General features: G+C 60.5%; 35 protein-coding genes. 16 read left to right on the forward strand and 19 right to left on the reverse strand.

Annotated elements, in window-relative coordinates:
• The 10 genes from L4923_RS24880 to L4923_RS24925 all read right to left on the reverse strand — a co-directional run.
• The coding region (locus L4923_RS24880) for an NAD(P)(+) transhydrogenase (Re/Si-specific) subunit beta (RefSeq protein ID WP_239369825.1) at positions 1-164 on the reverse strand (164 nt) is incomplete at its 3' end.
• Complete coding sequence (locus tag L4923_RS24885; protein ID WP_239369798.1) at positions 164-712, reverse strand: hypothetical protein; 549 nt, start codon at positions 710-712, stop codon at positions 164-166. The genes L4923_RS24880 and L4923_RS24885, both read right to left, overlap by 1 nt.
• Positions 712-1143 carry an NAD(P) transhydrogenase subunit alpha part 2 gene (locus L4923_RS24890; RefSeq protein ID WP_239369799.1) on the reverse strand — a complete coding sequence of 144 codons (432 nt, stop codon included), beginning with the start codon at positions 1141-1143 and terminating at the stop codon, positions 712-714. Before L4923_RS24890 ends, L4923_RS24885 begins: the two co-directional genes overlap by 1 nt.
• The gene (locus L4923_RS24895) at positions 1143-2393 is read right to left on the reverse strand and encodes a Re/Si-specific NAD(P)(+) transhydrogenase subunit alpha (protein WP_239369800.1); all 1251 of its coding nucleotides are present in this window, start codon (positions 2391-2393) and stop codon (positions 1143-1145) included. Before L4923_RS24895 ends, L4923_RS24890 begins: the two co-directional genes overlap by 1 nt.
• 84 nt (positions 2394-2477) lie before the next feature.
• Positions 2478-2702: an aa3-type cytochrome c oxidase subunit IV gene (locus tag L4923_RS24900; protein ID WP_239369801.1), complete on the reverse strand. Its 225-nt coding sequence runs from the start codon at positions 2700-2702 to the stop codon at positions 2478-2480.
• A gap of 131 nt (positions 2703-2833) precedes the next feature.
• On the reverse strand, positions 2834-2983 hold the full coding sequence (locus L4923_RS24905) for a DUF3096 domain-containing protein (protein ID WP_101939733.1): 150 nt from the start codon (positions 2981-2983) through the stop codon (positions 2834-2836).
• A 73-nt stretch (positions 2984-3056) separates the two neighbouring features.
• Positions 3057-3830, reverse strand: a complete 774-nt coding sequence (locus L4923_RS24910; RefSeq protein WP_239369802.1) for an N-acyl amino acid synthase FeeM domain-containing protein — start codon at positions 3828-3830, stop codon at positions 3057-3059.
• A 162-nt stretch (positions 3831-3992) separates the two neighbouring features.
• Positions 3993-6332, reverse strand: coding sequence for a putative bifunctional diguanylate cyclase/phosphodiesterase (locus L4923_RS24915; protein WP_239369803.1), 2340 nt, complete (start codon positions 6330-6332; stop codon positions 3993-3995).
• 145 nt (positions 6333-6477) lie between these two features.
• Complete coding sequence (locus tag L4923_RS24920; protein WP_239369804.1) at positions 6478-9948, reverse strand: indolepyruvate ferredoxin oxidoreductase family protein; 3471 nt, start codon at positions 9946-9948, stop codon at positions 6478-6480.
• A 154-nt stretch (positions 9949-10102) separates the two neighbouring features.
• Positions 10103-11299: an NAD(P)/FAD-dependent oxidoreductase gene (locus tag L4923_RS24925; protein WP_239369805.1), complete on the reverse strand. Its 1197-nt coding sequence runs from the start codon at positions 11297-11299 to the stop codon at positions 10103-10105.
• A gap of 140 nt (positions 11300-11439) precedes the next feature.
• Here L4923_RS24925 and L4923_RS24930 point away from each other — a divergent pair, with 140 nt between their 5' ends.
• Positions 11440-12081: a GntR family transcriptional regulator gene (locus L4923_RS24930; protein ID WP_239369806.1), complete on the forward strand. Its 642-nt coding sequence runs from the start codon at positions 11440-11442 to the stop codon at positions 12079-12081.
• A gap of 103 nt (positions 12082-12184) precedes the next feature.
• Here L4923_RS24930 and L4923_RS24935 read toward each other — a convergent pair whose 3' ends face one another.
• Entirely contained in the window at positions 12185-12727 is a 543-nt protein-coding gene (locus L4923_RS24935) for a hypothetical protein (RefSeq protein ID WP_239369807.1), read from the reverse strand.
• On the reverse strand, positions 12720-13325 hold the full coding sequence (locus L4923_RS24940; RefSeq protein ID WP_239369808.1) for a CGNR zinc finger domain-containing protein: 606 nt from the start codon (positions 13323-13325) through the stop codon (positions 12720-12722). The genes L4923_RS24935 and L4923_RS24940 overlap by 8 nt, the downstream gene beginning before the upstream one ends.
• Before the next feature lie 93 nt (positions 13326-13418).
• On the opposite strand from L4923_RS24940, the gene L4923_RS24945 reads away from it, so the two are divergent.
• The 3 genes from L4923_RS24945 (at position 13419) to L4923_RS24955 (ending at position 16879) form a co-directional block, all read left to right on the forward strand.
• Positions 13419-14324 (forward strand): branched-chain amino acid ABC transporter permease, encoded by a 906-nt coding sequence (locus L4923_RS24945; RefSeq protein WP_239369809.1) that lies wholly within the window; start codon positions 13419-13421, stop codon positions 14322-14324.
• A 183-nt stretch (positions 14325-14507) separates the two neighbouring features.
• A complete protein-coding gene (locus tag L4923_RS24950; protein WP_239369810.1) occupies positions 14508-15092 on the forward strand; it encodes a TRAP transporter small permease subunit in 585 nt (194 codons plus the stop codon).
• On the forward strand, positions 15089-16879 hold the full coding sequence (locus tag L4923_RS24955; protein ID WP_239369811.1) for a TRAP transporter large permease: 1791 nt from the start codon (positions 15089-15091) through the stop codon (positions 16877-16879). The genes L4923_RS24950 and L4923_RS24955 overlap by 4 nt, the downstream gene beginning before the upstream one ends.
• 67 nt (positions 16880-16946) lie before the next feature.
• Here the strand turns inward: L4923_RS24955 and L4923_RS24960 are convergent, their stop codons facing one another.
• On the reverse strand, positions 16947-18056 hold the full coding sequence (locus L4923_RS24960; RefSeq protein ID WP_239369812.1) for a TRAP transporter substrate-binding protein: 1110 nt from the start codon (positions 18054-18056) through the stop codon (positions 16947-16949).
• Positions 18057-18235: 179 nt separating this feature from the next.
• Positions 18236-19345 carry a TRAP transporter substrate-binding protein gene (locus L4923_RS24965; RefSeq protein ID WP_239369813.1) on the reverse strand — a complete coding sequence of 370 codons (1110 nt, stop codon included), beginning with the start codon at positions 19343-19345 and terminating at the stop codon, positions 18236-18238.
• A 286-nt stretch (positions 19346-19631) separates the two neighbouring features.
• On the opposite strand from L4923_RS24965, the gene L4923_RS24970 reads away from it, so the two are divergent.
• Together L4923_RS24970 and L4923_RS24975 are read left to right on the forward strand one after the other, a co-directional pair.
• On the forward strand, positions 19632-20405 hold the full coding sequence (locus L4923_RS24970; RefSeq protein ID WP_239369814.1) for a gamma-glutamyl-gamma-aminobutyrate hydrolase family protein: 774 nt from the start codon (positions 19632-19634) through the stop codon (positions 20403-20405).
• Positions 20406-20571: 166 nt separating this feature from the next.
• Positions 20572-21408 (forward strand): hypothetical protein, encoded by an 837-nt coding sequence (locus tag L4923_RS24975; protein WP_239369815.1) that lies wholly within the window; start codon positions 20572-20574, stop codon positions 21406-21408.
• Positions 21409-21424: 16 nt separating this feature from the next.
• Here L4923_RS24975 and fghA read toward each other — a convergent pair whose 3' ends face one another.
• From fghA to L4923_RS24995, 4 genes are all read right to left on the reverse strand, one after another.
• A complete protein-coding gene (gene fghA, locus L4923_RS24980; RefSeq protein ID WP_239369816.1) occupies positions 21425-22261 on the reverse strand; it encodes an S-formylglutathione hydrolase in 837 nt (278 codons plus the stop codon).
• Positions 22262-22348: 87 nt separating this feature from the next.
• A complete protein-coding gene (locus L4923_RS24985; RefSeq protein ID WP_239369817.1) occupies positions 22349-23476 on the reverse strand; it encodes an S-(hydroxymethyl)glutathione dehydrogenase/class III alcohol dehydrogenase in 1128 nt (375 codons plus the stop codon).
• A 254-nt stretch (positions 23477-23730) separates the two neighbouring features.
• Positions 23731-26241, reverse strand: coding sequence for a heavy metal translocating P-type ATPase (locus L4923_RS24990; RefSeq protein ID WP_275448564.1), 2511 nt, complete (start codon positions 26239-26241; stop codon positions 23731-23733).
• A gap of 341 nt (positions 26242-26582) precedes the next feature.
• Positions 26583-27209 (reverse strand): TetR/AcrR family transcriptional regulator, encoded by a 627-nt coding sequence (locus L4923_RS24995; RefSeq protein WP_275448565.1) that lies wholly within the window; start codon positions 27207-27209, stop codon positions 26583-26585.
• Between the two features lie 183 nt (positions 27210-27392).
• Between L4923_RS24995 and L4923_RS25000 the strand changes: the two genes are divergently transcribed.
• The 3 genes from L4923_RS25000 to L4923_RS25010 are packed head-to-tail and all read left to right on the forward strand — an operon-like array spanning position 27393 to position 31983.
• Positions 27393-27614, forward strand: coding sequence for a hypothetical protein (locus tag L4923_RS25000; RefSeq protein WP_239369818.1), 222 nt, complete (start codon positions 27393-27395; stop codon positions 27612-27614).
• Between the two features lie 2 nt (positions 27615-27616).
• Positions 27617-30805: an efflux RND transporter permease subunit gene (locus tag L4923_RS25005; RefSeq protein WP_239369828.1), complete on the forward strand. Its 3189-nt coding sequence runs from the start codon at positions 27617-27619 to the stop codon at positions 30803-30805.
• Positions 30806-30819: 14 nt separating this feature from the next.
• Positions 30820-31983, forward strand: coding sequence for an efflux RND transporter periplasmic adaptor subunit (locus L4923_RS25010; RefSeq protein WP_239369819.1), 1164 nt, complete (start codon positions 30820-30822; stop codon positions 31981-31983).
• A 147-nt stretch (positions 31984-32130) separates the two neighbouring features.
• On the opposite strand, the gene L4923_RS25015 is transcribed toward L4923_RS25010, so the two are convergent.
• Positions 32131-33840, reverse strand: coding sequence for a trimethylamine N-oxide permease (locus L4923_RS25015; protein ID WP_239369820.1), 1710 nt, complete (start codon positions 33838-33840; stop codon positions 32131-32133).
• Positions 33841-34206: 366 nt separating this feature from the next.
• Between L4923_RS25015 and L4923_RS25020 the strand changes: the two genes are divergently transcribed.
• From L4923_RS25020 to L4923_RS25050, 7 genes are all read left to right on the forward strand, one after another.
• Positions 34207-36945: a phosphoenolpyruvate carboxylase gene (locus L4923_RS25020; protein WP_239369821.1), complete on the forward strand. Its 2739-nt coding sequence runs from the start codon at positions 34207-34209 to the stop codon at positions 36943-36945.
• A gap of 39 nt (positions 36946-36984) precedes the next feature.
• Complete coding sequence (gene glyA, locus L4923_RS25025) at positions 36985-38289, forward strand: serine hydroxymethyltransferase (RefSeq protein ID WP_275448566.1); 1305 nt, start codon at positions 36985-36987, stop codon at positions 38287-38289.
• A 203-nt stretch (positions 38290-38492) separates the two neighbouring features.
• The gene (locus tag L4923_RS25030; protein WP_239369830.1) at positions 38493-39140 is read left to right on the forward strand and encodes a LuxR C-terminal-related transcriptional regulator; all 648 of its coding nucleotides are present in this window, start codon (positions 38493-38495) and stop codon (positions 39138-39140) included.
• Positions 39141-39337: 197 nt separating this feature from the next.
• Positions 39338-39655 (forward strand): hypothetical protein, encoded by a 318-nt coding sequence (locus L4923_RS25035; RefSeq protein ID WP_239369822.1) that lies wholly within the window; start codon positions 39338-39340, stop codon positions 39653-39655.
• 10 nt (positions 39656-39665) lie between these two features.
• A complete protein-coding gene (locus tag L4923_RS25040) occupies positions 39666-40046 on the forward strand; it encodes a hypothetical protein (RefSeq protein WP_239369823.1) in 381 nt (126 codons plus the stop codon).
• A gap of 9 nt (positions 40047-40055) precedes the next feature.
• Entirely contained in the window at positions 40056-40223 is a 168-nt protein-coding gene (locus L4923_RS25045; RefSeq protein WP_165358000.1) for a hypothetical protein, read from the forward strand.
• Positions 40224-40234: 11 nt separating this feature from the next.
• Positions 40235-41629, forward strand: a complete 1395-nt coding sequence (locus L4923_RS25050) for an APC family permease (RefSeq protein ID WP_239369824.1) — start codon at positions 40235-40237, stop codon at positions 41627-41629.
• Positions 41630-41752: the final 123 nt, after the last annotated feature.

Here is a 41752-nt window from a genome sequence, read left to right on the forward strand (position 1 = left end):
GATGGCTTGGCCAGCAGCAGCGTGGTGACGATGGCGATCGCCATGCCGATCATGCCGTAGAAATTACCCTGCCGGCTCGTGGTCGGATGCGAGAGACCCCGCAGCGCCAGGATGAACAGGATGCCGGAGACGAGATAAAGGAAGGAGGCAACATTGACGGACATCATGGCTTCTTCAATGCCTCCATCGAGCCGGCTGGAAATTCCACCTCGGCAAATTCAGGGTAAACCTGGCGCATGATCGTCACCTGCTGGTCTTCGTTGACACGCAGCAGATACCAGGCGCCACCGTCGAGAAGCGCCAGGGTTTGAGACTTCGCCAGGATCTTGTCGGCGCCGCCCGCATCCATCACGACCTCGGTCGGGATCAGGGCATAAGGTTCGCCGTTGGGCAGTTCCTTATATTCCACCTTCGACACATCCATGGCGAAGGATTCGATCTTCACGGTGGCCAGTGCCGCTTGCATCTGTTCGATGACGATGCCGCGCAGTGCATCGACGGTCATCCCGGATGCCTTGGCCATGTGTTCAAGCACGCGCGGGGGGATGGTCTTGACCACCGTTGCATAGTCGTTGCCACGCATGGCCTTGTCGAAAGTCGTCACGGCCTGCACCAGCGCCTGGCTCTCGGTCTCCGTTGCCGGACGAGCCAGAGCGTGGCTGGCAGCAATCGACAGGAATGCAGCGGCGAGGAAAAGCTTGATGCGCTTCATCACCGGCCCGCGCTATCCTTCTTCTTGTACATCGCCAGCATGCGCTGGGTGACAAGGAAGCCGCCGAAAATGTTGACCGAGACCAGCACCAGCGCAATGAAGCCGAAGCCTGTCGCCGCGCCGGCCGCCGAAACACCGACTGCCAGCAGCGCGCCGACGACGATCACCGACGAGATCGCGTTGGTGACGGCCATCAAAGGTGTGTGGAGGGCTGGCGTCACCGACCAGACGACGTAGTAGCCGACGAAGATCGCCAGCACGAAGATGGCGAAGCGGAAGACGAAGGGATCGATTGCCCCGCCGGAAAGGGCATGAGCGGCGCCGCCGGCTGCATCGGCTACGCCAGGGTGATTGGCTGCGTCCTGCAGGGCAAGGCGCACGGCCGCACTTGCCTGGTCGAGTTGATCGAGAGCTTTCTGTAGAGCTTCCATCAGGCAGTCCCCTTCGACTTAGTCGCAGTGGGCTTCTTGGCTGCCGCTGGTTTCTTGGCAGCAGCCGGTTTAGCGGATTTTGCCGCCGGCTCGGCCGACGCGATCATCGTTGGCGGCTTGTCGGCAAAATTCGGATGCACCACCTTGCCACCGTCGGTCAGAAGCGTGGCCTTGACCAACTCGTCCTCGCGGTTGACAGCGAGCGCCTTGGTATCCTTGTCGACCAGCGTCTCAAGGAAGGCGAGCAGGTTTTTGGCGTAGAGCAGCGAAGCCGACGCAGCGATACGGCCAGCCACATTGAGATGGCCGACGATCTTGACGCCGTTATCGGTGGTGACGATCTTGCCTGCTTCAGCGCCGGCAACATTACCACCGCGTTCCACGGCTAGGTCGATCAGAACCGAACCGGGGCGCATGGAAGCAACCATCTCGGCGGAAACCAGCCGAGGAGCCGGACGACCCGGGATCAGAGCCGTGGTGATGACGATGTCCTGCTTGGCGATATGCTCGGCGGTCAAGGCCGCCTGCTTCGCCTGGTACTCCTTGGACATCTCCTTGGCGTAGCCACCGGCCGTCTCGGCCTGTTTGAACTCGTCATCCTCGACCGCGATGAACTTGGCGCCGAGAGACTGGACCTGTTCCTTTACGGCCGGACGCACGTCCGTGGCGGTAACCACCGCACCGAGACGACGCGCCGTCGCGATGGCCTGCAGGCCAGCGACACCCACCCCCATGATAAAGACCTTGGCCGCCGGCACAGTTCCCGCGGCCGTCATCATCATTGGTAAGGCGCGGTCATATTCGGCTGCCGCGTCGATCACAGCCTGGTAGCCAGCAAGATTGGCCTGGGAGGACAACACATCCATCACCTGTGCACGCGTGATGCGCGGCATGAATTCCATGGCGAAGGACGTCACGCCCGCTTTGGCAAGCGCAGCGACACCGGCATCATTGCCGTAAGGATCCATGATGGCGATAACCGCCGCACCCTTCTTGTAGCTCCTGAGTTCCGCCTCGCTGGGGCGGCGAACCTTGAGCACGACATCGGCTTTCGCGACGTCGGCCGCCTTGCCACTGGCTGCTCCAGCCTTGGTGAAATCAGCATCGGGAATGCGCGAGGCGAGGCCAGCCCCCGTCTCGACGATCACGTCGAAACCGAGACTGATGATGCGTTTTACCGTGTCGGGAGACGCAGCAACGCGCCCCTCGTTCGCATCGATCTCGCGAGGTATGAATACGACTTGTCCCACCGCATGATCCTTTCGGCTGGAACTCTGTTCTGATGCGAACACCGGCCGAACGGCCGGCGCCGTCCCATGCGAGATGGGGAGATCTTATCGGAGAATGAAGCCGCCGACCGCCAGGATGATCAGGAACAGGATGGTTCCCGAAAAGAACCCGCCGGCGAAGAAACCGAAGGCCATGGCGACGAGCAGCGCGGCGCAGAAAAGCGATCCGTATTTCGCGAGTGCGACGAAGCCCGCGTAAGTTCGCTCGTGCTCTGCATAGTCCATCTGGGCACCCAGTTCGACAGGACCAGTCGGCGCGTGATCAGCCATCAGTATTCCCCTCCGGAAACGTCTTAAGCGCACATAGCGAAAAGCGCCGCCGAGGGCAATGGCGCTGTTGCCGCATGGTGGGCGACAACAGCGTCAAGATAATGTTGAAAGCCGGAGGCTCGGAAATCAGTTCAGCCCGCCAGGTTTGGAAAGAGCCCGAGCAAGCCTGCGACGATTAGATAAAGCGCGATGATGTAGTTCAACAGCCTCGGCATGATCAGGATCAACACGCCAGCGATCAACGAGATCAGCGGTGTCAGCGTTATGGCGGAAATGGTCATGGTCGGTCTCCATCTATGGCGAATGCAGGATCAGAGCCTTCTTGTCGGCGTTATGGCCGACAACACCTGATTCTCAGGCGGCGTCTCGGAGATACTTTGCTGTCGGCAGGATTGTTAGTGGTGCGAGTTCGCCGGGCTTAGGCTTAGCGAAGAGCATACGACGTTCCGCTGCAGTCGAACGAAAGAATGGAAACCGCGCGTAATATCGATCCCGATTGGCATAAGCGTCGGTACGAAACAATACCACACGCCTTTGGATACCGGGGTAGGATCGCAGTTCGCTGATCTGTTCGGAATAATAGACGCGCCTGTAAAAACCCGCGTGGTCCTCGCGGACCGTTGAAAGGCCGTATGGGGCCTCGAAATAAAAGCAGGCCATTCCAGCCAGCCGCAAGGTCACATAGGCAAGTTGCGGATAGACGCGGGTCCAATCAGGGTCGGAAGCGAAACGGCTCATACAGACGAACGTATCACCCGCTTCAAGCATGGGATAAATGATATCCCCAAACGCTTTGGTCGAGGGCGACATGGGTGTTTTAAGAGTAACATGATGAATACGCATCGTGCTGACGAGGCGCTGCTCAACGTAAACGCCAAACCGATAGACATTTGGCACTTCGTCCAACTCGTCGCTGATCGTATGGCTTAAGTTGTCCGAAACCATATCACTGGATCGGAAGGCTTTATATCGAAGCCGATATATGTCTTCCAGGTCTTCACCTTTGTCGCAGCGCCGGTACTCGGACTTGTTGAGAAGTTCAAATACCTTCTCGCTTAAGCTCGGTCCATTAAAGGCAACAGCCTTCGAATCCTCAGCGCTGCCGCCGGGCTCACCCTGCCTGCTCATAACATTTCCCCGTACACCACCGCGGTCGGGAGCCTATGCACCAGAGTTGACATGTAAAGGTGAAAATACGTTAGTCTTCATTGACTTTTCGTTAACCTTAACGCCGCTCCATTCCTCCGGAATGCGTATTGAGTTCAAAATTTCACGATCGTTAGCCGAAGCTCAATTCGCGCTTATCTTGGAACGAATGGCACCCAGATTCGGCCGTTTACGCGGTGCCGCAATATCGTTGGCGAAGGGCCAGATCGTGCTCGACATCGTTTCGATGCCCGAAGCGCTCAACGCAGATCCGAACAGAAAGCCTTGCGCGAGATCCGGCTCGATCTGCTGCGATAGAATCTTGAGCTGCTCGAAGGTCTCGACACCTTCGATTGTCACGCTCAACCCGAGCGAACGCGAGAGGCTGACGATGCCCTTCAGCAACTCCAGCGAACGTGGGCTCTGCACGACGTCAATCAAGAACGAACGGTCGATCTTGACCTTGTCGAGCGGGAGCTTGTGCAGGTAGCTCAAGCTCGAATAGCCTGTGCCGAAGTCGTCGAGAGCAATACGCACACCGAGCTTCTTGATTTCCTGGATCAGTTCACGCGTCTGCGCCTTGTCATCGAGAAGCGCAGTCTCGGTGACCTCGATTTCAAGCCGGTTTGGTGCCAGCTTGGCACCGTCAAGTGCGGCTCGTACCTTGGCGACGACATCGCTGTCGCGGAAGTCCTTGGCAGAGAGATTGACCGAAACCGAGATGTGGCTCGGCCATTTTGCGCACTCCGCGCAGGCCGCCTTCAGCACCAGTTCGCTGACCTGGGAAATAATGCCCATTTCTTCCGCCAGCGGGATAAAGATGGCGGGCGAAATCGGACCAAGGTCTGGATGATCCCAGCGGCAAAGCGCCTCGCAGCTCACGATGCGCATCGTCTCCATTGCGACAATCGGCTGATAGACAATGCGCAGCGCATTGGCTTCGACGGCCGAACGCAGATCTGCCTTCATCAGCTGCCTGTTGCGGAATGCGGCATCCATGGAGGCTTCGAACAAGCGCCAACCGTTTTTGCCCAGATCCTTGGCTTTGTAGAGCGCGAGGTCGGATTTGACGATCATCTCATCAACGGTGGTGCCGTCGACACGCGAGAGAACGGCTCCCGCACTGGCCTGGATGCGCAGCGCATGCCCGGCGACGTCCACTTCGCCCTCCAGGCCGGTGAAGATCCGCTCAACCAGTTCGGAGAGATATCCCTCGTCTTCGACCCGGTCGAAATACAGCATGAACTCGTCACCACCGAAGCGGCTTATCGTGACGCCTGGCGCGGAAAACACGGAAAGCCGCTCCGCGGCGGCATAGATCAGCCCGTCGCCGACCGGATGGCCGAGCGTGTCATTGATGCTCTTGAAGTCGTCGAGATCGATCACGACCAGCCCGCACTGACGGCTACGGTCCCCTCCCGACATCGCCTCGCTGACCAGTTCGTGGAAATAGGCACGATTCATCAGTCCTGTCAGGCTGTCATAGCGGGCCATGAAACGGATGCGTTCTTCGGCTGCTACACGCTGCGTGACATCCTCAAAAGTGACGACGCCGAGTTCCTGGGATCCTTCTCGAGCCGAAAATTCGTAATGCTGCCCGTTGGTCAGCGAAACAAGGACCTTTCTGTCGCGCCCTTCCCGCAAGGCCCGAGTGAGTTGTGCTTCCACATAGCGACAGTCCTTGGCCGCGAGCAGACCGCCCGCCACCCCTCTCATCAACAAGGAATGAATAGATCGTCCCAGAAGCTGATCCGACGATTTGAGTGACATGAGGTGAGCTGCTTCGGCATTGGCGACCACCACCTTACCAACCGAATCAAGCATAACCAGGCCATGTGGCATCGTGTTGAGTGCTCGGCCAAAACGCTGAAACAGGCGAGTTGCTTTTTTTTCCTCGGTTATTGCCGTGAACAATATGGCGCGCATTGAATGTGCCAGCTTGCTGATGGCGAACATGAAGGGGATGATGAAGAGGCCGAGAACAACGTTGTAGAAATCCCCTTTCATGATGAGGCCGATGGCGATTGGCGCCACAATCGAAAGTGTCAGGATCGCAACCATCTTGATCGAACCAAAATTGCGGCCCGCAATGGTTACGGTGGTGGCCAATACCATCGAGATGGCGGCGATCTCGCCGAACATATCGGGCACCACATGGACACTGACGAAAGCGAATAGCCCAATCGCCAGTCCGTGCGCGGTGCCTGCGATGATGTAGTAACGCTCCCATGCGAGTGCGGACCGGTAGGTCCTGATCCTGGCTGGGTCCACCCGGCGAATAGCCAGGTACCGGCCAAGACTGACTGCGGTCATCAGGAACGCGAGCGCGACATAAATCAGCGCACCGGTTTTCAAGAAAACGAGGAGAGCCACCGCGCCTTGCGTGAAAGCGCCGACAATCAGCAGGCTTGCGTCGTGGAAAAGCGAACGAACAAAGCCAACATAGACGTCTTCAGAGATGTCGTCGGGTCGATCTACATTCATGGCCTGGGCGCCGCACCAGCCAATCTCTTGCCACAGCCGCCTTAAGAAAGGCTTAGAATAGCTAAAATTAGCTGTGTCTTAGTCAGCATGCAAATGCCTGTCCTGCAACTGGTATTTGGTCGGAGGACAGCCCAATCCAAGCCCATTATTCGGCTGCCTGCAGCCGCACTTCCTCGGTCTCGTGCAGGCGTTTGATCAGCCTGGTCCGCTCGCCAGCCGCCCTCGCGATAGCGGCGTGTTTGACATGGCCGTACCCCCGCACCATCGACGGCAAGGAAGCAAGGGCTGCCGCCGCCTCGACCCTGCCGGGGTTGAGCGACCGGGCAATGAGATCCAGGTCCTCTTCGAATTGCTTCAGCAGCTGCCGCTCGCCTCGACGCTCGGCCGTATAGCCGAACGGATCGAATGCACTACCGCGCAACCCTTTCAGCACCGCCAACATGCGGAAAGCCTTCATCATCCAGGGGCCAAAACTGGATTTTCTCGCTTTACCGCCCGCATCGCGACGACCTAAAATGGGCGGCGCCAGATGAAATTCGAGCCCGGCGTAGCTCTCGAATTGCTGTGATAAGGAACGCATGAAAGAGCCGTCGGTGTAAAGCCGCGCGACCTCGTATTCATCCTTGATCGCCATCAGCTTGAACAAGCTGCGCGCCGTTGCCTCCGTCACGACAGTCGAGCCTGGGATTGCCCTGTTTTCGGCCGCGCGCATCGCCGCGATGCGGTCGGAATAACGCTTGCCATAGGCAGCATTTTGATAGGCCGTAAGGAAGGTCACGCGCCGAGCAATGATCTCATCGAGTGTCTCGGCAATTGGTTGGGTGCCCTTGACCTGCCGCTCGACCTGGCCCCGCACAAAGTCGGGATCATGCGCCGCACGCCGTCCCCAGCGGAAGGCCGCTACATTCATCGCCACCGCTTCACCGTTCAGCTCGATTGCCTTTTCGACCGCTTCGGCCGAGAGCGGTAATCCGCCATGCTGGAATGCAAAACCCAGCATGAACATATTGGCGCCGAGCGAATTGCCGAACAGTGCAGCCGCGGTACGCGTAGCATCGAAGAAATGGGCATTTTCCTCGCCGGAGGCTTGCCGGATCGCCTTCTTCAGGCGCTCTGTCGGCAGCGAGAAATCTGCTGAGCGCGTGAACTCGCCCGGCATGACCTCGGCTGTGTTGGCGACAAAGATCGTGTGGCCCTCCCGCACAGCCCCCAGCACCTTCTTGGCGCCGGAGACGACCAGATCACATCCGAGGATAAGATCGGCCTTGCCGGCGGAGACGCGGATGGTGTGGATGTCGTCCGGCGTACGGGCGACGCGCACATGCGTGAACACCGAGCCGCCTTTCTGGGCAAGACCCGCCATGTCGATCATGCCGCAGCCCTTGCCTTCGAGATGAGCGGCCATGCCGAGTATGGCCCCGACCGTGACGACCCCCGTGCCGCCGACGCCGTCGATGATCGCTGCCCAGCCGTCTTTGCCGAGAGGGAATGCGGATGGCTGCGGCACACCCTCCAGCGGGTCGACCTCGCCGGCAACACCGCTTGCCTTCCTGACCTTGGCGCCATGCACCGTGACGAAAGACGGACAAAAGCCGCTCAGGCACGAAAAGTCCTTGTTGCAGGACGATTGGTCGATCTTGCGCTTGCGGCCGAACTCCGTCTCGACCGGCTGGATCGAGACACAGCTGGATTGCACCCCGCAATCGCCACAGCCTTCGCAGACCAGTTCATTGATGAAGACACGCTTGTCCGGGTCCGGAAACGTGCCCCGCTTGCGCCGGCGCCGCTTCTCGGCGGCGCAGGTCTGGTCATAAAGCAGAACGGAGACGCCCCTGACCTCCCGCAATTCGCGCTGGACGCGGTCGAGCTCGTCACGATGATCGATGGTCACACCGGCAGGAAACTCGGCGCGGCCGGCATATTTGTCCGGCTCGTCGGTAACGACAGCGATCCTGTCGACACCCTCAGCGCGCACCTGGCGCGCAATCATGTCGACCGTCAATCCGCCTTCATGCGGTTGCCCGCCGGTCATGGCGACGGCATCGTTGTAAAGTATCTTGTAGGTGATGTTGGTGCCCGACGACAAAGCGAAACGCAGCGCCAGCGTACCGGAATGGTTGTAGGTTCCGTCGCCGAGATTCTGGAAGATATGGTCGCGCTTGGAGAAGGGCGCCTGGCCGACCCACTGGGCACCCTCGCCGCCCATGGCGGTGAAACCGACGGTGGATCGATCCATCCAGAGCGCCATGAAATGACAACCGATGCCGGCCGCCGCGATCGAACCGTCCGGTACCTTGGTCGAGGAATTGTGCGGGCAGCCGGAGCAGAAGAAAGGCGTCCGCGATCCGATGTCCTTGGTGTCGGCCAGCATCGCCTGGAATTGCTTCAGTTTGGAAATGCGCTGGGTGATTTCTTCCGACGGGCCGATGGTCCTGATGATGCGGTCGCCCAGGGCGATAGCGATCTCGTTCGGGTCGAGTGCCCCCTTGGCCGGAAACAACCAGTCGCCGCGCTCATCTTTCTTGCCGACGATGCTCGGTTGATTTGCGGTGCCGTAGAGGTTCTCGCGCATCTGTACTTCGATCAGCGAGCGCTTTTCCTCGACCACCACGATCGCCTCCAAGCCGCGCGCGAAATCGGCGACGTGCTGGAAATCGAGCGGCCAGGGGCAACCGACCTTGAACAGGCGGATCCCCAGCCGGTTCGCTGCCGCTTCATCGATGCCGATGTCTTCGAGCGCCTGGCGTACGTCGAGGTAGCTCTTGCCGACGGTGACAATGCCGAGTTTCGGCTTTCGGCCGCCTGAATAGACAATGCGGTTCAGCCCGTTCTCGCGGATGAACGCCGCCATTGCGGCGCGCTTGCCTTCATGCAGCCGCGCCTCCTGTCCGAGTTGGTCGAGTTCATTGCGGATGTTGAGCCCGCCGGCCGGCATCTCGAATTCAGGGATGACGATACTGAGACGGTCCAGGGAAACCTCGACCGAAGCGGTCGACTCGATGTTGTCTTTCACGCATTTGATCGCCGTCCACGTGCCGGCGAAACGCGACATGGCGAAACCAAGCAGGCCGTAGTCGATCAGTTCCTGCACACCGGCGGGATTGAGGACGGGAATCATAGCGTCGACGAACGCGAATTCCGTAGCGTGCGCATTGGTGGACGATTCGGCGTTGTGGTCGTCACCCATCAGGGCCAGGACACCACCGTGCCTGGAAGAACCGGCAAGATTGGCATGGCGGAACACGTCGCCGGACCGATCCACGCCCGGCCCCTTCCCATACCAGACCGAGAAGACACCATCGTGCCAGCCCTCACCCAACAGTTCAGCCTGTTGCGAGCCCCAGCAGGCCGTCGCGGCCAGCTCTTCATTGAGGCCCGGCTGGAAGACGATATCGGCGGCAGAAAGTTGTGCCTTGGCCCGCCAGAGTTGCTGATCCAGCCCACCGAGTGGCGAGCCGCGATAGCCCGAGACAAAACCCGCGGTGTTGAGGCCGGCCAGCCGGTCGCGCTCGCGTTGCATAAGGAGCATGCGCACGACCGCTTGTGCGCCCGACAGAAAAACACGTTCCTTGGAGAGATCGAATTTATCGTCGAGCGAAACGTCGTGCAGCGTCATTGTACCTTCCCGTGCGAAGCCGTTCGGATTCGCCACATCGACCTGGATCGGCGGGCAGTCTTTCCACCTCGACAGGTCACGTCAATTCAATTCGGCTGGATAGGCATCAACTTCGACATACGTCCATCGCGCTTTCGACCGCCGGGCGCAATATTCACCAGCCTGCGAAACGCTGCGGCCTGAGCCAGACTTGTGATGGGTTTCCATCGCCGGAGAACACCGCATCCACCAGCCAGCGCGCGGTTGCCGGCGCTGCATGCATGCCGATCGAACCCATGCCGCCGTGCAGGTAAAGACCATCGACCGCTGTACGCCCCGCCACCGGCAGCCCGTCCGACAACATAGGCCTGTTTCCCGGATAGACATTTTTCACCGCCGGCGAACCCAGCCCCGGGATCATTCGCAGCGCCCGGGCGGCGATGCGGCTGGGCATGTCGGTATTGCGCAGCAAATCCCGGAAGGCCGGCTGCACGGACGCGCCCAGTCGGGCGTCGCCACCACGCATCGGGTTGAGGCAGATGGCTTCCACCCCTGACCTGTCGTCCTTCTGGGCCGCCACATCCGCCAATCCGTCCAGAGACAGACGGCCCAGTTGCTCCTGATCCGGCCAGGTCAACTCTTCGACGATCCAGGGCAATTCGAAATTCAGCTTGCCGAGTTGGATCAGCCAGCCACGCCCCGCCGTAAAAGGCAGGCCGGGCAGCGGACCGTCGCCGATTGTCCGACGCAGCATGTCTGACATCCAGAGGCCGTTGGCGATGAACACCATGTCGGCAGAAATAATGCCGTCGTCCGTCAGGACACCCTCTACCTTGCCACCGCGCGAAATGATCTGCGCCACCCGCAAGCCGGTCCTGAAGCAGGCGCCCGACAGGCGGGCCGCATGGGCAAAGGCGTGGGTGGCGCCCATCGGTTCCAGCGTCCATGCCCGCTCGACGAAGTAACCACCGGCAACGTTGAAACCGAGCCTCGGATAGTCTCGTGCCAGTTCGCCACCACTCACTTTCTCCATGCCGACACCAGCTTCACGATACCGCTGGGCGACGCCAGCCGTCTCTTCGAAACTTCCATCGTCTTCCGAGATCAGCAGATGACCGATCCGTCCGAATTCGAAGGGAACTGGACCGGAGGCTAGCTCCGCATAAATCTCCACGCTCTTGTCCAGCATTTCGACCACCTCGTGCTGTGGCCCCGATAGCAGCGTTCCCGTGTTTCGCCCGGATGATTCCGCGGCGACGAGACTCTGTTCGATCACCGTAACCGTCACTCCGCGCGCGACCAGTTCATACGCCAGCGTGCACCCCGCAATGCCGGCGCCGATGACGATCGCCGTGATCGTTCGTTGTGTCATGTCATGTCCTCCCCCTTTTGGTATTCTCGTATACGAGTATACAGATTCGATTTGACGAACAAGAGGCTTTGCTGCACGAGGAGTTGCTCAACCGGGATGGCTGCATGGATAGGCTGGGTACGATCGGAAAAAGCAGAAGCGTGAGGCCGCAAACCGCGGCGGACGGGGTGACCGCAATTCTGCGCGAGGCCATCGCCACGGGCACTTTGGCGCCGGGAGCGGCGTTGCGGCAGGATGAACTCGCCAGGGAGTTCGGCGTCAGCCGGATGCCGGTTCGGGACGCGCTACGCTATCTCGAAGCCGAAGGTCTTGTCGCCATTCATCCAACACGAGGCGCGGTCGTTGCGGCAATGAATGCGGCCGATATCGCCGAGCTTTACGCATTGCGCGAACTGCTCGAAGCAGAAGCGCTAAGGCTTTCAATGCAAAAGCAGAATCCCGACAGCTTACGGTACGCCGCCGGCGTGATCGAACAGCTCGATCGGGAAACCGACGTGGGCCGCTGGGGGCAACTCAACCGCGAGTTCCACTTGGCTCTCTATCGCGATTGCGGCAACCGGCGCCTGCTGGATTTGATTGAAGCGCAGCACACCGCCGCCGACCGTTACGTCCGCATCGTGCTCTCCAATCTCGACTATCGCGAACGGTCCCAGGACGAGCATCGCTCCATGCTGTTCGCCTGCATGCAGGGCGACGAAAAGGCTGCGGTCAGCCACTTGACCCGTCATTTCCGCGATGCCTGTACAGCCTTGCTTGATTACATGGCTTCGCGGGAGCGCTAGAGCAATTCCAGGAAAAGTACGCAGCGGTTTTCCGTCCGGAATTGCGAAAACAAGGAGTTGGAGCATTGGAGGCGATTCAGTTTTCGCTGGGAATGCTCTGAGGTCAGGCTTTCGGGCAGGCCGGCTTTTCTGCGCCCGGCAACCTGCCATCCGGGTGACCGGCCAGTTCCGGATTGAGCTCATAGACGGGACCCGTCACCAGGGGTCTGTCCGGCAGTACGCTCTGATCCTGCGTGGACATCAGCGTCGTTTGCAAGGTCTGCAACAGCTTGCCGCCAGCGTCTTCGATCCGGATGGTGACCGCATAGGGCCGGTCCTTCACCACACAGGTCAGCGGCGGGCTGGTCAGCGTGACATGCTTAAGCTTCGGCCAGATCGGCTGGTTCACGACAAAGGGAGCGCCGCCTGCCGGGTTGTCGAATGTTGCGACCGCTACCTGCCCCTCTTCCATCGGCCGGAGCGGGTTCAGCGTGACGACATAGGTGGCGCGGGCCAAACGGTAGTTGAACTCGAAGAGCCGACCGGACACTCGGAAATAGTCGCCCTCCTCCGACTGCCGGCAGGCGCTCACTGTGGCTGCGGCCAACAATGCCGTTGCCAACGCTATCGCCCGGAACGGACTTGCCAAAGGCCTAGCCTCAGTCACGACTGACCTCCCGAACAGCTTTGCGGCGCTGATAGTGGCGGCTGGCCTTGCGACGGTTGCCGCATACTGCCATGTCACACCATAGCCGGCTGGAATTGCGGCTGCGATCCAAAAACAGCCAGCGGCAATTGCCGCATATCCGCAAACGACGCGTATCGCCGCCTAGCAATGACGTCGCGGAAACAGCAAGTGCCGCCTCGAAAGCAAGCGGAGTAGCAGGATCGCCAAATGGCCTTTCCGCACCTCCAAGCCGTTCTGCGCTTGCAGTGAAACCCTTGCTGCAAGCCTTGAGAAAAACGGACAGGTGCCCGGTGTTGAAAGCCCCTGCCGGAACAGCATCCCGAAAAAGTCGGTCGGTCGCTTCGCGGATTTCCAGCACGACCGGCGCTATCTTCTCGGCGTCGTCCACTTTCAGGCGCCGGCCACCCAGTTCCTCACTTCGGAACATGCTTGCCGCTTCGGCGAAACGGGTAATCTCGGCCCGGTCTTCGAAACGATCGAAATTGCGCTCGGGATCGCCTCGCAACACCACCGTATTGGCGGTATCGAGCGCGAGTGCGCCACCAGCGAAACGGTGTTGGATCCAGGAAACGGCCATAGTGAAATCTAACCACTAATATGCATTTGACAAGTTAGAATCGACGCGGCAGCCTGCTCCCACCTCGGGATGGTCCGTGGCCAGCGGCTCGACATGCTTTACTTTTTTCAGCAGGTTCTGAACGGACTGCATTCAGGCGCGCTCTACGCGCTCCTAGCCTTTGGCTACGCGCTGACCAACGGCATTCTACACCGCACCAATCTTGCCTACGGGGCGCTGTTTGCCTTCTGCGGACAAACGCTGATCCTGGCAGCAGTGTTCGGTTACCAGGTCCTGTGGCTGACGCTGCCGGCGTCCATCCTGTTTGGGACGGTGATGGCTTTCGCCTATGCTGCCCTTGCCAGCCATCTGCTGGCCCGATGGCTGTTCGAACCGCTGGCAGATCGCTCGCCCAATACAATCGCGGCTGCGACACTCGGCGTTGCTTTGATCCTCACAGAACTGGCACGCATCGCAGCCGACACACACGACCTTTGGCTACAGCCGATACTCGGCACGCCGATCGTCTTTGCCGAGACACATGGCTTCAAGGCGACACTGACCGTCATTCAGCTCGTGAACTGCGCTGTCGTCGCACTTGTCCTCATCGCCGGTTCGCTCGTCCTGGCACGCTCCCGGTTCGGCCGGCTATGGCGCGCGGTTTCCGATGATCCGCACGCTGCCGCCATGTGCGGAACCGACGTGCACAAGGTTTTTCGTACCTCCGTCGTGGCTGGCGGGCTTTGTGCGGCATCAGCCGGCGTCCTCGCATCTCTCTACTATGGCAATCTCGGCTTCGGCGCCGGTATGATCTATGGCCTGAAAGTGCTGTTCGTCACAGCTGTCGGCGGTTATCTCTCGCCGCAACGCGCGGCAGCCGGCGGCATGGCTTTCGGCTTGGCCGAATCGTTGTGGACCGGCTATTTCGTGGCCGAATGGCGCGACGCCTGGATGTTCCTCTTTCTGGTTGCGATTCTGGTCCTCGCCGGAGCTGGCCGAGACGAACGCCAGCGGGTTTGATTTCATTAAACTTTCGTCGCATGTCGCCACTCGACGCCTGCGAAAACTGGGGGCTGGCATAATTCCGCCTCACAACGGCAAGGGGTCATGTTGACCCACGAGCCAGGACGCAGCATACCGTTGGTCCACGCAGGTGCGGCGCAAAAAGGGGAGCAGCACGCCCTGCCCATCAGGGAGGTTTATATGGAAGGGCTTCTGGCTCTGTCCCGAGGTGTTGATCGTCTCAACGAATTCATCGGAAAATGGGTATCCTGGCTGATCCTGGTCTCGATCCTGGTCAGCGCCGGCAATGCGATCATCCGCAAGGTGTTCAACGTCTCGTCCAACGCCTGGCTCGAGCTGCAATGGTACCTGTTCGGCGCCGCCTTCATGCTGGCGGCCGCCTATACGCTCAAGCAGAACGAGCACATCCGGATCGACATCGTCTACGGGATGTGGTCGCGCCGCGTTCAGCACTGGATCGACTTGATCGGCCACCTCTTCTTCCTGATGCCGTTCGTGCTTCTGATGGTCTACATGTTCGTGCCCTTCACCCTGCACTCCTTTCAGTCAGGGGAGGTTTCGACGAATTCCGGCGGCCTGATCATTTGGCCCGCCAAGGCCATCCTGCTGGTCGGATTTTTCCTTCTGGCGCTTCAGGGCATCTCGGAGATCATCAAGAAGATCGCCATCATGCGCGGCGACATTGAAGACCCCAATCCATTCATATCCGTCCATGAACAGGCTGAACTCGAAGGCAAGGCACTCGCAGAAGAGGTGCGCTCGTGATCGAGTTCATCGCGCAGAACATGGCGCCGATCATGTTCGCTTCGCTGATCGTTTTCCTGCTCTTCGGTTATCCGGTCGCCTTTTCGCTGGCAGCAACCGGCCTCGCTTTCTTCGCCATCGGCGTGGAGCTGGCTCCCTTCTCCGGCGGTTCGATCAACCTGTCCTGGCCACTGCTCTGGGCACTGCCGGAGAACTTCTACGGCAACAGGGTGATGTCGAACGATGTGCTGCTGGCCATCCCGTTCTTCACCTTCATGGGCATCGTGCTGGAACGTTCCGGCATGGCGGAGGATCTGCTCGATACGGTCGGTCAGCTGTTCGGCCCGATCCGCGGCGGCCTCGCCTATGCCGTCATCTTCGTCGGTGCGCTGCTCGCCGCCACAACGGGCGTGGTTGCCGCCTCCGTTATCGCCATGGGCCTGATCTCGCTGCCGATCATGCTGCGCTACGGCTACGATCGCCGCGTTGCCTCCGGCGTCATTGCTGCATCGGGCACACTGGCGCAGATTATTCCGCCGTCGCTTGTGCTGATCGTGCTTGCCGATCAGCTCGGGCGTTCAGTGGGCGACATGTATGCCGGCGCGTTGATCCCCGGGCTCGTGCTGACCGGTATCTACATGAGCTACATACTGGTGATGTCGATCATCCGGCCGAATTCGATGCCGGCACTGCCGCTTGAAGCGCGCACGCTCGGCCAGGGTGTCTGGTCGCTGGTCGTGGCTCTACTGGCGGCCGGCGCGATCGGCTACTTCGCCTATCGCTATCTCGAGCCAACCCAAGGCGCGAATGCGGACATCCTCGCCGCCACCCTCGCGGTCATCGTAGTCTATATCGTTGCCGTCGCCGACAAGATGCTCGGCTTAAACGTGATGTCCAGGTTGGCGCAACAGGTGGTGATCGTACTGATCCCGCCGCTGGCGCTGATCTTTCTGGTTCTCGGCACCATCTTCCTCGGCATCGCCACGCCGACGGAGGGCGGCGCCATGGGTGCGGTCGGTGCACTGGTCATGGCGGGGCTGAAGGGGCGGCTGACGCTCGACGTCATCAAACAGGCCCTCGCCTCGACGACCCGGCTGTCATCCTTTGTGCTGTTCATCCTGATCGGCGCGCGCGTCTTCTCGCTGACCTTCTATGGCGTCAACGGTCATCTGTGGGTCGAGCACCTGCTGGTTTCATTGCCCGGAGGCGAACTCGGCTTCCTGATCGTCGTCAACATCCTTGTCTTCGTTCTGGCCTTCTTCCTCGATTTCTTCGAACTGGCCTTCATCATCGTGCCGCTACTCGCACCAGCGGCGGACAAGCTCGGAATCGACCTCGTGTGGTTCGGTGTGCTGCTAGGCGTCAACATGCAGACGTCCTTCATGCATCCGCCCTTCGGTTTTGCGCTGTTCTATCTGCGTTCGGTGGCTGCGCGCGTGCCCTATCTGGACCGCATCACCGGAAAGCAGATTGCTCCGGTAACAACGGGACAGATTTACTGGGGCGCGGTGCCATTCGTCTGCATCCAGGTGCTGATGATCGGCCTGACCATCGCCTTTCCGCAGATGGTCATGCACTACAAGGGCGCCACCGTCGATCCGAGCACGATCGAGATCAAGGTTCCGGAACTGCCCGGCATGGGCCTGTCCCCGCTCGGCTCGCCTCCCGCCGATGGCGGGGCGACGCCCGCGCAACCAGCAGCCCCTGGTACGGATTTGTCGCAACCGCCCAATTTCGGCGGCGATCAGCCAAACCAGCAACCGGCGCCGTCGACGCCAGATCTTTCGAAGCCACCCAGCTTCAATTGACCCAACCGAGCAGCCACACAAAACAACCCCGGAGCGTACTCCGGGGTTGTTTTGTTCCAAAGGGCTATCAGATCTTGCCGCCGCGCTGCTGCAGCATCATGAAGGTATCGAACGTATATTCCGACACCTGTGCCCATAGATAGGCGTCACGCCGAAACGCGACCTGATCGTCAAAGATTTTCTTGAATGCAGCGTTCGACGCCGAAATTTCCGCATAGGTTGCATTTGCGGCATCGAAACAGGCGGCCAGGATATCCTGGCTGAAGGGACGCAGTTGCGCGCCTCCGGCCACCAGCCTTTTTAAAGCGGCCGGATTCTTCTGATCATAGCTGGCCATCATATCACAATTGGCAGCCTGACAAGCGGAGGTCAGCGCCGCCTGATAGGCTTTCGGCAACTCATTCCACTTGGCGAGATTGACCAGGAGATTGAGCGTTGGACCACCCTCCCACCAGCCTGGATAGTAGTAATAGGGTGCGACCTTCTGGAAGCCAAGCTTCTCGTCATCGTAAGGACCGACCCATTCGGCTGCGTCGATCGTGCCCTTTTCCAAGGCCGGATAGATGTCGCCGCCAGCGATCTGCTGCGGAACCAGGCCCAGCCTCTGCAGCACCTTGCCGGCAAAGCCGCCGACCCGCATCTTGAGGCCCTTGAAATCTTCGACGGTCTTGATCTCCTTGCGGAACCAGCCGCCCATCTGGGCACCGGTGTTGCCGCAAGGCAATCCATAGAGCCCCTGCGTGGCATAGAACTCGTTCAGCAGCTCATTGCCCTTATTGTAATACAGCCAGGCATTCATCTGCCGGTCATTGAACATAAACGGCACCGCGGTTGCCAACGCGTAGGTCGGATCCTTGCCCCAATAATAGTAGGACGCCGTGTGGCAGCATTCGACCGTTCCTGCCGCAGCCGCATCGGCCGCCTGCAGGCCCGGCACCAATTCACCCGAAGCGAAGACCTGGATATCGAAATTGCCGTCCGTGGATTCGCGAACATATTTCGCCATCGTCTGCGCAGCGCCAAAGATCGTGTCGAGCGCCTTCGGAAACGACGACGTGCATCGCCAGGACAGTTTTGGCAGCGACTGCGCTATCGCCGGCATTGCCAGACTTGTCGCTGCCCCGATCGCGCCTGCACCGGCAAAGCCGGCGTTCCTCACAAATGAACGACGATCCATTCTGCTTCCTCCCTCGCCTGGATCTAAGAAGCGCCGAATGGCTTGTTTTCATGTCGCCCAGCCGGCGCTGGCCCCATGATGCATGGCTTCTGGACCAAGTCCAGTGACGCGCACGGCACGTGCAACAAAAAGCCCGGGAGCAATGCTCCCGGGCTCCTCATTTTGGGTTGTCGCTCAGATCAGAGCTTGTTGCCGCGCTGCTGGATCATCATGAAGGTGTCGTAGTTGTACTCGGCCACCTGCGCCCAAAGATAATGCTCCTTACGGAAGCCCTTGATCGAGTCCCAGATCTTCTTGAAGTCGGCGTTTCCGGATTCCATTTCAGCATAAACTTCGTTCGCCTTGTCGAAGCATGCCGCCAGGATTTCCTGACTGAACGGCCGCAGCTTCGCGCCGGATGCCACCAGCGACTTCACCGCGGCAGGATTCAGAAAGTCGTACTTCTGCAGCATGTTGGCGTCCGCGGCCTGGGCCGCAGTGTGCACCAGCGACTTATAGTTGGCCGGCAGTTCCTCGAACTTCGCCTTGTTGAACAGCAGGTGAACAGTCGGACCACCTTCCCACCAGCCGGGGTAATAATAATAGGGAGCGACCTTCTGGAAGCCGAGCTTCTCGTCATCGTACGGACCTACCCACTCGGCGGCGTCGATGGTGCCTTTCTCCAGGGCGGGATAGATGTCGCCGCCGGCGATCTGCTGCGGAACGACACCCAGCTTCTCGACCACCTTGCCGGCGAAGCCGCCGATGCGCATCTTGAGGCCCTTGAGATCCGCGACGGTGTTGATCTCCTTGCGGAACCAGCCGCCCATCTGCACGCCGGTGTTGCCGCCCGGGAGGCCATAGAGACCCTGCTTGCCCAGGAACTCGTTGAACAGCGCGATACCGCCGCCGTGATAGTGCCAGGCGTTCATGCCGCGTGCGTTGAGCGCGAACGGCACCGCAGCACCCAGCGCCCAGGTCGGATTCTTGCCCCAATAATAATACGCGACAGTATGGGCGGCCTCGACGGTTCCAGCAGCAGCCGCATCCGCCGCTTGCAGACCGGGGACGAGTTCGCCGGAAGCAAAGACCTGCACGGTGAAATTGCCGTCGGTCGCTTCCGAGACCATCTTGGAGAACACTTCGGCTCCACCGTAGATCGTATCCAGAGACTTCGGGAAGGACGAGGTCAGCCGCCAGGTCACTTTAGGATTGGATTGGGCGATAGCCGGAGCCGCGAGTGTCGTGGCGACGGCCGCCGCTCCCGCACCGGTAACACCGGCTTTGCGGATGAACGAACGACGATCCATGAAGTTCCTCCCTTTTTGGATCAACGGGCGAATATGAAAATAAAGAGAATTTTCCGATTTGGTGGGTTGTACCCGGGCAGACAATACACGCCGTTCCCCTCGTGTCCAGCGAGCGCCAAGGCCTCTGGAGCAGCCTTTTCCATGCTCTGCGACTATAGTCTAACGACAGGATCGTGCATGGCTTGCATGTCTCGGCGAAGCCATAAACTTGTCGTGGAAAAGCGCTTCGGCATCGCCTATTTTATAGGCATTCCAGTTTTGGACCCCAACGGAACCCGTATCTAAAATGCAGCAGCCGCTCGTCGCCGTCTCGACCGATGTCCGCCAGTTCGACAACTACACCTGGCACGCAGCCCCCCGGCAATATCTGGAAGCGGCAATTGCCGGCGCCGGTGTGTTCCCGGTCCTCGTCCCCTCCTTTGGCGACCGGCTCGATCTCGACGAACTGCTGTCGTCGGTCGACGGGGTGATGATGACCGGCTCGAAGTCGAATGTGCACCCCTCGCTTTATGGCGGCGATGCCAGCGAAGCCAACGGACCCTATGACCCTGATCGCGACGCAACAACCTTGCCGCTCATCCGCAAGGCAATCGAGCGCGGCGTGCCACTGCTGGCCATTTGCCGTGGAATCCAGGAAATGAACGTGGCACTCGGAGGCTCGCTGGCCACCGAAATCCAGGAACGCGATGGTTCACTTGACCACCGTGCTCCGGTTTCCGACAATCAGGACGAGCGCTTCGCCATCCGCCAAAGCGTCAGCATCAAGCCGGGCTCATGCCTGGCAGGTGTTTTCGGCGCCGGTGAAGTCATGGTGAATTCCGTGCATCGGCAGGCTGTTGACCGGCTTGGTGCGAAACTGCAAGTCGAGGCGGTGGCGACCGACGGTACGGTCGAGGCTGTTTCGGTGCGGGATTCCCGCTCCTTTGCCGTCGGCGTGCAATGGCACCCGGAATATTGGGTCAAAAGCGACAGCGTCTCGCAGCGGGTCTTCAAGGCGTTCGGTGATGCTGTGCGCGCACATGCTGCCGCTAGGACCGCGACCCGCGCCGCAGCCGAATAACGCTCATTGCCGGCGCCAGATATACCTGCCTTGCAGTCGCGGTAGACGGAGTCGCTGCGCGCTTTTCCTGGGATTTCTCCAGCCACAGCGCCGATAGGCGGGGTGCGATTTCCATCGCATTCTATTTTTCGGTTCGCTAAACTACACCGGGGTTGAGGGTGACCGGGTGGCATTCAGTGCGGACGAAATTGCCGGGCATCCGGCCCTCCATCGTGTTGTTCGCAGTCAGGCGAAAGCGCTGTTGGCAGCATATCAAAGCTCGCCCCGGCTCTCTTCCGTATTCGCTACACAGCAGCGCTGGCTGATGGCCCATGCCGGCCTGGCCCTTTATTTTCGCCAGGGCGCGTTAACGACTGCGCGTTTCCTTCAACTGGTCGAACAGCACTCCGTGGCCAGCCGAAACACGGCCGACGCCTTCATCAAGGAGATGCTGCAATACAACTATGTCGAGCTTCTGCCCGGTACCGACCGTCGTTCGAATCCGCTTCGTCCGACCGACCAGACGCTGCAAACCCTGGCTGCATGGGCGGTGGTTCATCTTACGACATTGGATGGGCTTGACGGCGGCAGGCGCTTGGAAGCTTTTGCTTCCAGGCCCGATGCGCTTTCCCGCCTCGAACCTTTGATAGCCGATGGCTTGCTCACATCGAGTCCGATCCGCTCCCCTGAGAAAACCTTTTCATTGTTCACCTGGCTCAACAATGGCGGCGTGGTCATGGAATGGCTGATCTCGGGTGTAGAGCCTGGCCTGATCGAGCAGGATCGCATCCCCACCGGGGTCGTTTCAATTGGCGAATTCGCCAGTTTGTTGAAGCTCTCGCGCACGCATCTGGCACGCAAGCTGCGCGAGGCGGAAGACCTCGGCAGCGTTGGCTGGCTAGGCCAACGCGGTAACTCCACAATGTGGCTGTCCCGCGGTTTCTACCACGAATACATGGGCGCCCAGGCCGTGAAGCTCGCCATCATCGACGAGGCCTTCGAGCAAGGCCTCACCGCAGCGTGATCAGCCGGAGCAGCCGTCATTTGGCCAGCCGATCTGCATGCCACTTCAAATGATCGTCCATGAAAGTCGAGATGAAATTGTAGGAATGGTCATAGCCATCCTGCATGCGCAACGTGAGCGCGATGTCGGCCTTATTACAGACTTCCTCGAGCAGCCACGGACGCAGGCCTTCGTCGAGGAAGCCATCTGACGTACCCTGATCGACCAGCAGTTCGGGAAAGCGATAGCCGTCCTCGATCAGCAGCGTCGCGTCGTAGGCGCGCCAGGGCTTCTCGCCGGCACCAAGATACTTCTCCAGCGCCGGCTTCGACCAGCCTGCCGTCGTCGGCTGCACGATCGGCGCAAAGGCGGAACAGCTCTTGAAGCGGTCCGCATGCTTTAACGCGATGGTCAGCGCGCCGTGACCGCCCATGGAATGACCGAATATCCCTTGCCGCGCCATGTCGGCTGGGAACTGCTGCGCAATCAGCGCCGTCAGCTCCTCAGTCAGGTAGGAATACATGCGATAGTTCTTTGCAAAGGGCTCTTGCGTTGCATCGACATAGAAGCCGGCGCCCTGACCGAACTGCCAATTGTCCTTCTCATCAGGCACGGTCTCGCCGCGCGGGCTGGTGTCGGGGCAGACGATCATGAGGCCAAGTTCCGCGGCCATCCGCCTGTATTCGCCCTTGTCCATGACGTTGGCGTGCGTGCAGGTAAGGCCAGACAGATACCACAACACCGGCACGGGCCCGTCCTTCGCCTGCGGCGGCACGAATACCGCAAAGGTCATATCGCAGGCGCAAGCATCCGACTCATGCGAATGGACGCCCTGGACGCCGCCATGCGACTTCGACGTGGAAACTGTCTTCATCAATTCAGTACTCTTCATTGCAAGGTCGAGCTGTCCCGGGAAAGGCGGTCGAGTCGCCCTTCCGTGGGCGCACTGCAATCACCCCTATCAGTAGACGACGACGCTCCTGATGCTCTTGCCTTCATGCATCAGATCAAAACCCTTGTTGATCTCCTCGAGCTTCAGCGTGTGGGTGATCATCGGATCGATCTCGATCTTGCCGTCCATGTACCAGTCGACGATCTTGGGTACATCGGTGCGGCCGCGAGCGCCGCCGAAGGCGGTGCCCATCCAGGTGCGCCCCGTCACCAACTGGAACGGGCGGGTCGAAATCTCCTGACCCGCCCCTGCGACACCGATAACGATCGACTTGCCCCAGCCGCGATGTGCAGCTTCCAGCGCCTGGCGCATCACCTTGACGTTGCCGGTGCAGTCGAAGGTGTAGTCGGCACCGCCGATCTGGTCGGCACCGCGCTTGGTCAGATTGACGAGATAGGGAACGATGTCGCCATCGATCTCCTTCGGATTGACGAAATGCGTCATGCCGAAGCGCTCGCCCCACGCCTTCTTGTCGTTGTTCAGATCGACGCCGATGATCATGTCGGCACCGGCAAGCTTGAGCCCCTGGATGACGTTGAGGCCGATACCGCCCAGGCCGAAGACAACTGCGGTCGCGCCCTCTTCCACTTTTGCGGTGTTGATGACGGCGCCAATGCCCGTGGTCACGCCGCAGCCGATGTAGCAGATCTTGTCGAACGGTGCGTCCGGATTAACCTTGGCCAATGCGATTTCGGGAAGCACAGTGAAGTTCGAGAAAGTCGAACAGCCCATATAATGGAAGATCTTGTCCTTGCCGATCGAGAAGCGCGAGGTGCCGTCCGGCATCAGGCCCTGGCCCTGGGTGGCACGGATCGCGGTGCACAGATTGGTCTTGCGCGACAGGCATGACGGACAGGAGCGGCATTCCGGCGTGTAGAGAGGGATGACGTGATCGCCCTTCTTCAGGCTGGTGACTCCCTTGCCGACGTCGACGACGACGCCGGCACCTTCATGGCCGAGGATCGCCGGGAAGATGCCTTCCGGGTCGGCTCCTGAAAGCGTGAACTCGTCGGTGTGGCAGATGCCGGTCGCCTTCACCTCCACCAGCACCTCGCCTTCGCGAGGTCCCTCGAGATCGACTTCCATGATCTCCAAAGGCTTGCCAGCGGCAACGGCAACGGCGGCGCGGGTTTTCATGCTTCTTCTCTCCAACAGATTTTGGGTCGCGCCAAGCGGCATGCCGCTCGGCGGGTCAGACTGAGGCTAGAGTCCTAGCTCCTCGAAAGCGATCGTACCAGCGACGCATCATCACATGGATACGAAACAATCGATCCGCCTGATCAGCATAGTGATTGTTAGCGGAGCGTGAATGACAGGGCCACCCCGAGAAAGAGAGCTGGTATAGGCAATTGGTGGGGTCCCCGCCAATTGCCCCTGCCGAGATCAGGCCATTATGTGCCTCTCTCTGACGCCACCGGTGCGCGGAAACGCCTCAGCCGCAGCGCATTGCTCAGAACGAAAACACTGGACAGCGCCATGGCGCCGGCAGCCAGCATCGGCGACAGCAAGGTTCCATTGAGCGGATAGAGCAATCCCGCCGCCACCGGCACCAAAGCCGCGTTGTAGCCGAATGCCCAAAACAGGTTCTGGCGGATATTGCGGATGGTCGCCTTCGACAGCGCCAAGGCATTGGCAACACCGACGAGATCGCCGGACATCAAAACGACATCCGCGCTCTCAATGGCGATGTCGGTGCCGGTACCGATCGCGATGCCGACATCGGCGGTTGCCAGGGCCGGCGCATCGTTGATACCGTCACCCACAAAAGCGACCCGGGCGCCATCGCAGGCGAGACGACGGATCGCCTCGACCTTGCCTTCGGGCAGCACCTCGGAAATCACTTCATCGATGCCGATCTGCCGGGCGATCGCCTTGGCCGTGTGGCGATTGTCGCCGGTCACCATCACGACCTTCAGGCCAAGCGCGTGCAACGCTTTGATGGCTGCAGGAGTCGACGCCTTGATCGGGTCGGCGACTGCGATAATCGCAGCAAGTTCGTCATCGATGGCGGCATAGAGTGGGCTCTTGCCCTCATTGGCCAGGCGTTCGACCACCGGAGCAAAGGCGGAGACATCCAGGCCAAGCCGCGTCATCAGCCGATCTGCGCCGACTTCCACCTGGCGGTTGCCGATCCAGGCGCGCGCACCGAAACCGGGTATGGCCTCGAAGTCACCCGCCGTAGCAAGCCTCAGACCACGTTTTTCAGCAGCCCTCACGATTGCTTCAGCCACCGGATGTTCCGAGCGGGTTTCCACAGCAGCGATGAGGCCAAGCACCTCGGCCTCGTCGAAACCGTCGGCGACGATGAAGTCGGTCAGTTCCGGCCGGCCTTCCGTCAACGTGCCGGTCTTGTCCAAAGCGATGACGGACGCATCGCGCAAAGTCTGCAGCGCATCGCCCTTGCGGAAAAGAACGCCCATTTCCGCCGCGCGCCCGGTGCCGACCATGATCGAGGTTGGTGTCGCCAACCCCATCGCACATGGACAAGCGATGATCAGCACCGCGACCGCATTGACCAGCGCAAAGGACATGGCCGGATCTGGCCCGAACAAAAACCAGACGCCGAAGGTAGCGACGGCAGCGGCGATCACCGCCGGCACGAACCAGCCCGTCACCTTGTCGACCAATGCCTGGATCGGCAGCTTGGCACCCTGCGCGGTCTCGACCATGCGGATGATCTGCGCCAGCAAGGTTTCAGAACCCACCTTGGTGGCACGGAAGGAGAAGCTGCCGGTCTTGTTGATCGTGCCACCGATCACTTCCGAACCGGCACCTTTGGCAACCGGCACCGGTTCGCCGGTGATCATGGCCTCGTCGACAAAGGAAGAGCCCTCGACGATCTCGCCGTCGACGGCAATCTTTTCTCCGGGCCGCACCACCACGATGTCGCCGGAACGCACTTCCCGTAGCGGCACCTCGACGGCAATGCCATCGCGCATCACACGCGCGGTCTTGGCTTGCAGTCCAACCAGTTTCTTGATCGCTTCGCCTGTCCGTCCCTTGGCGCGGGCTTCGAGGAAGCGGCCGAGCAGGATCAGCGTTACGATGACGGAAGCGGCCTCGTAATAGACATTGCCTGTGCCGGCCGGCAGCACGCCCGGAAGAAAGGTCGCGACGACCGAATAGGCCCAGGCAGCACCGGAGCCGAGCGCAACCAGGGCATTCATGTCGGGCGCGCCCCTGAGCAAAGCGGGCACACCTTTGGCGAAGAAGCGCAGCCCAGGCCCGAACAGCACCAATGTGGTCAGCACAGATTGCAGCCGCCAGCTCCAAATGCCGAATGTCGCCATCACCCAATGATGGAAGGCAGGCACGAGATGCGCTCCCATTTCCAGCACGAAGACCGGCAGGGTTAGGACGAGCGCAATGGCCAGGGCCCGTTGCAGTGAGGCCATTTCCGAAGCGCGATTGTCTGCCTCGCGGGCGTCGGCGGCATCTGCCATAGCAGAACGGGCCTCATAGCCAGCTGCCTGAATTGCGGCTTCGAGAAAAGATACCTCGACCGCACCGGCTACGACCGTCACCGTCGCCAGTTCCGTCGCGAGGTTGACACTGGCGTCTGAGACACCCGGCACCGCCTTGAGTGCGCGTTCGATGCGGGCCACGCAGGAAGCGCAGGACATGCCCTTGATGGTAAGTTCAATCGTTTTGCTGCGTGCCTGGTAACCGGCGCCGGCCACTGCAGCCAGCACGGGAGCGAGATCCGGTTTTCCTGAAAAGGCTACCTCGGCGCGCTCCGTTGCCAGATTGACGCTGGCGGAAGCAACACCTGGCGCGGCTGCAATGGCTTTTTCAACGCGACGCACACAGGAGGCACAGGTCATGCCTTCGATGCCGACCTGGAAGGTTGCGCCAACCTCCGGCGCGGCGGCAGGGAACAATTTCTGGGAAACGGCGTTCATGGCTGCAACTCTCTTTTTGAGCGGTTGCTCAGGGAGATAAAGCTTCCAGTCATGGTAAGGTCAAGAGAGCATCACGCCGTGTGACATCGTCGCAGCGGCGACGTTTGGCGCCTGTGAAAAAGGCGCTTGACCTTACCATGACTGGAAGGTGCAGATCGTAAAGCCTGAGTTTTGACAGACGTGTCCGAAGCCCTTCTGCAACACCGTTGCAGCCAGGACGTGGACCCGGAAAGGAAACAAGGGCGATGACTAAGCAACACCGTTACGTGGCAGGATCGCAGGACGGCGGCAGGTCCTGGCGAGGCACCGCTATAGCGCGGGATGCGCCAACCTCTGTCCGATCAGGCCTTTTCACCGAGGCCACCCACGGTGGCGATGACTTCTTCGGCCATGCGCTTGAAACGAGCACTCGGGCCCTCTTGCCCCTCGCTCTGTCGGCTGATCCGCGCGCCTTCCAGCAACAGACCCAGCATATCGGCAGCCAGTTCAGGTTGATCGAGCCCGGCGCGGGCACAGAGCTTGGCAAGAAAATTGCGGTGGTTCTTCTTTACCTCTTCGATCACCCGCTTGGCGGGATGATCATCATCGGCAAGCTCGACAGCGGTGTTGGCCATCTCGCAACCGCGCCAGTCGCCGCTGATGCACTCCGCAGCGTTCCCGATCCAGGCGTGCAATTGCGCTTTTGGATCGCCGGGATGCTGGCGCTCCAGTTCATCCCACTTCAGGTAGGATTCCTTGGCAGCCCGTTGCAGACACTCGACGATGAGGTCGTCCTTGGAGGCAAAATGACGATAGAGCGTCATCTTGTTGGTGCCGGCAGCCTCGGTGATCGCCTCGATGCCTACGCCGCGTACGCCATGTTGGTGAAACATCTCCCGTGCGGTGGTCACGATACGCTCTCGCGGTCGCGCACTCACACGGTCGTTGTGATCACTATTGTCAGCAGTCTGAAAAATTTGATCGCTCATGGCTTGACGTTGGTGTTACCGGTCAGTAACTATCTGGCTGTTACCGAGCGGTAACATTTCATAGTACCCCCGTCAAGGTCGACCATAGGCCAAGCCGGACAAGAATGATGGAACAGGGTGAAGGTCAGAACATGGTCTTCGCCGAGCGCTTTTTTATTGCCTGGATCAGCCGGGAGACGAACGATGGCATCCTATTCGAAGGCCCTGACCATTGATCAACTGCTGAACGACCCGATGACGCTTGCCGTCATGCGGGCCGATCGCGTCGATCCGTCATCGTTGAAAGCCCTGCTTGTCCTCACAGCCGCGCGCCTGCGTGACGCCAACGACCACCCCACTTTGCCAAGCACCGATCCCGCATTCCTCCCAAGGGGTCCCCTGGCTGCTACTCGAAAAGCCGTTTGAACATGGTCAATTTCTTTCTCCAGCGACCGATCTTTGCCTCGGCGATCGCCATTATCATGGTGCTCGCCGGGCTGATCGCCTATTATCTTTTGCCGGTTGCGCAATTTCCCAACATCGCGCCGCCTCAGGTCGTCGTCAGCGCCGTTTATCCGGGCGCGAGCTCGCAGGTTGTTGCCGACACGGTCACGACCCCGCTCGAACAGTCGATCAACGGCGTCGAGGGCATGACGTACATGTCTTCGGCGAGCTCGAATGACGGTTCCTCACGCATCACCGTCACCTTTGATGTCGGCTATCCGCTCGATATCGCGGCGATGGACGTGCAGAACCGCGTTTCGCAGGCCGCCTCCTCCCTGCCCGCCATCGTCAACCAGGCCGGCGTCACCGTCAAAAAGCAGAACCCGAGCTTCGTGCTGATCGTGAACCTGACCTCGCCGGACGGTTCGGTCGACCCGGTCGCGCTCAGCAACTATGCCTATCTGCAAGTGGCGGATCCGCTGAAACGCGTTCCCGGCGTCGGCGATGTGCAGATATTCGGCGAGCGTCGCTATTCGATGCGCATCTGGCTCGATCCGGACAAACTGGCCAATCTCGGTATCACCGCGGTCGATGTCCAGAACGCGGTTGCCGAGCAGAACGTGCAAGTGGCGGCCGGCAAGATAGGCCAATCACCGGCACCGGCCGGTACGGCGTTCGAAATGCAGGTCAATGCCACCGGCCGTCTCTCCGACCCCAAGGAATTCGGCAACATCGTCGTGCGTGCCAATTCGGCCAGCGGCTCACTGGTACGTTTGAAGGATGTCGCCCGCATCGAACTGGGCTCGCTGCTTTACAATTCGTCCACCTACGCCAATGAAAAACCGACCGTCGTCGTCGCGACCTTCCAGATGCCTGGCTCCAATGCGCTGGAGCTGAAGAAGAACATCGAAGCCAAGATGAAGGAGCTGTCGGCTCGTTTCCCGAAAGGCATCGAGTACACGATCTTCTATGACACGACCAAGTTCGTGTCGGCCGCCATGGAAGACGTGGTCAAGACCTTGCTCGAAGCACTGATCCTGGTCGTCGCCGTCGTCTTCATTTTCCTGCAGAACTGGCGCACGACGCTTATTCCGATCATTGCCATTCCAGTGTCGCTGATCGCCACCATGGTGGTGATGCTGGCGCTGGGCTTCTCGCTCAACATGCTTTCGTTGCTCGGCATGGTGCTTGCCATCGGTCTCGTCGTCGATGATGCCATCGTGGTGGTCGAAAACGTGGAACGCCAGCTCGAGGCCGGACATCCGCCGCTCGAAGCAGCCCGTTTGGCGATGAAGGAAGTTACCGGCCCTATCATTGCCACCACGGCAGTGCTGATGGCTGTGTTTATTCCCGTCGCCTTCATCCCGGGTGTTACCGGCCAGCTCTACAACCAGTTCGCGTTGACTGTCGCGATCTCGGTCGGCATCTCGGCCTTCAACTCGCTGACGCTGTCGCCGGCGCTGTCCGCGGCCTTCCTGCGCCATCGCCCACCGTCGACCTTCTTCCTCTATCGCTGGTTCAACGATGGCTTCACCTGGCTGTCCCATGCCTATTCGGCATCGGTACGCGGTTTCATCAGGTTGCGGTGGCTGATGATGGGGGTGTTCATGGCACTGATTGCCGCGACCTATCTCATCTCGACCCGCATCCCCTCGGCCTTCCTTCCGGTCGAAGATCAGGGCTACTTCTTCAACATCGTGCAGTTGCCCGACGGAGCATCGCTCGAGCGGACGGACGAGGTTTCCAGGAAGGTGCGCGAGAAGTTGCTCGCCACGCCCGGCGTCCAATATGTCATCACCGTCGCCGGCTTCAACTTCCTTACCTTCGCCAATCAATCGAACTCGGCGGCACTTTTCGCAATCCTGAAGCCATGGGAAGAACGCAAGGGGCCGGGCCAGAGCGCCACCGACATCGTCAATTCGGTGCGGCCGCAGCTGTTTGGCATGCCCGAGGGGTTGGTGCTGGCTTTTGAACCGCCGTCCATCCAGGGTCTCGGGACGACAGGCGGCTTCGAATTCCAGGTCGAGGATCTGGCGGGTCGCGGCGCCAATGCGGTCAACGAAGCCACTCAGGCGTTGCTGGCCGAGGCACGCAAGCAGCCCGAGCTGAACCCGCAGACATTGTTCACCACTTTCTCGACGTCGACACCACAGTTCAACTTCGACCTCGACCGCAATAAGGCGAAGTTGCTGGGTCTTGCCCTGCCGGACGTGTTCAGCACGCTGCAGATCTATCTCGGCTCGCTCTATGTGAACGACTTCAACATGTTCGGCCGAACCTTCCGCGTCACCATGCAGGCCGACAAGGCGGCACGCGCCGAAGCGGCCGACCTCAGCAAGCTCTATGTGCGCAACAACACCGGCCAGATGGTGCCGTTGTCGACACTCGGCACGATGCGGTCCGTCGTCGGTCCGGAGACCGTGACACACTACAACAACTACGGTTCTGCCCTCATCAACGGCAGCGCTGCGCCCGGCTTCTCCTCCGGCCAGGCGATCGAAGCGATGCAACGGGCAGCCGCAACGGCGCTGCCGAACGATTTCGCCTTCGAATGGACCGGCATCACCTTCCAGGAGTTGAAGGCTGGCTCGGTTGCGATCTTCGTCTTCGCGCTCGCCATCGTCTTCGTCTTCCTGATCCTGGCGGCGCAATATGAAAGCTGGTCGATGCCGTTCATGGTCATCCTGTCGGTGCCGACCGCCTTGTTCGGTGCGTTGTTGGCGATCTGGCTGCGCGGCATGCAGATGGACGTCTATTCGCAGATCGGCTTTGTCATGCTGATCGGACTGGCGGCCAAGAACGCGATTCTGATCGTCGAGTTCGCCAAGCATCTGCGCGAGCAAGGCATGAGCATCGTGGAAGCGGCGATGGAGGCAGGTCGGTTGCGTCTGCGCCCGATCCTGATGACCGCCTTTGCCTTCATCCTCGGCGTCGTGCCGCTGATGCTGGCCACGGGCGCTGGCGCCGCCAGCCGCCAGTCTCTGGGTACCGCCGTGTTCGGCGGCATGCTGGCGGCCACCATCCTGACCCTCGCCTTCGTGCCCGTCTTCTACGCCATCATCGAACAGTGGCGGGAAGGCAAGGCAGGCGCGAAAGCCCAACATAATGAAACAACCCATGCGCCGCATGGTGGCGAGCAGCCCTCGCCGACCCATGTTCCCGCGGCAGAATAACGGAGCCCCCTCCAATGCGTTGGAAAATCACCACAGCCGTCGCCGTGATCGCAGCGGCAGCCGCTTATGTCCACTTCAACGGTGAGCCCGCTTTCCTGAGCGGCCTCATCAGCAAGCCGGCGGACGCGGCCGCCCCCGCGCAAGCCATGCAGGCCATGCCGGTACCGGTCGCCGCAGTCGTAAAGAAGACGTTGCCCATCTATCTGGATTACACGGCGCGCGCAGAAGCCATTCGCAGCGTGGCGCTCCAGGCCAAGGTCTCCGGTTACATCCTCGAACAGGCAGCCGAAGACGGAGCTGACGTGAAGAAAGGCGATACGCTCTATCGCATCGATCCGCGCGACTATCAGGTCGCGCTCGATCAGGTGAAGGCGCAAGCCCAGCGAAACCAGGCGTCACTCTCCTACACCAAGGCGAGCCTCACCCGCGGCAATGACCTGATCAAGACCGGCTTCCTGTCGAAGGACGGCTTCGACCAGCGCAACAGCACGGTACAGCAAGGCGAAGCGACCCTCGCGGCGGATCAGGCCGCGATCCAGGCTGCCGAGATCAACCTTGGTTACACCACGATCCGGGCTCCGTTCGACGGTCGGCTTGGACGCAACCAGGCGCCGGTCGGCACGCTCGTCAATGTCGGCGGCACGCAGCTCAACACGCTGGTTCAGATCAGCCCGATCTATGTCACCTTCACGCCCAGCGAAGGCGATCTCGCCCTCATCCAAAAGGCGAAGAGCACTGGGCCAATCGTTGCGGAGGTAACGATACCCGGTGAAAAGAGCGCCCCACGCAAGGGCGAACTCACCTTCATCGACAACAGGATCGACGCGGCCACCGGCACCATCGTCGCCCGCGCTACCATCGCCAATGACGACCATTCGCTGCTGCCCGGCCAGTATGTGAACATCCGCCTGCAGATCGGCGAAACGCCCAACACGCTGCTCGTTCCGCAGGTTGCGCTCGGCTCCAACCAGCTCGGCAAATTCGTCTACGTCGTCGACGAAGGCAGCAAGGTCGCCATGCGCCTGGTTGAACTCGGTCAGACCGACGGCGAACTGATCGCCATAACCAAGGGCGTCAATGAAGGCGACAAGATCATCAGCGGCAATCTTCAAAAGATCGGGCCGGGCATGCCGGTAAACCCCCAAACGGCAAGCCCGACTCCGCCCCCGGCGTCCTGATCATCAGGGCACCGGAACGGTTCAGCCGGCCACTTCGGTGGCCGGCTGAACTTTTTATGGGCTTCGGATGCGGGATCTGACGACCCAGCGCTCCTCAGGAAATCCCGCGCAGTGCTCGGCTACGCGGGATCGGAAGCCAATCTGCGGTCAGAGCACGAAGTACCAGTTGGCGATCAGCACCACGATTAGTCCGGCGACCAGCGTCAGGTAGGGCAGCATGCCCGCCTTGCGCTCGCGCAGGTTGCTCTCGGTCATGCCGAGATCGTCCAACATATGTTCCGGGAACTTGCCGCCGTCCTGGACGTAGTGACGGAAGCAGAAAACCGGGATGATGAGGGCGACCGTCACCAACCCGGCCCACAGGGCCATCGGGTTCCACACCTTGGCACCGGCGCCCATGAAAACAGCGTTGACGAAGGCAAAGATGGTGCCTGCCGCTAGCAGCCAGGTCGGCGCGCGCCACGGCCGCTTGATATGGCCGTTGTCGATGCGGTGGATCCAACCGGCATTCAGGTTGAGGAAATTGAAGACGATGTAGCCGCAATTGGAGACAGCCAGGATGAAGAAGAAGCTGGTCGCATCGGCGGAGGCGATCGCCAACACGCCGAGATTGACGATCAGGTCGGTCCACATGGCCCGGGTCGGCGCGCCATGCTCGTTGACATGGCTGAGGTAGCGCGGCAGCCAACCGTCGACTGCGCCCTGATAGAGCGTGCGCGACGAACCTGCCATCGCCGTCATGATCGCCAACAGCAAGGCAAGGATCATCAACATGATAAGCAGGGTCTTGATCAGGCCGCCGCCACCCACCATCGAGGCAAGGGCGTCCGCGACACCGGAGCCATCGACGATCGGCGTCGCCAGCATGCCGTTCAAGCCAAGCACGCCCTGGAAGGTGAACGGAACCAGGATGAACATCAGGATGCAGAGCAGCCCCGAATAGAAGATCGCCTTGAACGTGTCTGTTTCCGGATTCTTGAATTCGCGTGTGTAGCATACCGAGGTTTCAAAACCGTAGGTCGACCAGGCCGCGATGAACATTCCACCCAGCACCAAGGTCCACCCGGCCACATTCCAGGAGCCGGGTTCAGGCGCATAAGCGGCTGCCAGCGGAACGAAGGGCGAATAATTGGCCCAGTTCACCTGGCCGGTCAGGATCGGCACGATGCCCACGATCAGCAAGGGAATAATGACCAGCAGGCCGACCACCTTCTGCACATTGGCGGTGCTGAGGATGCCGCGATGCTGGATCGCGAATGTACCGAGCATCAGCACGGCGCCGATCCAGAAAGTCGCGTTGAGCGAGAAGGAAACTGGCCCCAGTGAGTGCGAATAGAGCGTCCAGGTGCGGATCGTCGGCGTTGCCGCGGCGGTCACTGCGGTGATCGCGTCAGCAGCACTCGTGCCGGCATTGGCGGCGAGATAGGCAACCACCTCCGGCGAGGTCTCGGTAAAGCCCGGGATCGGCGCCAGCGCATTGAGGATATAGGCAGCCGCGATCGAGCAACCCAACGACAGCACCGGGGTCCAGGCGAACCAGTTGCACCATACCGACAGCGGCGCAATGAACTTTGAATACCGCAGCCAGGCCGTTGCACCATAAACGGAGGCGCCGCCTGATTTGTTCGGAAACAGGCCGGCGATCTCGGCATAGGTGAAGGACTGGATGAACCCCATCAGGATCGACACTGTCCAGATGGCGAAGGCGATGTTGCCGCCTACGCCGGCAATGCCCCCGATTGAAAACAGCACCAGCGGCGGCACACCGCTGGCGACCCAGAATGCGCCGCGCCAATTGATGGTTCGGTGCAGGTTCCCACTGGCTTCGGCCACGTAGGTTTCATCCATGGCAGTCATGGCTTGGTTCCCCATTGTTGACTGTCTCGTCACGGCTATCGGGACGTTGCAGTGTATAGCGCGGTTTTCCGCTTAGGCTTATTTGTTTCCCAATAGTGAAGATCATCGGAATCCCGATCCTCGTCAAGCGATTTTCGAGAAACCGGCGAAACGGCTGTGTTTTTGTGTCACATCACACAGCAAATCCCGGAAATTCGCCCTTTCGGCCAATCCCGACACCACCCGAACGGGCGAGGAATCTACCCGTCCAGGCGTTTTCAGCGCCGGCGAAAGGAATATCCTAATTCCCTGCACTAGTATGAAAAAAACATTCATGATAGGAATGAAGTCGCAATGTTTGTTGAGGAGGCAACGGACATTTTCGGTTTGGCAAAAATCGACGAAGGGTCAGCGGACACCCCGGTTACGATCGCCCGGGATGCCAGGCCGTTCGACGCTCGCAGCGACGTCCACGAGCTGCTCTTCCGCCTGCTCGTTTCGGTGGTGAAGGAACGCGAGCCTGAAATCGCGGAGATCCTGGTTGGCCGTGGTTCACTCGACAGTTTGTCGGAAGAACTGCGTATCCCTGCCCTCCAGGCAACCGGCATCTGGTTCCAGCTGATCGCAATCGCCAGCGAACTTCAGGCCATGCGTGCCCGACGCGAAACCGAGCAGGCTGAGGGTCCAGAAGAAGTCATCGGTTCCTTCGCCAACGTGATCGGAGAAATCGCCGCCGAGGGTTATTCCGCCGAGGCCGTTCAGGAAGCGATGAACAGCCTTCTGGTCGGTCCGACAATGACCGCCCACCCGACCGAGGCCAAGCGCGTCACGGTGCTCGAGATTCACCGCCGCATCTATCGCAAGCTGACAGAAATCGGGCAGTTGCGTTGGGCGCCGCGGGAGCGCGAAACGCTGATCTGCGACCTCAGGAGCGAAATCGAGCTTCTATGGATGACGGGCGAGCTCAGGCTGGAACGTCCGACGGTGGAGCGCGAGATCGCCTGGGGCCTGCACTTCTTTCGTGAAGTGTTGTTTGAAGCCACCCCCCAACTCTATGACCTCGTCGACGGCGCGTTGAAGCGGCATTTCCCCAACTACGCGCTCAGCGTCCCGTCCTTCATGCGCTTTGCCTCCTGGATTGGCGGCGATCGCGATGGAAACCCTAATGTCACCGCCCGTACGACCGCTTATGCGCTCGCCGAAAATCGCAACATGGCCATCCGGCTGTATCTCACCCAGGTGCGCCGGCTGGTGACTTTACTGAGTGCCAGCACGAATGTCGTCGACATGCCGGTCGATTTCGAACCGGCCCTGGCGAAGGCACTGCAGGCGAGCGGTTGCGGAGCCGAAATCACCAACCGCAATATTGACGAACCGTTGCGGCAGTTCTGTTCGGCGATGCTCTGCCGACTGGAAGCGATGGTCGGCAAAAGCGACGGTGTGCCCTACCCCAACCCGGAAGCATTCCGTGCGGATTTGAATTGCCTGGGCGACGCGCTCGAGCGCATCGGCGGCAAGATGATGACGCGACGCCTTGTGCGACCGCTGCAGCAACAGATCGAGAGCTTCGGCTTCCACACCGTCGCCCTGGACATCCGTCAGAACTCGACCGTCGTGAACCGGGTTCTGGCCGAACTCTTCACGGCAAGGGATCCGCAGAGCGAGCCGATCTCGCCGGGTACCCTGCAGTGGTCGACGCGTATTCGCGATGCGATCCGCAAGGGGGATCGGATTGAAGTAGAGCCGGCCGAGCTCTCCGATGAAGCCCGCGAACTGCTCGACCTGTTCGAGGTGATCCGCGAAGCATCCGCTGAAAAGAGTGGTGCCATCGGCGCCTTCATCCTGTCGATGACACAGTCTGCCGACGACATCCTGGCGGTCTATCTGCTTGGCCAGTTCACCGGGCTGGCGACGGCATCGGATGGTTCCGGGACGATCAATCTGAGAGTGGTTCCGTTGTTCGAAACCATCGCCGACCTGCGCGCCGCCCCAGCCATTCTGGAACAGCTTCTTGGTCTTTCCATCGTCCGCCGCTCGATCCGCGATTTCGGCAACCGCCAGGAAATCATGCTGGGCTATTCCGACTCCAACAAGGACGGCGGCTTCCTGGCCGCGAACTGGGAACTCAGCAAGGCACAGAAACAGCTGACCAGGCTGGGGCGCAAGCACAAGGTGCGGATTTCGTTCTTCCATGGACGGGGCGGCTCGGTAAGCCGCGGCGGTGCGCCTACCGGCCGTGCCATTGCCGCGCAGCCGGCTGGCACGGTGGACGGTTCCATGCGCGTTACCGAGCAAGGTGAGGTCGTATCCTCCAAATTCGCCAATCGCGGCACCGGCCTGCATCAACTCGAAATCCTTGCAGCCAGCGTCTTCGCACACAGTGTGAAGTCGCCCAACGAAGCCCAACTGAAGGACATTCCGGAATTCGACGAGGCGCTGGAAGCACTTACGGGCATGTCGTTGGCCGCTTATGCCAGCCTGATCGGCGAGCCGGGTTTCATCGACTACTTCAACCAGGCGAGCCCGGTCGAGGAACTCGCCTTGCTGAAGATCGGCTCGCGGCCCGCGCGCCGTTTCGGCGCACGCGACATAGCCGATCTGCGCGCCATCCCCTGGGTTTTCGCCTGGAGCCAGAACCGGCATCTGCTCACGGGCTGGTACGGCATCGGCAGCGCCATCAATTCATTCGTGGCAGTGCGTGGCGATGCCGGTCGCGACCTGCTGCGGCAGATGTTCGAGCGATCGCGTTTCTTCCGGCTCATCATCGATGAGGTCGACAAGACGCTCTACCAGGCCGACATGGCGATCGGCCGGCTCTATGCCGGGCTTGTTTCCGACAGCCACACGGGAGAACGCATCTTCCGTAAGATCGAGGCTGAATATCATCTCACCAGCACCATGGTGCGGTCGATCGTGGGCGATACCGATTTTGCCGCCCGTTTCCCTGCCTTCAAGCGCAATTTCGACCGCATAAGGCCGGAAATGGACAGCATCCACGCGCTACAGGTGAAATTGTTGCAGGAAGTCCGCGATCAGGCCGCCAATGCTTCACCATCGAAGAGACCGGTCAATGCGCTCCTGCTTTCGATCAACTGCATATCCGCCGGTCTCGGCTGGACAGGTTGAAGACAAGATCGGCGCTCCGCGCCAGAAAGGATCGGACGTATGAACATCCCGGCACGACCTGGCCTCGGCGGCCTTAGCCAGTTCTTTCATAGCGGCGTTGCGGTGACCGACCCGGCCGTCAGCGCCGCCATGACGCGCGAACTCGGCAGGCAGCGCGACGAGATCGAGCTCATCGCCTCCGAGAACATCGTATCCAAGGCCGTCCTCGAAACGCAGGGTTCGGTGCTGACCAACAAATACGCCGAAGGCTATCCAGGGCGCCGCTATTATGGTGGCTGCCAGTATGTCGACGAGGTCGAGGAACTTGCGCGCGAGCGCGCCCGGCAATTGTTCGGCTGCACCTTCGTCAACGTGCAGCCGCACTCCGGCAGCCAGGCCAACCAATCGGTGTTCATGGCGCTGATGCAGCCCGGCGATACCTTCATGGGGTTGAACCTGGCCGCCGGTGGCCATCTCACCCATGGCTCGCCGGTCAACCAGTCCGGCAAGTGGTTCAATGTCGTTTCTTATGGCGTTCGCCAGCAGGACCAGCGCATCGACCTTGACGAGGTCCGCGATCTTGCCCGCCAGCATAAGCCGAAAGTGCTCCTCGCCGGCGGCTCGGCCTATCCGCGCTTCATCGACTTCAAGGCATTTCGCGAGATCGCCGATGAGGTCGGTGCAAAGCTGTTCGTCGACATGGCGCATTTCGCCGGTCTGGTGGCCGGCGGTGTCCACCCCAACCCGCTTGAGCATGCCCATGTCGTGACCACCACCACGCACAAGACGCTGCGAGGTCCGCGCGGCGGCATGGTGCTGTCGAACGACGACGAGATCGGCAAGAAGATCAATTCAACCGTCTTCCCGGGATTGCAGGGAGGACCGTTGATGCACGTCATCGCCGCCAAGGCCGTGGCCTTCGGCGAGGCGCTGACGCCTGAATTCAAGACCTATGCGGCGAATGTCGTCGAAAACGCCAAGGTGCTTGCCGAAACGCTCGCCTCCGGTGGTGTCGATATCGTCTCCGGGGGCACCGATACTCATCTGATGCTGGTTGACCTCCGGCGCAAGGATCTCACTGGCAAAGCGGTTGAGGCGGCACTGGGCCGTGCTCACATCACCTGCAACAAGAACGGCATTCCATTCGATCCGCAGGGGCCGGCGGTAACCTCCGGCGTCCGGCTTGGCACCCCGGCCTGCACGACGCGCGGATTCCGCACCGAAGAATTCCGGCTGGTCGGTCGATTGACCATGGAGGTGATCGACGGGCTTGCCGCCAATGGCGAGGAGGCCAACAGCCAGATCGAGAGTGAGGTGCGAGAGGAAGTCGAGGCCTTGGTGCGCCGCTTCCCGATCTACGACTAAGCATGATCCCGAACCGAAGGTCAGCGCAGCAAAAAGTTGCAGACTTTTCGGACAAAGATCATGCGACGAACAAAACGATAGAGCGGAATACGATTCAGCCAGTTCGCATTCCGCTCTATCGAGGTCGCGCTGGAGCCTGCGAGAAGCCGATGACCGCTGTATGGAAAGTTCAGCATCCGGGTTGGGAGACCGATGTCACGCCCATGACGGGAGAGAAGAAGTTCAGGGTTCTGATCGCAGAACGCAATCCGCTGGTCATCGCCGCACTCGGCGACATGATCCACCGCGACAATCGTTTCGACCTGGTCGGCTCCGTGCAGGCCGGCGAAGCGTTTCTCGAAGCGGTTTCAGGTGGCGAACCCGGCTTCGATCTTGCCGTGCTCGGCTGGAAACTGTCAGACATGGATGGAAGCGGCGTGCTCTCCGAGCTGCAGCGACGTAACCTGCACGCCCGCGTCGTTATCTTCTCCAACGACCACGATATCGCCATTCTCAAGCAATGCGTGCGCCTGGGCGTGCAGGGTTTCTGCTATCAGTTCGATGACCCTGCCATCCTCTTCGACACGCTGATCGCGGTCGCCCACGGCCGCATCTGCATCCCCTATGTCGACGTTTCGCGCATCAATGACACCCCGTTGTCGCGGCTCACGCCGCGCGAGCGCGAATTGCTGGCGGTACTGGCCGATGGCTGGACGAACCTGCAGATCGCCACACGCACCGGCATCTCGGAGAACACGGTGAAGTATCACCTCAAAAATCTCTACGACAAGCTGGACGTCCGCAACCGCGCCATGGCAGTGGCGCTGTTTGCCAGCGAACGCAACAGAGGCCCGCATATGGGGCCGCAATAGGTCCCGTCGACCTTACCAATTCTCCCAGGAAGGCCTGCAAGCGCTGCTCTTCGCAGCGCAGCAGCGAACTGATGCGCCGCAACATGCGCTTTTCCTTGACAGCTTGTCGCAGTTTCTAAATATTCCCCTTGGGCAAATAGTTTTCTGCAAAATCAACAACAGTGCCCCGCAGTCGCGCAGCCTCAAGGGAGGGGAACATGGATGCGACATCAACCCAGCACGCTGGTTCGAACACCTTAGACGAACGGATAGACAGGATGCACGGCCGAGATCGCCTGGGCGCGATCGCCTTCGTGGTGGCTATCTGGCTGACCATCCTGTTCGCTCTCTTCACCGTCTGGCCTTACATCGAAGTGCCCGGCATCCGTGTGATCCTGGCTGTCGCCGCAGTCCTCGTTCTCGGCCTGAACACGGCTGCCATCGCGGCCATGCTGCGCCATTACAGCGACGACAAGCACTTCATCTACGGGCTCGACCTGAAGCATCTCGACGAGATGCGCAAACGCCGAACGTGAGGAAAAACCGATGGCTTACAAACCTCCGAAACAGAGCCTTGCCGGGCAGATCCTCGATGTCTTCGTGCTACTCGTTCTGACGATTGGCGCACTCTACATCCCGCTCTATATGGGACTGGCGGGAGCAGCCAAGACACCACAGCCGATCGCCAATCCGACCTGGGAAGCACTCGGCCAGAACGCCACCGAACAACAGCAGTGGGCGGCACTCGGCATCACCGACCCCGCCGCGGCAAACGACATAATCACCGCCCGCTTCGACTATTCCTTCAGCTGGATCGCATTGATCGTCATGGCCGTCTTCGTGATCGGCTATTTCGTCATGGTGGTGCGCCTGTCCGACAAGGAATATCGCGAAGTCATCGAAGAACGCTTCGGCCCGAAACGATAGGAGCGCGCGATGGATATCTGGAACATCCTCGAATACGCCGCCTGGGCGCTTTCTGCGCTGTTCGGCGCCTTGATGCTGATCGACCTGATCAAGGTCGACACCACCTACGACAACGACCTGCTGACCTCCTCGCGTGAAGGCGAGATTGAGGCCACGGCCGAGCGTCATACGATCTAGGGAAAACGGCGATGGCAAATGTGACTTCAACCGCCGCCCCGGAGCGGCTCCAACTGCTGCGCGTGCTGGGTCCCGCCCATGTGTGGGCACTGGGCGTCGGCATCGTGCTCGTCGGCGAATATATGGGCTGGAACTTCTCGGTCGGCAAAGGCGGCATGATCGCCGGTCTCGTCGCCTGCTGGGTGGCGGGCCTGCTCTACACCTGCGTCGCCATGATCGATTCCGAAGTGACCTCCACGGTCGCGGCGGCCGGCGGCCAATACGCCCAAGCCAAACATATCGTCGGGCCATTGATGGCGTTCAATGTCGGTCTGTTCCTCGTCATGGCCTACACCATGCTCGAGGCGGCCAACGCCATCACGGTCGGCTTCCTGCTCGACACGGTGGCCGGCATGCTCGGCCATTCCGGTCTCAACCAGAAACCTTTCATCATCCTCGCCGTCATGTTCCTGGCCTGGCTGAACTATCGCGGCGTGCTGGCGACGCTCACTTTCAATCTGGTCATCACTGCGATCGCCTTCGTGTCGATCATCGTGCTGTTCGTTTCCGTGCAACTCGGCGCTTCCAGCGTGCCGCTCGACTTCTCGGCCATCACCAGCGATCCACTGCCCTATGGCTGGGTCGGCATCGTGGCGGCCCTGCATTTCGGGCTCTGGTACTACCTCGGTATCGAGGGCACCTGCCAGGCGGCCGAAGAAGTCCGATCCCCCGCCCGTTCACTGCCCTACGGCACGATGGCCGGCATCATGACGCTTCTGATCGCCGCCACCTTGACATGGTATGTCTGCTCGGGCCTGATCCCATGGGAATATCTCGGCCAGGCAGGCACGCCGCTGTTCGATGCCGCTCGTGTCACCGGGTCGACCGGGCTGATGATGCTGCTTTTCGTCGGCACGGCTTTCGCGACGCTCGCTTCGGCCAATGGCTGCATCAACGATGCCTCGCGCGCCTGGTTCTCGATGGGCCGCGACCGCTACCTGCCGAGCTGGTTCGGTGCCGTCCACCCGACCTATCGCACACCTTACCGATCGATCGTCTTCCTGGTTCCGATCGCGCTCATCTTCGCGCTCGGCGCCCCGCTCGACCAGGTGGTGACCTTCTCGATCCTGTCGGGTCTCCTCGGATACACCTTCATGACTTTCAACATGGTGATGTTCCGCAAGAAGTGGCCGTTGGACAGCATCAAGCGCGGTTATGTGCACCCGTTCCATCCGATCCCGGCGCTGCTGCTCCTGATCTTGTGCGCCACCGCCTATGTCGCCGTTTTCCTCGGTTACGGCACACAGCTCATCGCCATGATGTGCTTCTACATCGTCGCCTCGCTGTGGTTCCATTTCTGGCGCTATCGCTTCGTCAAGCGCGGCGACCAGTTCACCATGCCGTGGCCACGCCCCAACGGCTATTGAAAATAGACCGCGCGGCGGGGGGGCCCGCGCGGGGGCGTTTTGGTAAAGACGCTGGTACCCGCGCTTTGCCGCGCCCGGGTTGGGGCGGGTGGCGGGCCCCCCGTTGGGGGGGGTTGCCGCCCG

It is taken from the genome of Terribium retamae, from assembly GCF_022347545.1.
Taxonomy (GTDB): Bacteria; Pseudomonadota; Alphaproteobacteria; order Rhizobiales; family Rhizobiaceae; genus Mesorhizobium; species Mesorhizobium retamae.

Bases quoted from the DNA above. Each gene is read 5' to 3' on its own strand.
- L4923_RS24885 (WP_239369798.1), bottom strand. From the start codon at position 712: ATGAAGCGCATCAAGCTTTTCCTCGCCGCTGCATTCCTGTCGATTGCT.
- L4923_RS24890 (WP_239369799.1), bottom strand. From the start codon at position 1,143: ATGGAAGCTCTACAGAAAGCTCTCGATCAACTCGACCAGGCAAGTGCG.
- L4923_RS24900 (WP_239369801.1), bottom strand. From the start codon at position 2,702: ATGGCTGATCACGCGCCGACTGGTCCTGTCGAACTGGGTGCCCAGATG.
- L4923_RS24905 (WP_101939733.1), bottom strand. From the start codon at position 2,983: ATGACCATTTCCGCCATAACGCTGACACCGCTGATCTCGTTGATCGCT.
- L4923_RS24910 (WP_239369802.1), bottom strand. From the start codon at position 3,830: ATGAGCAGGCAGGGTGAGCCCGGCGGCAGCGCTGAGGATTCGAAGGCT.
- L4923_RS24915 (WP_239369803.1), bottom strand. From the start codon at position 6,332: ATGAATGTAGATCGACCCGACGACATCTCTGAAGACGTCTATGTTGGC.
- L4923_RS24920 (WP_239369804.1), bottom strand. From the start codon at position 9,948: ATGACGCTGCACGACGTTTCGCTCGACGATAAATTCGATCTCTCCAAG.
- L4923_RS24925 (WP_239369805.1), bottom strand. From the start codon at position 11,299: ATGACACAACGAACGATCACGGCGATCGTCATCGGCGCCGGCATTGCG.
- L4923_RS24940 (WP_239369808.1), bottom strand. From the start codon at position 13,325: ATGGCCGTTTCCTGGATCCAACACCGTTTCGCTGGTGGCGCACTCGCG.
- L4923_RS24945 (WP_239369809.1), top strand. From the start codon at position 13,419: ATGCTTTACTTTTTTCAGCAGGTTCTGAACGGACTGCATTCAGGCGCG.
- L4923_RS24950 (WP_239369810.1), top strand. From the start codon at position 14,508: ATGGAAGGGCTTCTGGCTCTGTCCCGAGGTGTTGATCGTCTCAACGAA.
- L4923_RS24960 (WP_239369812.1), bottom strand. From the start codon at position 18,056: ATGGATCGTCGTTCATTTGTGAGGAACGCCGGCTTTGCCGGTGCAGGC.
- L4923_RS24965 (WP_239369813.1), bottom strand. From the start codon at position 19,345: ATGGATCGTCGTTCGTTCATCCGCAAAGCCGGTGTTACCGGTGCGGGA.
- L4923_RS24970 (WP_239369814.1), top strand. From the start codon at position 19,632: ATGCAGCAGCCGCTCGTCGCCGTCTCGACCGATGTCCGCCAGTTCGAC.
- fghA (WP_239369816.1), bottom strand. From the start codon at position 22,261: ATGAAGACAGTTTCCACGTCGAAGTCGCATGGCGGCGTCCAGGGCGTC.
- L4923_RS24985 (WP_239369817.1), bottom strand. From the start codon at position 23,476: ATGAAAACCCGCGCCGCCGTTGCCGTTGCCGCTGGCAAGCCTTTGGAG.
- L4923_RS24990 (WP_275448564.1), bottom strand. From the start codon at position 26,241: ATGAACGCCGTTTCCCAGAAATTGTTCCCTGCCGCCGCGCCGGAGGTT.
- L4923_RS24995 (WP_275448565.1), bottom strand. From the start codon at position 27,209: ATGAGCGATCAAATTTTTCAGACTGCTGACAATAGTGATCACAACGAC.
- L4923_RS25000 (WP_239369818.1), top strand. From the start codon at position 27,393: ATGGCATCCTATTCGAAGGCCCTGACCATTGATCAACTGCTGAACGAC.
- L4923_RS25005 (WP_239369828.1), top strand. From the start codon at position 27,617: ATGGTCAATTTCTTTCTCCAGCGACCGATCTTTGCCTCGGCGATCGCC.
- L4923_RS25010 (WP_239369819.1), top strand. From the start codon at position 30,820: ATGCGTTGGAAAATCACCACAGCCGTCGCCGTGATCGCAGCGGCAGCC.
- L4923_RS25015 (WP_239369820.1), bottom strand. From the start codon at position 33,840: ATGACTGCCATGGATGAAACCTACGTGGCCGAAGCCAGTGGGAACCTG.
- glyA (WP_275448566.1), top strand. From the start codon at position 36,985: ATGAACATCCCGGCACGACCTGGCCTCGGCGGCCTTAGCCAGTTCTTT.
- L4923_RS25030 (WP_239369830.1), top strand. From the start codon at position 38,493: ATGACGGGAGAGAAGAAGTTCAGGGTTCTGATCGCAGAACGCAATCCG.
- L4923_RS25035 (WP_239369822.1), top strand. From the start codon at position 39,338: ATGGATGCGACATCAACCCAGCACGCTGGTTCGAACACCTTAGACGAA.
- L4923_RS25040 (WP_239369823.1), top strand. From the start codon at position 39,666: ATGGCTTACAAACCTCCGAAACAGAGCCTTGCCGGGCAGATCCTCGAT.
- L4923_RS25045 (WP_165358000.1), top strand. From the start codon at position 40,056: ATGGATATCTGGAACATCCTCGAATACGCCGCCTGGGCGCTTTCTGCG.
- L4923_RS25050 (WP_239369824.1), top strand. From the start codon at position 40,235: ATGGCAAATGTGACTTCAACCGCCGCCCCGGAGCGGCTCCAACTGCTG.